The sequence below is a fragment of the Pseudomonas sp. NFACC08-1 genome (genome assembly GCF_900106735.1).
Taxonomy (GTDB): domain Bacteria; phylum Pseudomonadota; class Gammaproteobacteria; order Pseudomonadales; family Pseudomonadaceae; genus Aquipseudomonas; species Aquipseudomonas fluorescens_Q.
The window spans coordinates 1-55,944 of record NZ_FNNL01000013.1; the positions used below are offsets into that span (position 1 = coordinate 1).

Below are 55,944 nucleotides of genomic sequence, written 5' to 3' on the forward strand. Positions count from 1 at the left end.
GTTGGGGTTGGCGTGCAAGTGCCCGGGTGATATCGAGGCTGATGGGCCGTTCAGCGAGATTGTGCCGGGGGGAGGGTTGGCTGCGCATGAGGCTCAAGGAGGACATTTGATTGAAAAACATATTGGTAGAACAGATGCACAGCTAGCCCAAAGGCTAGAGGCGGAGCCACATATCCCAGCGGCCTCCACGTTCCCTGACCGGCCTACTGCTGAGTTGACGGCAGCAAGGGCATTGGCGGCGAATGAAAAGAAAATTGAAAAATTCTTAGCTAGTAAGAAAGATAAGACGACTATTAATCATACTTTTACCCATCCCGTGGGGATCAGCTTGCTAAATGGCCGTACCGACTATCTGCCGGCATCAAAAATTTTATTGGTCTTGAAAAAAGACGAACGAAGACCCTTGGGGTACTTTGTGCTAACAGGATTCCCGGAAGTATGAGTACAGAATTTCCTGAATTACATGATTTTTTTGGGGCTTATTTTCACCAGGATTGGCCTGATGAGCATGGAACGGCTGAGGAAGTCCTCGACGCCTTCCTGGCAGAGTCTGATGTTGATGATTTGAGGGCTATTCAACAAGAACTCAACGACCTAATTGAACGGAGGAAAGATGAGTCGGAATTGAGGGCTTATTTATTGAGGGAGCTGAGTTGTTATTACAGCTACTGGATAGCATGGGACACGGGCGAGGAATGGTTAAGTCATATTGCCCGTAGGCTGAGTTCTAGAGTTGATCGCTGAAACTGAGGCCTTCGTTCTCTTGTTCATGAACATTGAAGCCCCAATGTGGGAGATTCTATGTTGCAGGGCAACCCTGCAACATAGGCGTTGGTTGGTATTAGCTCTGATTTTTCGAACCGCTTTTGTGGCGAGGGAGCTTGCTCCCGCTGGGCTGCGAAGCGGCCCTAAAAACAACTAACTCGGTCAGCCAGATACACCGTGGCGTTGGTCAGAAGAGGGGGGCTGCTACGCAGCCCAGCGGGAGCAAGCTCCCTCGCCACAGGGTTAGCGCCAGGCGTTTGGGCTGTGGTGAATAGAGAATCCGCCTAAAGCGGCGAACTCAATCTTCCTGACACTTGATCGTCCCCACGCTCCGCGTGGGAATGCATCCCGTGACGCTCTGCGTCACCTTCAGAAGCGGAACGCAGAGCGGCCCCCTGCTGCACCACCAAACCGCTTTTCGTGGCGAGGGAGCTTGCTCCCGCTGGGTTGCGCAGCAGCCCTAAAAACAACTAACTCGGTCAGCCAGATACACCGTGGCGTTGGTCAGAAGAGGGGGGCTGCTACGCAGCCCAGCGGGAGCAAGCTCCCTCGCCACAGGCGTTCGGGCTGTGGTGAGTGGGGAATCCGCTTACACCGACAAACCCAACGTTACCCCAGACTCCCGCTCCGCCAAACCCTCCACCAAATACACACTCCCTCCCAAAATCTCCTTGGCATGATGCTTGGCCTGGGAAGCCAGTTCCGCCAACTGGCTGGCGTCCAATTCCTCACAGGCCTCGGCGCGCAGGTGCACCACGCCAATCGACAGCGACAACAACGCGAACTCCTGTCGAACGCCCTGTCGGTTCAACGCTGTAAAGCATCCAACCTCCAGGTGTTCGGGGCGGTAGAAGCGACGGCAGTGGGTCTGGAAGTCGCTGAGTAGCTGGTCCAGGCGTCTGCGCCAGTCTTCCGGGCCGAGGACCAGCAGGAAGTCGTCGCCGCCGATATGACCGACGAAGTCGCGGCTGGGGTCGATACGTTCGTTCAGGCATTGGGCCAGGCACAGCAGGACTTCGTCGCCGCGACCGTAGCCGTAGATGTCGTTGAAGGGTTTGAAACTGTCGATGTCCACGTAGCAGATCACCGACTCCTGCCGCTGCTGCAGCAGGCGCGTGAGGCATTGCTGGATCGGTACGTTGCCCGGTAGCAGCGTCAGTGGGTTAGCGTAGCGGGCCTGTTGGATTTTCAGTTCAGTGATGAGCTTGAGCACATCGATCACCCGGCCCAGGCCCATGTAGCTGCCGTTGAGGGTGATGATGAAGTCCTCTTCGATGCGTTGTCGGGCGCGGCTGGTGATCAGGCGGCTGACTTGTTGCAACGACTGGTTCAACTCCACTGCGAGAAAGTCGTCGCTCATCAAGCGGCTGATGGGTTTGCGGGCGAACAGGTCGGTGGCGAAGGGTTTGAGCAAGGCATCCGAGAGCGAATGGCGATGAACGATGCCGCAGGGCTGCCCTTGATCATCCAGCACCGCCAGGGAGTTGAGGTTGGCCTGGCGACGAAAGGCTTCCAGCACGGTGGCTGTCGGCGTGTTGTGGGCCACTGCCGGTTGTTCGTTGAGTAGCGCACCGAGGTCGTTGACCTCATCGCTCAACGCCGCCACGCCGCTGTCCTGCTTGGGCATCAGCGCCCTGGCATCGCGTGACGGTTGTTCCTGAGGCCGGGCCAGCAGATAGCCCTGGACCAGGTCGACGCCCATTTCGATCAGCACCGCCAATTCTTCCGGCAGTTCGATTCCCTCGGCAATCACCTGGGCGCGGGAGGCCCGGGCGATTTTCAGGATCGAGCCCACGAACTCGCGCTTGAGGGCGTCCTGGTGGATGCCGTCGATGAAATGCCGGTCGATCTTCACATAATCGGGTCGCAATTCAGACCACAGCCGCAGGCTCGAATAGCCGGCGCCCAGGTCGTCCAGGGCAATCGAGAAACCCATCGCACGATAATGATGCAGCGCGGTTTGCAGGAGCTGGAAGTCATCGATAGGGGTTTGTTCAGTCAGTTCGATCACGACTTGGCTGGGGGCAATGCCGAGGTCCTGCAGCAGTTGCAGGGTGCGCCCGGTCTGGTGCGCGGACTCCAGCAGCGACTCGGGCGAGACGTTGAGAAACAGCTTGCCCGGGAGCTTTTGCTCATTGAAGCGCTGGCAGGCGCTGCGGCGGCAGGCCAACTCTAGTTCGCTGAGGCGGCCGGCCTGGCGCGCCACGGAGAGTAGCGCGATGGGGGAGTGCAACGGGCTGTTGGAGGGGCCGCGGGTCAAGGCTTCATAACCCACGATGCGCCGTTCGGAAAGGCAGATGATCGGTTGGAACAGGCTGTGCAAACCGCTTTGAGCCAGGATCGAACTCAAGGCACTCAGCTGTTCTGTCGTGGTCATGGCAATCTCTGGCGATAAAAAAAGGACCGGGTGCGTGGCACCCAGTCCTGTATTTCACGACAGACTGATGTCAGTTTGATGACACTCAGACGAGCATCACCATTAAATGGCCATCATCCTAGTGCTTGGCGATCGCTGTGTTGAGTTTCAGGTAATCCAGCAGGATCCGCCCGGTCTCGCTCAGGTAGGCATCGTCTTCCGGCTTGGTTTTCTCCGGCTCGGTGATCAGGTCTTCGTCCTCTTTCTTCAGTTCTTTGAGCGGTTCTTCGCCCTTGGCCTTGCGACGCAGGTTTTCCATGGTCAGTTGCTTGGCCTCGATGTCGGCATGCTGCGCGCGACGGTCGGCTTCGTTGAGGGTGACGGTTTTCTCCATCATCAACTTCTGCGCCAGGGCCAGCTTGTCGCGGATGAAGACAAACTCTGCATCCTGGGCCGTGCGGGTGTCATGCTCGGACTTGAGCTGGGCCAGGAACGGCTTGAACGGATCCACCGCCGGCTTGATCGCCGGGCGGATGGTGTCCCACGGCATCGCTTCGGGCAGGGCGCTTTCGCCGATTTCCTTGGTGTCGATGATCGACGGGTAGTCGATGTCAGGCAGTACGCCCTGATGCTGGGTGCTCTGGCCGGAAACCCGGTAGAACTTCGCCAGGGTCAGCTTCAGTTCGCCATGGTTGAGGGGCTGGATGGTCTGCACGGTGCCTTTGCCGAAGGTCTGGCCGCCGATGATCAGCGCACGGTGATAGTCCTGCATGGCGCCGGCGAAAATCTCCGAGGCGGAAGCGGACAGGCGATTGACCAGCAAGGCCATTGGCCCCTTGTAGAACGCACCGGGGTTTTCGTCTTCCAGCACATCCACTCGACCATCGGCGTTACGCACGAGCACGGTCGGGCCCTTGTCGATGAACAGGCTGGTCAGCTCGGTGGCTTCCTGCAGGGAGCCGCCGCCGTTGTTGCGCAAGTCGATGACCACGCCGTCGACTTTTTCCTTCTGCAGCTCGGTCAGCAGCTTCTTGACGTCGCGCGTGGTGCTCTTGTAGTCCGGATCCCCGGCGCGGAAGGCCTTGAAGTCCAGATAGAAGGCCGGGATCTCGATGATGCCGAGCTTGTAGTCCTTGCCGTCCTGCTTGAGGTTGAGGACCGATTTCTTCGCTGCCTGTTCTTCCAGCTTCACCGCTTCACGGGTGATGGACACGATCTTGCTGGTCTGGTCGTTCGGCGCATTGCTGGCCGGGATGACTTCCAGGCGCACCACCGAGCCTTTCGGACCACGGATCAGCTTGACCACTTCGTCCAGGCGCCAGCCGACCACGTCGACCATTTCCTTGTTGCCTTGGGCGACGCCGATGATCTTGTCCGCCGGGCTGACCTGTTTGGTCTTGTCCGCCGGGCCCGCCGGGACCAGGCGCACGATTTTCACCTGGTCGTTGTCGCTCTGCAGCACCGCACCGATGCCTTCCAGGGACAGGCTCATGTTGATGTCGAAGTTTTCCGCGTTATCCGGCGACAGATAATTGGTGTGCGGGTCGTAGGACATGGCGAAGGTGTTGATGTACGCCTGGAAAACGTCTTCGGCGCGAGTCTGGTCCAGGCGAGCCAATTGGTTCTTGTAGCGCTTGGCCAGGGTTTCCTGGATCTGCTTGGAATCCTTGCCGGCGATCTTCATGCGCAGCACTTCGTCCTTGACGCGCTTGCGCCACAGGTCATCGAGTTCGGCTGTGCTTTTGAGCCAGGGGGCGTCCTTGCGGTCGACCAGCAAGGTTTCCTTGGTATTGAAATCGATTTTGTCGACGCCTTTGTTCAGCTCGGCCAGGGCGTAGTCCAGACGCGCCTTCACGCGGTCCAGGTAGCGCTTGTAGATGGTGAACCCGGCGTTCAGGTCGCCGCTCTTGAGGAAGTCGTCGAACTGGGTCTTCCATTTGTCGAATTCAGCGATGTCGCTGGCCAGGAAGTAACTGCGCGACGGATCGAGCAGCTTCAGGTAGCTGTCGTAGATGATGATCGAGCGCGCATCATCGAGTGGCGGCTTGCTGTAGTGATGGCGCTTGAGCAACTCGACCACGTTAAGGCTGGCAATCACCTCGTCACGATCGGGCTGAAGCTTGTCCCAGCTGTTGGCTGCGAACGTATCGTTCGACAGCGGTAACAGGCCGAGGCCAATGACTAGCGCGAGGGCGGTACTGGGGAACAGATGCTTCATGCTGATTCGACGCAGGGACAATTGATAACGCATATTAGGCCGTCTTTGAAGTCGCCGGTTCCATGTGGCCCGGGCGCATAATGCAAGAAAGCCCGGCGTTGAAGCAGCGGGCCCAGTCGAGACTCACTATGGAGGCACCGTGAAAGCATTGCAAGGCGTTGAAGGCCAAGTGGTATGGGCAGATGAGCCGAGCCCGGCGTGTGATGTCGGGCAAGTTCGTATTCGTGTGGCAGCCGCCGGCCTGAATCGGGCCGATTTGCTGCAAAAAGCCGGACTTTACCCGCCGCCGCCCGGCGCCAGCCAGGTGTTGGGGCTGGAGTGCGCCGGGGTGATCAGCGAGGTCGGGCCGGGCTCGTCCTGGCAGGTGGGCGACCGCGTTTGCGCGTTGCTGGCCGGCGGTGGGATGGCCGAGGAGGTGGTGGTCGATGGCCGGCATGTATTGCCGGTGCCGGAGGGCCTGTCATTGACTGAGGCGGCCGCGCTGCCGGAGGTCTACGGCACTGCGTGGCTGAACCTGTTCCAGCTGGCGGCGCTCAAGCCGGGTGAAAAAGTACTGTTGCACGCTGGGGCCAGCGGCGTCGGCTCGGCCGCGATCCAGCTGTGCAAGGCGTTCGGCAACCCATGCTGGGTCAGTGTCGGTTCGACCGAGCGGCTGGCCTATTGCGAGGCCCTGGGCGCCCAGGGTGGCGTGGTACGCACCGATGGCCTGGAGAGTTTGAACGATCTCGGTCCGTTCGACGTGATTCTCGATCCGGTGGGCGGCAGCTACGCCAAACTCAACGTGAAACTTTTGTCAGTTGACGGCCGCTGGGTGTTGATCGGCCTGATGGGGGGGCGCTCGACCGAACTCGATCTGGCACAGGTGCTGGGCAAGCGTATCCAATTGCTCGGTTCGACCTTGCGCAGCCGTGACGAGCAGTTCAAGGCCGACCTGATCAGCGAGCTGGGCCAACAGGTGTGGCCGCTGTTTGCCGACAAGCGCCTGAGCCCGCAACTGGCCAAGACCTTCGCGATCAAGGATGCCGAAGCGGCGTTTGCGGAGTTGGCGACCAACCAGGTGTCAGGGAAGTTGGTGTTGGTGATCGACGAGAGTCTGAGCTAGTCGCGCAAGCAGTACAGCTGCGGTTCCTCTGTCGAGCAAGCTTGCTCGACAGAGGAATTTGAGTGTCCTGTAGTAAGTGCTCGCTCCCGCGCTCGCTGGAATTTGCAAAGGGCTAGATAGGGATACACCCTGTCAAGTCTGACAGTAGACACCACGAAGAAAGTCACTCTAGAGTGGGTTTGAGAGTAATAGATGTCTCTCTGTTTAGTGTCCACTGACAGAAGAGGTGCTGTGATGGCTACGAAAGAGCTCCGCATGACCCAGGAATATGTTGACGACAACAGATCGCCCGACGTTGTCCTGGAGATCTATAAGGGCAAGAAGTTGCTGTTCGCGACTTTTGTCTCTGCGTCGAAAAAGAACGGCCCCTACGATACCGTCAATGTCAAAACCGACGCTGATGGCGACGGCGACATGGACAGGCAAGACGAAAAAGCAATTCTGGATCTGGCAAAAGCCTTTTCCAAGTTCAAGTAGGGCACTGGCATGTCTGATCATGTCGTTCTACACGCGCTGGTTTGTGCACTTTCATGGGTACTCGTTGAAGCTGCCCAAGCACAAGTGCCTTCAGACACGTCAGAACAAGGGCCATGGGGAGATTGGGGCGCGGCTGCATACTGCCCTCAGGGACAATATGTCTGGGGATTCCGACTCAAAAGTGAACCCGATCAGGGCAGTGGCGACGATAGTGCATTAAATGCGGTCCAGCTTATATGCAAGAGCGGAGTCAACGGAACGGCAACTTACATCCGAAGCCTTGAAGGAAAGTGGGGTAATTGGGGCAAGGACTACGTTTGTCGTGAGCATCCCGTCATAGCGTTTGCCATTCAGGTGGAGCGGTTTCAGGGGCGGAACAAGGAAAAGGGCTCGAAGGACGATACTGCCGCCGGCAATATCAAGATGAATTGTGGGTCGGAAACCCTGATAGGTGACCCGCCAGCCGCATGGGGAGAATGGACCGGATTCTATAGCTGCCTCGATGGCCTCGGTGCAAAGAAAGTGAGGGGGTTTCGGACCAAGGTGGAACCCGATCAGGGCAATGGGGATGATACGGCCCTGAATGCGATGCAGGTGTATTGCGGGCTCTAGCTCTAGTGCCTGTTGCCGTTTCGCAGACTCACCAGCACAGTGCAGGTGCGGCCAGTGGCAGCGACAAGGTGATATCGACGGTGGCTTTCACCTTTGACCGGCGACCACGGGCAAGCTGACCTTCGGTCGGCAGCCCGTATCCGATGCGCGGGCCCTGCTAGCGTTAACTAATGGGGGATGGGGTAACCGCAGCTTTCATTTCACCCGCCAGGTGAAGAGGTTGATCATGGCCATCGCCGAATGGCGCATGCAGGGCGTCGAATTCATTGCCTGCAACTGCAATTGGGGCTGCCCCTGTCAATTCAATGCACCACCGACCCATGGTCACTGCCAGGCGGTGGCGTCGATGCGAGTGGAACACGGATATTTCAATCAGGTCACGCTGGACGGTTTGTGCTGGGCCGCCACCTTCGCTTGGCCGGGTGCCATCCATGAGGGCAACGGCAGTTGCCAGGTGTTCATCGATGAACGCGCCGATGAGGCGCAACGCCAGGCCCTGTTGACCATTCTTTCTGGCTTGGAGAGCGACCCTGGGGCCAACGTGTTTCAGGTGTTCAGCAGCACCATGAGTGAAGCGTTCGAACCGCTGTTCGTGCCCATCACTCTTTCCATCGATGTCGATCAGCGCTTGGCGCACCTGGACATTCCAGGCGTGCTGCAGGCCAGCGGCGAGCCGATCCGCAGCCCGATCGACGGTTCACCTCATCGAGCCCGCCTGTCCCTGCCCAACGGCTTCGAGTTCCGTGAGGCCGAAGTGGCCAGCGGCAGCTACCAGACGCATTCAGCCCTCAAACTACAATCCCAGGGCAGTCATAGCCACCTCGCCCACGTGCACTTCACCGGCCATGGCATAGAGCCGTAATGGCAGAACCTCAGGCGGCGACGCCGAGCAAGCGACTGACAGGCGAGCAGTTACTGCTCCTGCTCTGCCTGCTCGCGCTGACTGCCCTGGCCTGGCTGATGTTGCTGGAGGTGGCTCGCGACATGAGTGCGCCGGGCGGCATGGCTGATGCGGCAATGGGCGGCATGCTCATGCCTTGGGGCGTGGCCGATGCGCTGCTGATGTTCGCCATGTGGGTGGTGATGATGGTCGGCATGATGCTGCCCAGCACCTTGCCCATGCTGTTGATCTACCAGCAGATGCTGCGCAAGCGCATGCCGGCACCGCGGCGACACCTGGCCCTGCTGCTGTTCGGCAGCGCCTATGTTTTGGTCTGGGCCGGTTTCGCCCTGGGCGCCACGGCGCTGCAATGGGCGCTCGAGCAGCTCGCCCTGCTCAGTCCGGGGATGCGTAGCACCAGTACCGCGCTGGGCGCCGGCCTGCTGTTGGTCGCAGGCGTCTATCAGTGGCTGCCAGGCAAGGCGGCCTGCCTTGAGCATTGTCGCGGGCCGCTGCATTTTCTGCTCAGCTACTGGCGCCCCGACGTGCTCGGGGGCTGGCGCATGGGGCTGGCCCATGGCGCTTACTGCCTGGGCTGCTGCTGGGCCCTGATGGGCCTGCTGTTCGTGGTCGGCGTGATGAACCTGCTCTGGGTGGCAGTGATCGGTGCCTTTATTTTGCTGGAGAAAAACCTGCCGCAGGGACTCTGGTTCAGCCGTGTCTGCGGTGTGTTGTTGCTCGGCTGGAGCCTGTGGTTGCTGCTGGGCTGAACCTGTGGGAGCGAGTGTGCCTTATTGCCAGGAACTTACCGACGCACTCGTGCCCCGTGGCGAGGGAGCTTGCTCCCGCTGGGTGGCGTAGCCGCCCCAATCGAGACGACGCAATTGCCCAGGCAGATCGCGTCAACCGTTTTTATGACTGCTTCGCAGCCGAGCGGGAGCAAGCTCCCTCGCCACACAAGCCTGGGTATTCTTCCTGGGGCTGTTCAGTGTTCATTTCCAGGTATGGATTGGCCACCCGGCCGATTCGGCATGGGCCTTCAGCACGGGATCCGGGTTGACCACGTGGGGGAAATCCACCCGCAGCAACAACGGCAGGTCATTGCGCGAGTCGGAATAGAAACTGGCGCCCTCCAGGTTTTCTTCCTCGGCATCCAGCCAGTCCAGCAACCGCGCGATCTTGCCTTCGCGGTAGGTCAGGGTGCCTACGGTCTTGCCGCTGTAGACGCCATGGGCCACTTCAAGGTTGATCGCCAGGATCTCGTCGATGCCCAGGCGTTCGGCAATCGGCTTGACCAGGTGCGTGCCCGAAGCCGAGATCACCAGGATCCGGTCGCCGGCCTTGCGGTGTTCGGCGATGGTCTTGGTGGCGTCGCTGAAGATGATCGGTTCGATGAAGTCTTCCACCCAAGGCCCTACCAAGTGTTCGATTTCTTCCGGTGTGCGGCCGATCATCGGTTCCAGGCTGAAGTCCATGTACTCTTCCATGCTCAGTTTGCCGTGGCTGTAGGCGTCCATCAGCGCGTTGTTGCGTTGCATGAACGACTCGGGATCGACCCAGCCCAGGCGTCCCATCTGTTCGCTCCAGAGGGTGGCGCAGTCGCCGTGGATCAGGGTTTCGTCCAGATCAAAAATTGCCAGGGCCATCAGCGCGTTTTCCTCTTCAAGATCAACTTCAAAATCGATAAAGCCATCAGGCTACCTCACACAGCGCCGACGGATCGATGGAAAGTGACAACCGTGCGCCATCGGGGTGCAGGTCGGCGGCCGAGCGATTGAGTACATCCACCACCAGTTCCACGCCACGGGCCTCGACCCGGTAGCGAATCACGTTGCCCAACAGGCTGTGGCTGCGGATCAGCGCATCGGCTTCGCCACCGCGACTCAGCTCGATGGCTTCCGGGCGAATGGCGATGCGGCCGTTCACCGGGCGTTGCAGCAGCCGGCTGGCACTGTCGGCGTCCAGCAGGTTGTAGTTGCCGATGAACCCGGCGGCAAAGACGTCGACCGGCGCAGTGTAAAGGGTTTCGGCATCGCCGCTTTGTACGATCTTTCCCTGGTTCATCAGGAAAATCCGATCAGACATCGTCAGGGCTTCTTCCTGGTCGTGTGTGACGAAGATCGTGGTCAGGCCCAGTTCGCGCTGGATCTGACGGATCTGTTCGCGCAGGTGTTTGCGAATCCGCGCATCCAGGGCCGACAGCGGCTCGTCCAGCAGCAACAGGCGCGGCCGGGTCACCAGGGAGCGGGCGAGGGCGACGCGCTGGCATTGGCCGCCGGAGAGTTGATGGGGATAGCGGCCGGCAAAATCATGCAGCTCCACCAGGCGCAGGATCTCCAGCACACGCTTGTGGCTGTCCGAGGCGTCGACTTTTTGCATGCGCAGGCCGAAGGCGACGTTCTGTTCCACGGTCATGTTGGGGAACAAGGCGTAGCTCTGGAAGACCATGCCGATGCCGCGTTTCTGCGGGCTCAACGGGACGATGTCTTGCCCGTCCAGGATGATCTGGCCAGCATCCACTGCGGTCAGGCCGGCAATGCAGCGCAGCAGTGTGGACTTGCCGCAACCGGAAGGGCCGAGGAGGGTGACGAACTCGCCTTTGCTGATCTCGCAATTGATGTCGCTGAACACCGGCGTGCCGGCGTAGCTTTTTTGCAGGTGTTGGACGCTGACGTAGCTCATTGGCTTTTGTCCTTGTTCAAGATGTTGGCCGCCCAGGTCAGGACCAGTACGAAGAAGAAGTAGGAAATCACCAGGGCACTGGTGAAGTGGCCGCTGCTGTTGCGCATGTTGTTCAGGTAGACCTGCAGGGTTTCATAGCGCGTGCCGACGAGGATGTTGGCAAACACGAATTCGCCGAACAGGAACGAGAAGGACAGCAGCAACGCCACCATCAAGCCCTTGCGCAGGTTCGGCAGTACGACCAGGAACGCGGCCTGAAAGGTGCTGGCGCCGAGCAGTTGGGCGGCGTCCATCAGGTCGCGCAGGTTGATGGCTTGCAGGTTGTTGGTGATCGCCCGGTACATGAACGGCAGGGCGACGGTGAAGTAGCAGCCGATCAGGATCCACGGCGTGCCGACCATCGCCAGCGGTCCGGAGCCATAGAGTTGCAACAGCCCCACCGACGACACCACCGGCGGCACCGCGAAGGGCAGCAGGATGAGGATGTTCATCAGCGCGTCGAGCCTGGGGAAGTGGTAATGCACTACGAACAGCAACGGCAGGATCAACACCACCGAGAGCACCAGCGCACCGACGCAGACCAACAGCGATTGGCCGAAGGCGTGGAGAAAGCGCGGATCGCTCCACAACTGCACATACCATTTTAACGTGAAGCCGCTGGGCAGCACGGTGGCCGACCAACTGCTGGCGATGGAGTAGACGAGCGTGCCCGCCAGGGGCAGCAGCAGGATGGCGAACAGCAGGTACACCACCGCCCGATGATAGAGCCCGGCGGAGCCCGGTTCAGCGCGAGACATGGTAGCTCCTCTTGAGCAGCAACTGGTGGACGATGGTCACGACGGTCATCAACGCCACCAACACCACGGCCAGGGCGCTGGCCAGGTTCGGGTCGAGGGAAATGTCGCCGGAAACCATGGCGGCGATGCGAATTGGCAGCACGTTGAAGTTGCCGGTGGTCAGCGCATAGACCGTGGCATAGGCGCCGAGGGCGTTGGCCAGCAGGATCACGAAGGTGCCCAGCAGCGCCGGGGTCAGCACCGGCAAGCCGATGTGCCGCCAGAACTGCCAACCGCTGGCCCCCAGCAGTTCGGCGGATTCGCGCCAGTCTTCGCGCAGGGCGTCGAAGGCCGGATAGAGCAGCAGCACACCCAGGGGAATCTGGAAGTAGGTGTAGAGAATGATCAGCCCGGTTTTCGAATACAGGTTGAAATCCTCGATGATCCCCGCCTGTTTGAGCATGATCGTGATGCTGCCGTTGAACCCGAGCAAAATGATGAAGGCGAAGGCCAGGGGCACGCCAGCGAAGTTGCTGGTCATGTTGGCGAACGCGTTGACGAAGTTGCGCAACCGCGAATCCACCCGGCGCAGGGAGTAGCTGCCGAGTACGGCGATGACGATGCCGAACACACTGGACCAGAAGCTGATCTCCAGGCTGTGCTGGATCGCTTGCAGGTAGAACTTGGAACTGAAGATCTTGCTGAAGTTGGCCAGGCCCCAGCCGAACTCTTCCGATTCCAGGCTGTTGACCAGCACCCACAGCAGCGGGGCGATCTGGAACACGATGAAGAAAATCGCGAAGGGCACCAGGCACAACGCTGCCAGCCATTTGCCGCGCGTCATGGCGTTCACTTGAGTAACTCCTGGCAATAGGGTTTGTCGTGGTCGACGCCGAGCAATTGGCAAATGGTGCCGCACAGTTCGGTCTGCCGGGGCGCGGCCGCGGGATCGAGACTGAAGCCGTCACCCAGGACAAACAGCGGCACTTCCCGTTCTTCGGCCAACAGACCGTTATGGGAGCGATCGTTGTTCATGCCGTGGTCGGACGTCACCAGCACCTGGTAACCGGCGTCGAGCCAGCCTTGCAGGTAGACCGCCAGGTTGATGTCGGCCGAGCGGGCGCTGTTGCGGTATTGCGGGGTGTCGAGGCCGTGCTTGTGGCCGGCGTCGTCGATGTTCATCGGGTGCACCAGCAGGAAGTTCGGCAAGTAGCGCTGGCGCAGGTGTTCGGCGTCGGCGAACAGATGGGAATCGGGGTAGTGGTCATTCCAATAGAAATGCCCGTACTGGATCGGCAAATCGGGGTTGTCGGTATGACGATCTCGACCGGCCACGAAGGGTGAGACGTTGTAGAGCTCGCTGACCCAGTGATACGCCGCGGCCGCCGTACTCAAGCCGGCCTGGGTGGCGTAGTGGAAAATGCTGCGCTGATTCGACAGGCGCGAGACGTTGTTGTGCACGATCCCGCTGTCGATGGGCACGACGCCAGTGAGGATGCATTCATAGAGCGGGCGGGACAGGGCGGGCAACTCACATTCCAGTTTGTAGAGGGCCGCGCGTCCTGCGCCGACGTAAGCCTGCAAATGCCCCATGGCATGCCGGGCGACCTCATGGTTGAGGCCGTCGAGCACCACCAGGATGACGTTGTGCTTCATGGATACCAAGACTCCGGATGGGAACCAGAAAACTCGGATTCACCGCAGGTCCAATGTGGGAGCGAGATTGCTCACTCCCACAATTGGATTTCCATTGGATATCCGAGCGAGAGCTAGCGCCTCACTGCATATTGATGATCACTTCTTCCTGCCATTTCTGCGGCAGAGCCTTGGAGGTTTTTTCCCACGCATCGGCATCCTTGATCGGCGTCACGCCTTTGTACTGCTCATTCGGCAGCAGCTTGGCCTTGACCTCTTCCGGCAGTGTCAGGTGCTCGGCGCGGATGGGCCGGGCGTTGCCCTTGGCCAGGTTGATCTGGCCGGCGTCGCTGAAGATGTACTCGCGAGCCAGCTTGGCGGCGTTCGGGTGCTTGGCGTATTTGTTGATGATGGTGGTGTAGCCGGAGATGACCGAGCCGTCGGACGGAATCAGCACGACGTAGTCATCCGGGTTGGCCATCTTGGCCTTGTAGCTCAGGCCGTTGAAGTCCCAGACCACACCGACTTCGACTTCACCTTTCTCCATCGTGGCGATGGTCGGGTTGGCCATGGACAGGCGCCCTTGCTTGGCGATCTCGGCGAACATCAACAGCGCCGGTTGCAGGTTTTTCTCGTCGCCGCCGTTGGCCAGGGCGGCAGCCAGCACGCCGTTGGCCGCCTGGGCCGCGGTGCTCACGTCACCAATGGAGACTTTGTACTTACCGGTTTTCAGGTCAGCCCATTTGGTCGGCACTTCGGAACCGTGCAGCAGCTTCTTGTTGACGATGAACGCGATGGTACCGGTGTAGGCCAATGCCCAGTTGCCGTCCTTGTCCTTGGCCCAGGCAGGTACTTGTTCCCAGGTGCTTGGCTTGTAGGGTTGCACTACGCCCTGCTTGACCGCGATCGGGCCGAACGCTGCACCGACGTCGCCGATGTCGGCGCTGGCGTTGTCTTTCTCGGCGGCGAACTTGGCGATTTCCTGGGCCGAACTCATGTCGGTGTCGATGTGTTTCAGGCCGTAGACCTTGGCCAGGTCGTCCCAGGTGCCTTTCCAGTTTGCCCAGTCATCGGGCATGCCGACGCTGTTCACGGCGCCTTCCGCTTTCGCAGCGGCTTCCAATGTTTTCAGATCGGTGTCAGCGGCCATGGCGGCGGTGCACATGGCAATGGTCGAGCCTAACAGTGATGCCAGGAAAAGCTGTTTCATCCGAAGCTCCTATGGGCGTTTTCAACGCTGCGATTGCGGTTGTGTTGGTCTAGGTCAGCAATACCTGAGCCAATGTAGGCGAGCCCTGTGACATTTTGATGTCGGTGGTGGAGGCTTCAGGAAATGCCCGGCTCGTGGAGGTTGGCTGCGAATTAAGCGTAGACCATGGTTAAACAGCTGATCTGAAAGGACTTGGCCGTTAATTTGCACGCTTGCAAAACGACCGTTCGGCGGCTCTGTCATCTGCCAGTCATGTGCAGTGCCTAGGCTTGCTGGACCAAGAAGCGGATCGATGGACAGTCGATCTTGCCCCGAAACAGTGCTGGTCTAGTCCAGATAGGTAACGTTGATGCGCATCGATGCAACCAAAGCGGTGACAGCCATCGGACAGGTCCTGCAAGAGCAGCTCGACCACGGGTTGCTGGCGCCCGGCAGCAAATTGCCGGCCGAGCGCAAGCTCAGTGAGTTGTTCGGGACCACGCGGATTACCGTGCGTGAGGCGTTGTTGCAGCTCGAAGCCCAGGGGCAGATTTATCGGGAGGAGCGCCGGGGCTGGTTCGTTTCGCCGCCGCGCCTGGCCTACAACCTGATGCAACGCAGCCATTTCCACGCCATGGTCGCAGCCCAAGGGCGTGTGCCTTCTACCCAAGTGATCTCGGCGCGCCTGCAACCGGCCTCGGCGGCGGTATGTGCCTGGTTGCAACTGCCGGCGTTGTCCAGCGTGATCCAGATCTGCCGCGTGCGGCGTATCGACGAGCGGCTGGTGCTGTACGTCGAGCACTACCTGAACCCGCAGTATTTTCCGGACATCCTGGGGTTCGACCTCAACCAATCCATCACCGAACTGTACGCCCGCCATTACGACCTGCACTACGGCCGGGTGAAGTTTGAAATCGTGCCCACCTCGTTACAGCCGGAAGCGGCAGCGGCGTTGAAGGTTTCGGTGGGCAGCCCCGGGCTTCGCATCGCACGGGTCAACTATGACCAGCACCAGCGGCTGATCGATTGCGACCTGGAATTCTGGCGACACGATGCTATCCATGTCGGCGTGGATGTGCCGGAGCAACCGGTACCGGAACAATCGCCCGCAGCCTGAGGCAGGCTCAGAGCGACTCGTTGAGCTTGCTCAGGATCTTGATCACCACCGTGGCGAGGATCAGCAACATGCCGATCCACATGGCAAAGACCCCGACGCTCTTGTCACGGAAGTTGAAGCCGATGGCCAGCAGGATCATGCCGGCAATGATGGGCACCAGCATGGCGTTGAACGAAGATATGGAAACCATGGAGACAGCCTTGTCGGGGGGGATAAGGTCAGTCTAGTTGGGGTTTTCCCAGGATGTGATGATGTGGGTCACATCCCCCGCGATCCCGAGGTGAACACTCTTGTGGCGAGGGGATTTATCCCCGCTGGGTTGCGCAGCAACCCCCTACGCCTACCGGATAATCGCGGTGGTTGGTGAATTCTGGGACTGCTTCGCAGTCCAGCGGGGATAAATCCCCTCGCCACAAGAGCCTGCATGTCTCCGGTCCAAATAGGTTTAGCGGTTATGGCAACTCACGACAGGCATAAAACGCGCTCAGTACCTTCACCAGATGCGCCAGGTCATGGCTGCCGCACAGTTCGCGGATCGAATGCATGGCGAAGGTCGGTAGACCGATGTCCACGGTGCGCACGCCCAGTTGGCTGGCGGTGATCGGGCCGATGGTCGAACCGCAGCCCATGTCGCTGCGCACTACGAAGCTCTGCACCGGCACTTCTTCAGCCATGCACAGGTGGCGGAAGAACCCGGCGGTTTCGCTGTTGGTGGCGTAGCGCTGGTTGCTGTTGACCTTGATCACCGGGCCGGCGTTGAGCTTGGGACCGTGGTTGGCGTCGTGCTTGTCGGCATAGTTGGGATGCACGCCGTGGGCGTTGTCCGCCGACACCAGCAAGGATTTCTGAATGGTGCGGACGAACTCTTCACCTTCAGGCAGCAGGCGACGCAGGGTTTGCTCCAGCATCGGGCCGTCGGCACCACAGGCCGAGCACGAACCGACCTCCTCGTGATCGTTGCATACCAGCACGCAGGTTTCTTCGGTATCGGCGTTCAGCAACGCTTGCAGGCCGGCGTAGCACGACAGCAGGTTGTCCAGGCGCGCACCGGCGATGAAATCGCCGTGCAGGCCAATGACCGCAGCGCTTTGTGTGTCGTAGAAACTCAACTCGTAATCGAGTACCACGTCGGCGTTCAGGCCGTGTTCGCGGGCCAGTTGATCGGTGAGCACGGCACGGAAATCGACGCGCTCGTCCCCGGCGAACTGGGCAAGGATCGGCGGCAGTTCATTCTGCGGGTTGATGGCCCAACCCTGGTTGGCTTCGCGATTGAGGTGGATGGCCAGGTTCGGAATCGTAGCGATCGGCGCCTTGAAGTCGATCAACTGGCTTTCAACCTTGCCATCACGGCGGAAAGTCACGCGCCCGGCCAGTGACAGGTCGCGGTCGAACCACGGCGCCAGCAACGCGCCGCCGTAGACTTCCACGCCCAGTTGCCAGAACCCGTGGCGTTGCAGTTCCGGCTGCGGTTTGACCCGCAGGCAGGGGCTGTCGGTGTGGGCACCGACCAGGCGGATGCCATCGTGCAACGGTGAGTTGCGGCCGAGCTTGAAGGCGATGATCGAGGAGTCGTTGCGCGTGACGTAATAGCGACCGTTGGCCTCGGTGGCCCAGGTCTCGCGTTCGTCAAGACGCTGATAGCCAGCCGCTTCCAGGCGCTTGGCAAGGCTGGCGGTGGCATGGAACGGGGTAGGGGAGGCCTTGAGAAAGTCGATCAGGCCCTGGTTCAACTCTGCGCGCATAAGAAACTCCAGACAGCAATGGGCGGCAGTTTACCGTATTGGTGGTCGCTGGGGAGGGTGCGGCGTGGATATGTGAGTGACTCGGAGTGGGCCTGTGGCGAGGGAGCTTGCTCCCGCTGGGCTGCGCAGCAGCCCCAACAGCAGCAACCCAAGCAGACTTTCCGAGGTGTCAGTCTTTAGGGCCGCTTCGCGGCCCAGCGGGGATAAATCCCCTCACCACAGGGATCGGTGGTGTCTCTTAGAACGGTGCCGGGCACTCGAAGCGCAGGCGCTCGCCGCTTTGCGGATGAGTGAAGCTCAGCATGCTGGCGTGCAGGCACAGGCGTGGCCAGGCAGCGAGGGCCTGCGGGTGGGCGTAGAGTCCGTCGCCCAGCAGCGGATGACCGATGGACAGCATGTGCACGCGCAACTGGTGCGAGCGCCCGGTAATCGGCGTGAGTTCGACCCGGCACCAATCGCCGCAACGTTCCAGTACGCGCCAGAAGGTCAGGGCGTGTTTGCCGTGCTCATGGTCCACCACATGCCGGGGTTTGGTCGGCGGGTCGTAGCGCAAGGGCAGGTCGATGCTGCCGCTCTCCAGTTCCGGTTGGCCCCAGCACAACGCCGTGTAGGCTTTTTCGGTTTCGCGATCATGAAATTGCCGGGACAGTTCGCGATGAGTGTCCGGGTCGCGGGCCAACAGGATGATGCCGGAGGTTTCCCAGTCCAGTCGGTGCACGATTCGGGCTTCCGGATAGCCGTTTTCCTGCAGGCGGGTGATCAGGCAGTCCTTGTTGTCGTCGGCCCGGCCGGGCACGGAGAGCAACAGGGTCGGCTTGTCGACCACCAGGACAGCGGCGTCCTGATGAATGATGCGGATGTTGGACAGGGGCATTGAAAACAGTCTCGTTACAAACGCCAACGGCGGCGCGGGCCCTTCTCAAGCCCACGAATGGGAGGAGAAGGACCCGAGCCGCCGTGGCTCCCGCCGGCGCGATCAGCGATCCGGCAGGGTGATGTTGAGTTCCAGGATCGAGCAACTGCCCTGGCTTTCCAGTGCCACGTGCACGTCATCGCTACCGATGTTGACGTATTTGCGGATCACTTCCACCAGTTCCTTCTGCAAGGCCGGCAGGTAGTCAGGGGTGCTGCGTTGGCCGCGTTCGTGCGCCACGATGATCTGTAGACGCTCTTTCGCGACCGAGGCGGTACTGGGCTTTTTGTTGGCACGAAAGAAGTCAAAAAGGTTCATTACCTACCTCCAAACAGGCGCTCGAAGAAACCCTTCTTCGTTACATCGAGGAATCGATGCGCTACGGTTTTGCCCAGCAGGCGATCGACGGCATCGCTATATGCCTGGCCGGCGTCGCTCTGGTCGTCGAGAATCACCGGCACGCCGGAGTTGGAGGCCTTGAGTACCGCTTGGGATTCGGGAATGACGCCCAGCAGGGTGACCGCGAGGATTTCCTTGACGTCTTCGACGCCGAGCATTTCGCCGTCGCTGACCCGTTGTGGGTTATAGCGAGTCAGCAGCAGGTGTTCCTTGATCGGCTCTTCGCCCTTTTCGGCGCGGCGGGATTTGCTTGCCAGCAGGCCCAGCATGCGGTCGGAGTCGCGGACCGACGACACTTCCGGGTTGGTCACGACAATCGCCTCATCGGCGAAGTACATGGCCAGGTGGGCACCTTTCTCGATACCGGCCGGGGAGTCGCAGACCACGAACTCGAAGTCTTCCTTGAGTTGCATCAGGACTTTTTCCACGCCTTCCTGGGTCAGCGCGTCTTTGTCGCGGGTCTGGCTGGCGGCCAGCACGTAGAGGTTCTCAAGGCGCTTGTCCTTGATCAGGGCTTGTTGCAGGTTCGCTTCACCGTTGACGACGTTGACGAAGTCATAGACCACGCGACGCTCGCAACCCATGATCAGGTCCAGGTTACGCAGGCCGACGTCGAAGTCGACGATGACTGTCTTGTGGCCGCGCAGAGCGAGACCGGTACCGATAGCGGCGCTGGTGGTGGTCTTACCCACACCACCCTTGCCGGATGTAACCACGAGAATCTTGGCCAAGGTGTTTCACCCCTAAGGAAAAAGGACTTTTTCAGCCCCTGAAAAACATCTCTGGAAAACGGCTGCAATTGGACAGGCTTGGCTGGAATCGGATGTCGGACGGGGTCTACCTCCGGTAAACACTGCCTGATCCTTTTTCCTACGTCGTTTAAGCCGTTTTCGCTCGTTTTAGAGATGCTTGGAAAATGCGGCAGTATCCGTTAAAGCCGAATGATGTTCAACACGTCGCCCGACAGGCTGATCTGAACGCCCGCCCCCCACAACGGATCGCGGCGCAAATCCTCGGAGACCTTGTACTGCCCGGCGATGGAGACCAGTTCAGCGCTCAATTGCTGACAGAAGATCCTGGCTTTCGTATCCCCCTTGACGCCGGCCAGCGCGCGGCCGCGCATCGGGCCGTATACATGGATGTTGCCATCGGCCAGAAGTTCCGCGCCCGGGCTGACCGAGGACACCACGACCAGATCGCCACCCTGGGCATAGATCTGCTGCCCGCCGCGTACTGGCGAGGTGATCACGCGCGTCGGCTTGATGGTGGGCTCTGGTGGTTTTTCCGGGACTTTCCTGGCTTCGACCGGGCTCAGTTCCAGCACGCGCTCCCGGGCGCCGGACGGCGGCAGCACCGGAATGTCCACGGCGATGGCCGCGGCGATGTCTTCGATGCGGCTGGCGCGGATCGCCAGGGTGCGCAGGCCGTGCTGGCGGCAAACGCGCATCAGGCCTGGCAGGTCCACCGCGCCTTCGCCGGCCGGCAGCTTGTCCAGGGCCAGCACCAGCGGTGCATTGCTGAAGAAGTTCGGCGCCTGGGCGACTTTGGCCGCCAACTGCCGGTCAAGGCCTTCCAGGTCGTTGCGGGCCAGCTCCAGCACCGTAATGGCGAGCATGCTGCCCTTCAACTGGAACACGGGATCTTGGTCTAGCGGTTCGGTTTGGCTCATGGTCGGCGTACAACGGCTTGTCACTAAAAGTGCCGAGACTTATAACGAGATCGTCCGCCAGCCGCAACCCGGGTCGAACAATGTAGAATGCGCGGCCCATGTCTTAATGGAAGCTGTAATGGATCGCCCGCGTTTTCGAGCTGCATTTTTTCATCCGCGTTTCTGGCTGCTGTGGTGCGGCCTGGGCCTGCTGTGGCTGATCGTTCAATTGCCTTATCCGTTGTTGCTGCGGGTCGGTCGCGCACTGGGCGCGCTGATGTATCGAGTAGCCGGCGACCGACGGCGCATCGCCCGGCGCAATCTGGAACTGTGTTTCCCGCAAAAGTCCGCCGTCGAGCGCAAGCGTCTGCTCAAGGAAAACTTTGCCTCCACCGGCATCGCTTTTTTCGAAATGGCCATGAGCTGGTGGTGGTCGCGTTCGCGTTTGGCGAAACTGGCCCATGTCGAAGGGCTGGAGCATCTCAAGCAGGCCCAGCGCGAGGGCAAGGGCGTGATCCTGATGGCGCTGCATTTCACCACCCTGGAAATCGGCGCGGCGTTGCTCGGCCAGCAGCACACCATCGATGGCATGTACCGCGAGCACAAGAACCCGCTGTTCGACTACATCCAGCGCCGCGGCCGCGAGCGGCACAACCTCGACTCCCTGGCCGTGGAGCGTGACGACGTGCGCGGCATGCTCAAGCTGCTGCGCGCCGGGCGGGCGATCTGGTATGCGCCGGACCAGGATTACGGCCCCAAGCAGAGCGTGTTCGTGCCGCTGTTCGGCATCCAGGCCGCGACGGTCACCGCCACCAGCAAGTTCGCCCGCTTGGGCAAGGCGCTGGTGGTGCCCTTCATCCAGGAACGCCTGGCCGACGGCAGCGGTTATCGCCTGGTGATCCAGGCCCCGCTGACGGATTTTCCGGGCGAGACCGAGGAAGCCGATTGCATCCGAATCAACCAGTGGGTCGAGCAGTCGGTGAGTGATTGTCCTGAGCAATACCTCTGGGCCCACCGGCGCTTCAAGAGCCGTCCACCGGGCGAGCCGAAGCTGTACGACAAACGCGGTTGAGCCAATATCCGCCATTTTCAGCACCTTGAGCACGGAGCATTGCGATGACCCCAGCTGAACCGGTTACAGGTTTGATTCTTTCCGGCGGTGGGGCTCGAGCGGCGTATCAAGTAGGCGTGCTGGCGGCCATCGCCGAATTGTTGCCAGACGGTGCGGACAACCCGTTCCCGGTGATCGTCGGTACGTCGGCCGGGGCAATCAACGCCGTCAGCCTGGCGAGCGGGGCGATGGACTTCAAGACCGCCATCGAGCGGCTGACGGCGTTCTGGCAAGCGGTGCGCAGCCATCAGGTCATGCGCAGCGACTGGCGAGGCGTGATCGCCCAGGCGACGCGTTTCATTACCCACAGCCTGTTGGGCCTGGGGGCCAAGTTGCCCGTGGCGCTGATCGACAGTTCGCCGTTGCGCGAACTGCTCCAGGCCCAATTCCACGCCTCGGGTATCGAGCAGGCCATCGTCGAGCAGCAACTGCGCGCCGTGGCAGTGACGGCGTTCGGTTATGAATCCGGCCAGGCCGTCACCTTCTACCAAGGGCGCGGGACCATCGATGCCTGGCTGCGACATCGACGTATTGGGGTGCCGACGCAGTTATCGGTGGAGCACCTGCTGGCCAGCTCGGCGATTCCCTTGTTGTTCGCGCCGGTCAGGATCGGCCCGCAATACTTCGGTGACGGCGCGGTACGGCAATCGGCGCCCATCAGCCCGGCCTTGCACCTGGGGGCCAATCGGGTGCTGGTGATCGGCGTCAGCGGCAATCCCCGTGGCGCGGGTGGTCAGGATCCCGCCGAGCGCAGCTACACCGGCCTGCAACCGACCCTGGCGCAGATCGGCGGCCATATGCTCAACAGCACGTTCATTGACAGCCTGGAAAGCGACATCGAGTTGCTTGAGCGCCTGAACGGGTTCAGTCACCTGCTGCCCGCCGACGTGCCGGCCCACGCCCTCGGCGCGGCTCCGGTGGACGTGCTGGTAATTTCGCCCAGCCAGCCCATTGATGAAATCGCCGCCCGCCATCGGCAGGAACTGCCCCGTGCGCTGCGGTTATTCTTGCGCGGGCCGGGCGCGACCAAGACCAGCGGCGCGGGGGTGCTGAGTTATCTGTTGTTCGAGTCGGGCTATTGCAGCGAACTGATCGAGCTGGGACGCCAGGATGCACTGGCGCAGCGTGAGGCGTTGAGTCGGTTTTTGGGGTTGGCTCAGGGATGAGTCCATCTCGAGCCCCTGTGGGAACGGGCTTGCTCGCGAAAGCGGTGGATCAGCTTGCACTGATATTGAATGTTCAGTCGTCTTCGCGAGCAAGCCCGCTCCCACAAGGATCTGTGGCGGGCCTGAGACTGGGTCGGATCAGAAATGGTACTTGAGCAAGAAGCTGGTATTGCTCTGGTTGGTCTTGAACCCGTCGCTGTCTTCGATCCCGTACTTGTTCTTCCAGTAGTCGTACTCCACGCCCACATACAACTGCTTGGCACCGAGCTTCAACGCCTTGCCCAGGTCATATTTGATCTGCGGGTTGATGTGCAGGTTGGCGTGGTAGGTGCCCTTGGAGTTGGTGTCATTGTCCACCACCCAGTCGATGAAACCGTCGATCAGGAGGTCGGATGAGCCCATGGGGATGGTGTAGGCCCAGGTCGGGGTGATCTGCCAGACGTTGTCGCCGGCGCGTGGACCTTCGGTCTGGCGGTTGTAGAAGTTCAGCTGGAAGTAGTCGAAGCCGGGAATCGCCAGGTCGAAACCCGGGCCGATCAGGTAGGACTCGTTGTCGCCTTCGCCGAATTCATACGTCATGGCCAGCAGCACATCCTTGATCGGACCCAGTTCCAGCTTCTGGTCGAAGATCTTGCCGAACGACAGGCGTGGGCTGAACTCACCGTAGTAGGTGTTCGGGCCGGATTGGCTGTCATCCTGGCCGTTGTAGAAGATCCGGTCGAGGAAGAAGAAGTTGTCGCCGTATTTCCAGGCATCGGCGTGTTCGAAGGTCACGGTCTGCTGGATGCGCGGGTTGACCTGGAAATCCTTGCCGTACAGGTAGGTCAGACTATTGTTCTGCCATTGGAACAGGTCATCGGCCATCGCTTGGCCTGCGACCAACAAGGCGCCTGCGAGTATCAGGCTGGTGCATGTACGTTTCATTCGGTTTGCTCCCAAAGGTAAGTGGTACCGCCATTTTTTTTGATCAGCGCTCTTGATTTGGCGCTTTTTTCTACGGATAAAAACATCCGTTCGGTCAGCTTTTTGCTCGTGGCAGATGCTGATAGCAAGAGCTGAGCCAAACCCGAAAAAAGCTCGTCCAGCTATTTGGAACAGTCGAAAAAGATGTTTTCCGGGGACGTCCGATATCCCCCGTGATGCCGGGATAAGCTGGCGTTTCGGTCAGGATTCGATGATTTTTTTACGCTGCCCGGGTGTGAACGGCCGCGCAGGGTACGGGCTTGTCCTGGTGGGATCAAGTGCCCTGCAACGGCGCATTCGCGGCGAATTTGGGGCGCGGCTCAGTTGGTCCGCGCGCCCTGGTTGATCCACGCGCCGATCAGGTCGCGTTCCTGCTGGGTCATCTGGGTGATGTTGCCCAAGGGCATGATCTGGGTGGCCACGGCCTGGGCCTGGATGCGCGCAGCCTGTTGCTGGATCTGCTCTGGTGTATCGAACATCACCCCACCTGGCGCGGCGCTGAACAACGGGCTGGTGGGCTTGGCCGAATGGCAGACCGAACAGCGCTCCTGGATCACGCTGTGGACCTTCTCGAACGATGGGCCCTGAGCGTTGGCGGCCTGAGTGGGTGCCGATGCCGGTGCGGCCGGGGCGGTTGCCGGTTTCGCGCCGCCACCCACTGCCGTTTCCGGCAACGGTTGGTACTCGATCACGCCAGGTACCTTGGCTACTTCCGGCGTGGTGGGCATGGGCTTGGGCCCCGTGACATAAGCCAGGCAGATCATCGCCAAAGCACCGACTGGCAGCGTCCAGGCAAACCGGTTGCTGTCATGGCGCGTGTTGAAGTAATGCCGCACCAACACCGCCGCCACGGCGATCCCGGCCAGGATCAGCCAGTTGTACTGGCTGCCGTAGGTGCTCGGGAAATGGTTGCTGATCATGATGAACAGCACCGGCAGGGTGAAGTAGTTGTTGTGGCGCGAACGCAGCAAACCCTTGGCCGGCAACGCCGGATCGGGCGTGCGGTTCTCGGCGATGGCCGCCACCAGCGCACGTTGGGCTGGCATGATGATGCGGAACACGTTGCCGACCATGATCGTGCCGATGACCGCCCCGACGTGCAGGTAGGCACCGCGACCGCTGAACACCTTGCTGAACCCATAGGCGGCGGCGATCAACAGCACAAACAGGATCAAACCGAGCAGGGCGGGGCGCTTGCCCAGGGCCGAGTCGCAGAGAAAGGAATAGACGAACCAGCCGACGAACAACGAGCCGATACCCAGCGCCACGCCTTCGGGGCCGCTGAGGCTGCTGCCGGGGGCCAGCAGGTATAGGGTCGGGTTCCAATAGAACACCACGCACAGCAGCGCGACACCCGACATCCAGGTGAAATACGCTTCCCACTTGAACCAGTGCAGGTTGTCCGGCATGGACGGTGGCGCGAGTTTGTATTTTTCCAGGTGGTAGATGCCGCCACCGTGGATGGCCCACAAGTCACCAGCCAGACCACTTTTTGGATTGACGCGATTGAGGTTGTTTTCCAGCCAGACGAAGTAGAACGACGCGCCGATCCAGGCCACGCCAGTGATCATATGAACCCAGCGCACGCTCAGGTTCAGCCATTCCAGCATATGTGCTTCCACAGTCTTTACCTCTCGCCCGTCACGCTTGTCTGCGCGTGATCGGACCTTCTCTTATTGGTGGGGGGCGAGGATTAGAAATTCATCCTCTTGGAAAAAATGCTCATCGCAGTTATTGCCTGTGCCACTGCGATCAACCACCAGGAAGTCATCCCGCTTTTCGATCGTCAGCACCGGGTGGTGCCAGACGCCGCGATGGTAATTAATGCCCTGCCTGCCGTTGGTGACGAAGGCGCGGACCAAGCCTGATACAGGTGCATCGCCAAGTGGCGCGACCACGATCAGAAAGGGGTTGCCGAGCAGCGGAATGAACGCCTGGCTGCCCAGCGGATGGCGCTCCAGCATGCGCACGGTCAACGGCATCTCCAACGCGTCGGCGCGGAAGATGCTGATGATCGCCTGATCGTCCGGCGTGGCGGTTTGCACCGTTGCCAGGCGATGGAAGCGCATGGTCGAGCCGTTGTTGATCATGAAGTGATCGCTGCCATCGGTTTCGATCACGTCACCGAACGGGGCGAAGGCTTCTTTGGTCAACGGTTCGATCTTGAGTGTGCGCATGCTGGTCTTCTTATCCAAAAAATTCTGTGTCGTTTGTTCAGCTTTTGTGGCGAGGGAGCTTGCTCCCGCTGGGTCGCGAAGCGGCCCTCGAAATGGGACTGCTGCGCAGTCCAGCGGGAGCAAGCTCCCTCGCCACAGGTGCGGTGTCTACTTCGCTATCTTGCCCAGCACCCGCAGACGACTCACGCCACCATCCGGGAACACGTTCAGGCGAATGTGGGTGATCGGTCCCAGGACCTTGATCTGCTCGGCGAAGGTGTGTTCGGCGTGCATTTCCAGTTTCTGGCTCGGCAGCAGCTCGCGCCAGAACAGCGATTGGGTTTCGATCTGGCTGTCGGTGCCGCCCTTGACGAACGCGCCCTGGATCGAGCAACTGTCGGGGTAGTTGCCCTTGAAGTGCAGGGTGTCGACGATGACTTGCTCAACGATGCCGGCGTGGCCCAGGGCGACGATGACCCAGTCATTGCCCGGGGTGCGACGACGGGCGGTTTCCCAGCCATCACCCATGTTGACGCCACGACCCGGGTTGAGGATGTTGCTCATGCGGCCGAAGTGTTCATCGGAGCAGGCCAGGGCACGGCCTCCGTTGAGGGCTGCGGCCAGGTCGATCTGTTCGTTGTCGCCCACGGCCGACCAGTCGCGGTACGGAATGCCGTAGACCCGCAACCGAGCCACGCCGCCATCGGGGTAAATATTGAAACGCAGATGGCTGAAGGCCTGGTCGTTGTTGATTTCGTGATAGTGGTGGCTGTTGCCTTGCAACTCGACGGCCGACAGCACTTCAGTCCATTGGGTGTTTTCGTCTGGCTCGCCTTCAGTCAGGAAGCAGGCTTCGAGGGAGGCCGACGGGGGATAGTTACCGGTGAAGAATGAGGTGTCGATGTCCACGCCTTTGATCGAACCCGCCACGCCCAGGCGGATCACTGCGCTGTCGTAGCCTTCGAAGCGCTTGCGCCGCGATTCCCAGCCGTCCATCCACTTGCCGTTGTCGTCGAACACGCCCTCCTTCCACACGGCCGGGGTCGGCTGGAACAGACGGTTGGCGTCGGCGAACCAGTCATCGGTGACCGAGATGATCTTGGTGCCGAGGCGGGCGTCGGCCAGGTTGACGAACTTCTCGAAAGGTACGGCGTAAGCTTTCATTCTTCTTGTCTGCCTTTAATAAGTTGGCTGGGGATGCTTGCAGGAGGCTGCTCGCTAAAGGGTCAGTAGTCGGAACAACGCGATCTTGTTGATCTCTGCCAGCGCGCATTTGAATTCGGTGTCTACCGAGTGATGGATGCGCGTTTCGAACGCCGCGAGGATCTGATGCCGGTTGCTGCCTTTTACCGCCATGATGAAGGGAAACTTGAACTTGGCCTTGTAGGCGTCGTTCAGCTCGGTGAAGCGTTGGAACTCTTCGGCCGTGCATTGGTGAATACCGGCGCCAGCTTGTTCATTCGTGCTGGCTTCGGTCAGTTGGCCCTGGACGGCGGCTTTGCCGGCCAAGTCCGGGTGAGCGTTGATCAGGGCCAACTGGCTGGCGTGATCGGCGCTCAACAGGATATCGCTCATGCGCAGGTGCAGGGTTTCGATCTGGTCGATCGACGGGTCCTGGCCCAGGTCGAAAGCCTTTTCGGCGACCCATGGCGAATGTTCGTAGATGTCGGCAAAAGCCCGGATGAAGGCTTCACGGCTCAAGGTCGAGGGCTTGAGGGTCTGGAAGGCGCTCATTTCGACGCTCCTGGTTTCGAAGCCCCTTGATACGGATGGGTCTGCTGCCAGTGACGCGCAATGTCGACACGACGACTGAACCAGACGTGTTCATGGCCTTTGACGTATTCGAGGAAACGCTTGAGGGACGCCAGGCGGGCAGGGCGGCCGATCAGGCGGCAATGCAAGCCTATGGAGAGCATCTTGGGGGCTTCGGCGCCTTCGGCATACAGCACGTCGAAGGCGTCCTTGAGGTATTGGAAGAAATCATCGCCCTTGTTGAAACCCTGCACCTGGGTGAAGCGCATGTCGTTGGTGTCGAGGGTGTAGGGGATCACCAGATGCGGTTTGCCATTGGGCGTGTTCGGTTCCCAGTAGGGCAGGTCGTCGTCGTAGGTGTCGCTGTCATAGAGAAAACCGCCTTCCTCCATGACCAGCCGGCGGGTATTGGGGCCGGTGCGACCGGTGTACCAACCCAGCGGGCGCTCGCCAGTGATTTCGGTGAGGATGCGGATCGCTTCGAGCATGTGCTCGCGCTCCTGGGCCTCATCCATGTATTGGTAGTCGATCCAGCGATAGCCGTGGCTGCAGATTTCGTGACCGGCGGCGACCATGGCACGGATCACCTCCGGATGGCGCTGGGCGGCCATGGCCACGGCGAAAATGGTCAGCGGGATATCGAATGCCTTGAACAGCTTGAGGACCCGCCAGACCCCGGCACGGCTGCCATACTCGTACAGCGATTCCATGCTCATGTTGCGTTCGCCCTGCAGCGGTTGTGCCGCGACCATCTCCGAGAGGAACGCCTCGGATTCCTTGTCGCCATGCAGGATGTTGCGCTCGCCGCCTTCTTCGTAATTGAGCACGAAGGACAGGGCGATACGGGCATTGCCCGGCCACTGCGGATGGGGAGGGTTATTGCCGTAACCGATCAGGTCGCGTGGGTAGTCAGCGCTCACTGCAGTTTTCCTTCTTGTTCGAACCATGTGGGTGGCGCCCTGGCGATGGATCATAGGCTGGCGTCACGACGATGGAGTGATTGTATACAACTTTATATGCGATTTGTAAGCCTGGTTTTTTGCATTTTTCACCGCTGTCCCGGGTTTGTCTACACTGCAAGAAACCTGCCCATATGGTCAATTAATGGTTGGAAGAATGGCGTATCCGTTGGTTTGGCTTAAGATTGGGCGGGAACCTTTGTCGGGACGAGTGCCGACTGAATATCTGTTTTTTATTGTGTACAATTTTCTTTTAAAGTGTCTTAATTCGCTCATCGCCGTAGTGTTTCGTGCTCCGAAACGGTGCGGCCTGTCTTTCAACTGATTCAGGAGGCGTCGCGCCGGACTGCCCAGCAGCGAGGCACGCACAATCAATGGGATGTTTGACTACTCACGTTTTGGATGCTGCACACGGCTGCCCGGGCAGCTCGATCAAGGTCGAGTTGTACCGGGTGGAAGGTTCGCAACTGCAGCTGGTCGCCAGCGCGCTGACTAACAGCGACGGTCGCTGCGACGCGCCGCTGCTGCAAGGGGATAACTACCGTTCGGGCGTCTATCAGATTCAATTCCATGCCGGCGATTACTACCGCGCCCGTGGTGTCCAGTTGTCCGAGCCGGCGTTCCTGGATGTGGTGGTGCTGCGCTTCGGCATTTCGGCCGAGCAGGAGCATTACCACGTGCCCCTGCTGATTTCGCCTTACGCCTATTCAACCTATCGAGGCAGTTGAGCCCCCAAGCAACTGCCTGGTCCTGGAAGCCACTGCGCATAAAGCTTCTTTGGTTTTTCGCCCGCTCACACTGCGGGCTTTTTTTGCGCGGCGTATTTACAGCCTGGAATTGTCATCCCGGATGATGAAGACCGTGTCGGCAATGCCTGGACGGATTTCAGTACCGCCTTTGAGCCAGATGATTTTGTTGGCAGCGTGGGCGTCCCTGACGACTTTCGCCGCGGCTTCGCCGAGCTGGTTTTCCAGGAGGACGCCGGCTGTATTGGGGTCCAGGTACGTTGGCAGGGAAATCTTTGGGATCCTGGTGCGATGCAGGCTCATGAAAAATACATGGTCATGCTCGGCGCGTTGGAATACCAATGCCGGGAAACTATTGTAGGAGCTTGGCTCCATGACCGTGTAGCCGTTGCGGGTCAGAAGGGCGGCCATAAAGCGTTTGAACTCCACGGGTGTGTACGTCGACTGGAAAGAAAGCCACTGTCGCTGGAACCGCATGGGATCAAAATCCAGCCGCTCCAGCGTCCCCGTCGAAAATGGGGCGGGCAGGGTTATCGAGCGGGCAGCCCCTCTGGAGGAGGCCGTGGTCGCAAGCGTTGGCAGCATCAAGAGCGGATCGGACCATTGCGGATGCGGCGCGAGGTTGGCGTTTTTCCAGCCGTTGAAAATCTGGCGCAGGGCGGTCAAGCCCGCGGCATCGGCGAACGGTCCGTTATTGGCGAGTTCGAATTGCTTTCTTGCGATGTTTTCCAAGGTGACTGTCGTGACTTCTGGAAAACAATCCCTGACGTAAGCCGTCAGTGGTTTTTCAAAGGGAAGCCGGGCGTCAATTTCCCACTGGTTATCCGGTGGGATTTGCATTGCGCCTCGGGGCTGCTCGTCAGGCGTATGCCGGAGGGTAGCTTCCAACAGGTCAAAATCATAGGTGGGATGAGTGGGCGGCTGAACGTAGGCGATCGGATGTTCTCGCGCGTCGCTGCGTGTCACCACCTTGTAGTGGACGTTGTCCAGGGTGATGAACTCGGACACCATGAATCTTGGGTCGATCCCCCAATTCTTACTGAATACCGGGGCGCTTTGCCCAGGTGCTTCGCTTTGTGAGGTCGTCGCGCGCTGACGCTTAGGCGCGGTCACTGGCGACGCCTCATCATCCGATAGCCTATGGGGCGTGGAAGCAAGATCGGAATCATCGTCGTGCATCGCCTCTCGGTGCGGAATCTGACGCCATAGGTGGCTGCCTTCCACTTGCTCCAGGCGTGGTCCGGAAGCGACGAGTTCGATGCCTGATCGGGCCCTGTAGTTCTGTTCGGAATCGCGTCCAAGCAGCACCGTCCCACCCTCTGAAAGCTCGACGTAAGTGCGTGTCCTGAACGTCCGGATCCCAGACGTTGCGTCCGGCTCCGATAACATGGGCACCAGCTCGGGTGAAAGGTAGTAGTCGTCCAGCGATACCGAGGCAGGGGCTTCACGGATGGTGGCCGGTGATGCCATTTCGGATATCTGAATGGTCGAGAGCAAAGATTCAGGCGTTTCGATCGCGTGCTCGGTTGGCGAGACGGATGGTGGATCGATTCCCTCTCCCCTCACTGGGTTTGCGAGCGTTGTTTCCGCTGTCGTATCGCGGCTGGAGTGAGGTGTATCGGGGGGCGACTTTGGCGGCTTGGGCCGGGTGTTTTGTCTTGGACTCATTGAAAATGCCTGTTCTTGAGTTTGAAAAATAGTGTTGATTCATGCGGCCATGAAGCGAGCGGCCTGTCGCATAGCGGGCAGGCCCAGGGCTTGAGAATGTTCGTGGAAAACCAACAGGCAGATGCGGTACATATGTATGGCGTCTGGAAAAAACTTCGAAAAGATGCCTGAAGCCTATATCTGTTCGGGAGAGGGCTCAGCCAATGAGAGGAGCCAGCCCATTTGCGAAAGCCTGATGCCGAAGACCGCGCTCAGGGCTAGCGCCCGGGCAAACATCACCGAGTGTGCCAATGTGACGCTCTCCATCAATTCCACGCACTTGCCACGCAACGAACGCAGGGCTTCATCCCCCATGGGTGGGGTCTGGCTGAGGCCATCGCGGGCCAGGTCCTGATAGATCTGGAGGGCGTGTTCACACAGGTCTGTTTTTTTCAGGTCCGCCGTCTCAATGACTCGGGACTTATCGGTGTCGAGGATCCATTGGCGGGTTTTGAGGTTATAGCTCAAGTTGCCGGGAGACCCATCCTTGACAGCAATGTGAAGGACCTTCAGTTCTTCGGATGCCAGGCTGGACAGTTCGCTGGGCAACACTGCGCTGGGATCGGCGAGTGGGACAAAGTACCGGCCATCGAGCGCTTCTACATAAACTCGCTCGAACAGACTGTCGACAGCATGGACAACGCCTCGTGCGGTGATGACGCGTATCTGGTCGACAAGGTCTCCAGCTTCATGGACTGGAAGATGAATGATTGCTGTGCCGATCCGCAGCAGGTTGGAAGAAAACGTGATCTCAACTGGCCCGAGGTGCCGGGCGTCGAGTTCCCATAGCGAGGCCCGGGGGAGTCGAGGATTGGCGCCGGCCAGCGCGCCCGGCGTGGACAGGCGTAGCGTCATGTCCGGGCTCAAGTGAACAAGGTAGGTGGCGCCTTCGCCAATCAGGACTTCGATGCCTGTCTGTTCGGTAGGGGATGTGAGCAGGGCGCAGGCTGCCCAACTGCGCATGTAGTGGGGATGCTTGTCCAAGGGCTGTAGGTAGGCGTAGTGCTTTCTCGTCGGTGTGAGTGCCCGTGGCGCTTCTGTTTTCCACTCGACCGGCTCTTTACCGATGAATGTTTTGTCCAGCAACAGATCATAGTCAGGCGAGGGTTGGACCAGACGGTAGGATGAGCCGTCGTTCATGACCAGAATGAACGTGTGATGCGAACCCAAGGCGGAAAATGCACGCCGCCCTGTCTGCGGGTTTTGCGCGCTATAACGTTCATCGGAACTTGCCAGGTTCTTCAAGACGACTCGGCGAACGCCAAAGTGTAATGTCAGGCCACATTCGCCGTATTTCACGGTATCCCCTTCGGCTTCCTGAGTGGCGTGGGCGCTGTAATGGGCTTCGATACGGGTCAGTTCAGCGTCGCTATAGTCCAAATGGAGGGTGGTGGAGAATTTGCTTTTTTGCTTGACCTTGAGCCGGGTGAGTTCATTGATGCGCGAAACATAAAAACTCGTGTCTTTGTCATGGGCGATCTGCTGCTCGCTTCGTCCATTGAGAATGGCCGGGTTTCGTGGTGTTCCTGCCTGCACCACGATGGCTTCAATGTCCAGCGGACCGCGGTGCTCGATCGTGTCAGGCAGGTCGGGTACCAAATGGTAGCCATCCTGGGTGATGAACGTCAGCCTATTGTTTTGTAGGGGGCTTGGATAATCGGTGTCTTCATAGACGTTCCTGATGATGACTTTTCGAAGCGCCCAGTCGTTGGCATCGAAGCAGGACGTCAGAACCAAATGACCTTCTTCTATCCGCCAGCTTTCAATCAGGTCCGCTCTCCAGTCCAGAGCGATGACGCTGTTGCCTACGCCATCTTCGCTGATGGAGACACAACCGGGTTTATGCGCGATGGCATAGACGTCATCGCCAGGTCCACCGTCTGCGTTACGGTTGTTTCCATTCAGGAGAAAAATCCGGTCATTTCCCGCGCCGGCCTCGATTGAGTCATTGCCGCGGGATTTAATAATGTTCGGGCCGGCGCTACCCTTGATGACGTTGGCACCGCCCTCGGGGACTTCGACATTTTCAATGCCTTCAAGGCGCGCATGGGGAGTGTGTTCGCTCTCTGTTTGATGACTGGCTTGAGTGATGACGGATACGTGCCCGGCCTCCAGGTCGACCTGATAGCCCAGGCGCGGCTCCTGACTATTGCGGGTGCGACCTGATAAGATGAGCGTATCGTTGCCTAGGCCTCCCACCAGGGTATTCGTTGTTTGTCCTCCACTGAGAGACTCTGCCGAGCCCTCGAAGATGAAAACGTCATCTTTCACGCCGCCGGTCAGTTTTTTAACGCCCGCCCCGTAATGGAAGACATTTGGCTGGTTTTCAACGCCTAGAACCGTGTCGTCGCCACCGCCGATATACCAATGGATGCCTTTATCTTCCGCCGACGTTTCAATGACTGCGCCGGGCGTCTGAGCAGTAACGCCACTTCGCGCGTCGATCCAGTCGTCGCTGTCCTTGATCCTGGGACGTACTGTGGTCGCCTGGTATTGTTCTCCCGTCCACCAATTCCAAGTGGTGTAGGTCACCGGTTCGAGTTCTACGGTGAATGCTCCGTTTACGATCGCCTCAGTGCTGTCTTTCAATGGGCCCTTGAGCAAGTACAAGGCATTGGCCCGCAGCCGCTTGGTATGTTCGGCGGTCGCCTTGGCGAGGGTGTAGCGATCCTGGATGTCTTTATCAGGGCTGATTGCCCAGAAAGCGAGCCAACCGGTGCGCAGGCGCTCGTGCGCGGTGAGTTCGATATAGTCGTCGATTTCATCGACTTGACGAATCGCGCCCCAGATTTGTGATCCCACCACCAGGATAAGCCCTGCGGCAAGGCCCACGGGTCCGGCTGAACTGAAGCCTGCCAGTGCGGCGATGCCGAGGGTCAAGCTCATGGCCGCACTGGTGACGCTCAAGGCGGCGCTGACGTAGTGGTCGGTGGCTTCCTTGCCGGTGGCGCGGGCGGCGGCCTTGAAAGAGTCGACAGCGGCGATGATATCGAAAGGCAGTGTCAGTACGCTGGCGATCAGGCTGCTTCCACGGGCGAGCCTTATGGCGAAGCCTGTTTTGGCGAAATCCCTGAGGGCGCTCTGGCCGGCCTTGATCATCTGAGTGGCTTGTCGGGTCACCGCTGCCTCGACACCGATCGAGGCCATCTCGGCCGCCACGCCGGCCCCGTTGAAGACCGTCTGGTAAGCGTCCTTGTTCTGGATGGCGTCCTGCAGGCCTCGCAGACCGCTGTAGATGCCGAAGGCCTGGAGGCCAAGGCCCGTTGGGATGAGGAGGTTGCTCTTCGCTTGGCTCACCCAACTCATGGTTTGCGAGAGCGCATGGAGGTTGAGTCTCTGGGCGGCGTTCAAAAGCTTTTCAAGCGTGCTTCGATACCCGGTTGGTTCAGCCTGTGTATCAGGACTTTCTTTCAACAAGGGGCGCGCCGTGGGCGAACGTTGACTCGCCATTTCGAAAAGCAAAGTGGGTAACCGATAGTCGTCCACATCGCTGGTGATCGTCATACGCGTTTCGATGTCAACGGCGCTGAACTGCAGCGAGTTCAAGAAAAAGCGATTGGGGGTGCGGAAAAAAGTATTGTCCCCTGTCAGCGGTTGTCCATCGGTCGTGGCGCCCAACGCATCCAGGGCTGAACGGGTCACCTTCACGGTGCCGATAGAGAGTGGGCCATAAAGTTTATCCACGACATCGAGTTGGGCCTGCCGATGCTTGTGTTCGGCGCTGAGCGGCGTCTCATCGGCCACCCTGAAATCGAGTGTTTCGACGGTGTGCTCATTGGCATGAAAGCCCAGGTCCGTAATGACTACGGCGTGCTCGTCAGAAACAGGGGAGGGATAGAAAACCTTGGTCATTGTGAACGTCCTTGTTCAACGATGATGTGAATGGCCCTCTATCTAAGGTGTTTTCCTGAAGGGTGTACATCGATTGGTTGTTGCGGTGTTTTGCGAAAGCCCGACATGAAAAACGACGGGTTCAGTGACTGGACAGTAAAGAGGCTGCGCCCGCGCCGCTAAATAATCCTGCGCTGATGCGGTTGAACCAGTTCTGGCCTTTCCCCGTACGCAAATACCGCGCCGCGCCGTGGGCGCCGAGACCGTAGGCCAGCTTGCACAGCAGGTCGAGTACGGTCCAGGTGGCGATCATGATCAACAGTTGCGGCAGGAACGCTTGCTCGGCGCTCAAGAATTGCGGCAGGAACGCGGCGAAGAACAGGATGTCCTTCGGGTTGCTGGCGCCCAGCACGAACGCCCGGCCGAAGAGGGCGCCAAAGCGTGGGACGGCTGCGGCCTGGGGCACTTCGGCGCCTTGGGCGGGTTGGCGCGACTGCTGCCAGCTCTGCCAGGCTAGATAAAAAAGGTACAGCGCACCAACGATCTTCAGGGCGCTGAACAGTTGCTCCGAGGCCATCAACAACGCACCGAGCCCCAGCGCCGATGCGCTCAACAGGCAGATCGAGGCGATTACGCCGCCGAGGAACGCCGGGTACGAGCGGCGCAGGCCGTAGTTCAGGCTATTGCCGATCATCAACAGCGACAGAGGGCCGGGGATGAGGATCACCACCAAGGCGGCGCCGCTGAACAACAGCCAGGTTTCCAGATTCATTGCGTGGGTCCTCAGGTGCAAAAGCCTCATCCAAGGGATGAGGCGGGTGGCTAGGTGTATCGCTTACAAGAAGATGAACTTGGCGATGAAGATCGCGCAGAGCACCCACAGGCTGACGGAGATTTCCTTGTGTTTACCGGTGCCGGCCTTGAGCACCACATAGGTGATGAAACCCAGGGCGATACCGTCGGCGACCGAAAACGTCAGGGGCATCATGATGGCCGTGACGATGGCCGGGATACTGTCGGTCGCCTCGTCCCATTCGATATGGGCCATGCCGCCCATCATCAGCATGGCGACGTAGATCAACGCGCCGGCCGTGGCGTAGGCCGGGATCATCCCGGCCAGCGGTGCGAAGAACATGGCGGCAATAAATAGCACACCGACGGTCACGGCGGTAAGCCCCGTCCGGCCACCCGCCGCTACACCGGCGGCGCTTTCCACGTAGCTGGTCACCGGCGGCACGCCAACCATGGCGCCGAATACACTGGAGGCGCTGTCGGCTTTCAAGGCGCGGGACAGGTTCTCGATCTTGCCGTCGGCTTTCACCAGGCCGGCGCGCTGGGCAACGCCCATCAGGGTGCCGGCGGTGTCGAACATGTGCACGAACAGGAAGGCCAGCACCACGCTGATCATGCTGACGTTGAACACACCGGCTACGTCCATCGCCATCCAGGTGGGAGCCAGGCTCGGTGGTGTCGACATGACGCCGTTGTACTGCACCAATCCCAGGCCCCAACCGGCCAGGGTCACCGCGATGATGCTGATCAGGATCGCGCCGAACACGCGGTGATAACTGAGCACGGCGATCATCAGGAAGCACACCGCGGCCAACAATGGACCGGGCTCACGCAACGAGCCGAGCTTGATCAGGGTCGCGGGGCTGTCGACGATGATCCCGGCGGTTTTCAGGCCGATCAGTCCGAGGAACAAGCCGACCCCCGCGCCCATGGCGAACCGCAGGCTCACTGGAATGCTGTTGAGCAGCCACTCGCGCACCCGTGACAGGGTCAGGATCATGAACAGCACACCGGAAATGAACACCGCGCCCAACGCGGTTTCCCAGTTGTAGCCCATGGTCCCGACCACGGTGTAGGTGAAGAACGCGTTCAAACCCATGCCTGGCGCCAGGCCCACCGGCCAGTTGGCGTACAGTCCCATCAGCAGGCAACCCAGGGCCGCGGCGATGCAGGTGGCGACGAAGGCGGCGCCGTGATCGATGCCGGCGTCGGCCATGATGTTGGGGTTGACGAAGATGATGTAGGCCATGGTGATGAAGGTCGTCAGGCCGGCAATCAGCTCGGTCTTCACCGTGGTGCCATGCAAGCTGAGTTTGAAGATGCGCTCCAGCCAGCCACTGCGTAGCGGCGGCGAGAGGTCCAGCGTCCGGGCTTCGGGTTTGCGGCTTTCCACAGCGAGTACTCCTCAAGAGTCTTATTGTTATTTCCAGCACCGCATACGCCCTGGGGGTGGTTGCGATGCGCTGAGGCAGGTAAGGCTGGCGAAGTATGTTGACCTATTGGTCAGGAACTCGCACGAAGCGAATTATGCTTTTGTATACAAATAATGCAAATAATGTTTTCTGTGTTGTCGACGAAATGTCGGGCGATAGGGATATATCGCCGTTGCGGGCGCTATCGCGAGCACGCTTTGCTCCCACAGCGAGCGTCCGCTGAGACCCTCCGTGGGAGCAAGGCTTGCCCGCGATGGCGATAGACCGGGCAATACACAGCTTGCGGAGGAAACTCAGTCGACAGCCACCTGTCCCTTCCCCAGTGCCAGGTTTACCGCTAACCAGCCATTCACCGCCGCCTCCCCAGCCTCGGTAAACACCCGCTCCAGCAATTTCACCTGCTCACGCCGCAACGCCTGTTCGAACCGCTCGCCCTCGGCCGTCAGTTCCAGCAGCCGTTTACGCTTGTCGGTCTCGGACGCGACGCTGTTCACCAGGTGCATTTCCATCAGCTGCCGCAACGGCATGTTCAGCGCTTGCTTGCTCACGCCAAGAACCGCCAGCAACTCCTTCACGCTCAGGGACGGGTAGCGGGCGATGAAAAAAACGATTCGCTGGTGCACCCGGCTCAACCCGCGGCGCTCGAGCATTTCATCGGCCTTGGCGGTGAACGCCTGGTAACCGAAGAAGAACGCTTCCATGGCCATTTGTTGGGAAGTTGGGTTTTTAAGGTCAAGCATATTGACGTATCCACACGGGTCGGCGTAATTTCGGTCAACCAGTTTGACTCATTCCTCCCGTGCCCCGCTACAGGTGACCCCATGGCTTTTTCCGAACGTGTCTCGCGCCTCAAAAGTTCTTTGATTCGAGAAATCCTCGCGGCGGCGCAGCGCCCTGAAGTGATGTCGTTCGCCGGCGGCCTGCCGGCCGAAGCCATGCTGCCGAAAGTGGAATGGGCGGCCATGCCCTTGTCCATGGGCCAGTACGGCATGAGCGAAGGCGAACCCGCCCTGCGCGAAGCCCTGGCGGCCCAGGCGCGGGCGCTGGGTGTGGCCTGTGAGGCGAGTCAGGTGCTGGTGGTCAGCGGCTCCCAGCAAACCCTTGACCTGGCGGCCAAGCTGCACATCGACGTTGGGACTGAAGTGATGTTGGAAGCGCCCACTTACCTGGCGGCGTTGCAGATTTTCCAGCTGTTTGGCGCCGATTGCATCACGGTGCCCCTGGAAGCCGACGGTCCGGACCTGAAAGCGTTACGGGCTCGGCTGGAGCGGCATCGGCCGGCGTTCATCTACCTGATTCCGACCTTCCAGAACCCCTCGGCGGTGCGCTACAGCGAGACCAAGCGCGATGCCGTGGCGGCGCTGCTGGATGAGTTTGGCGTGACCCTGATCGAGGACGAACCCTACCGCGAGCTGACGTTCGATGGCGGCAGCGCCACGCCGATCGTCAGTCGCTTGAAGAAGGCCAGTTGGATCTACACCGGCACCGTGTCGAAAACCCTGTTGCCGGGGCTACGGGTAGGCTATTTGATTGCCAGTCCGGATCTGTTCCCGCATCTGCTGCGACTCAAGCAGTCAGCGGACCTGCACACCAATCGCATCGGCCAATGGCAGGCGTTGCAATGGATCGGCACCGAGCGGTACCGTCGCCATTTGAGTGAGCTGAGGGATTTTTACCGGGACCGCCGCGATCGGTTCCAGGCCGCGCTGGAGAAGCATTTCACCGACCTCGCGGACTGGAACGTGCCCGAGGGCGGGCTGTTCTTCTGGCTGACCCTCAAGCAACCGCTGGACACCCGCACCTTGCTCGCCGCCGCACTGGCTGCCGACGTGGCGTTCATGCCGGGGGAGCCCTTTTTCCCCGAGCCGGACCAGCACCCGGGGCACTTGCGTTTGAATTTCAGCCACATCGACCCGGCGCGGCTGGATGAAGGGCTCAAGCGCTTGGCGGGGGTGGTGCGGGAGGCGTTGGCGGCAAAAGCGGCTTGATATCAGGATTCTGCGGTGGCTGTCCGGGCCCCATCGCGAGCAAGCTCACGATGGGGCCAGTCGTCACGGTGGAAAATGGTCAGGCTGCCGAGAACCGCTTGTCCAGATACTCAATGATCACCTTGGACTCATACATCCAGGTGGTCTCGCCATTTTCTTCAATCCGCAGGCACGGCACCTTGATCCGGCCGCCTTGTTCCAGCAGTGTCTGGCGATCCTGCGCGTTGTTTTTCGCATCGCGCAGGGCCACCGGTACGTTGAGGCGGCGCAGGGTGCGGCGGGTTTTCACGCAGAACGGGCAGGCGTGGAACTGATACAGCGTCAGGCTGCGAGCGGCCTGCTCGACCTGCGCCTGGGCCTCGGCTGGGCGCTTTTTCTTGCCCGGGCGGGTGATGAAGTCGATGAAGATGATGAGCTGGCCCAAGCCAACCCGAAGCGCTTTGACGATCACGGTATTAAGCCTCGCGGCAGGGAAGAAGAGGGCGCGCAGCTTACCTGATTTTTCACAGGCGAAAAAAAACCGGCGATCAATGCCGGTTTTCTTCATGCGGCGGATTACTTGATGAGGCTGAGGAATTCGCTGCGAGTGGCGGCGTTTTCCCGGAACTCGCCGAGCATCACCGAGGTGATCATCGAGGAATTCTGCTTTTCCACACCGCGCATCATCATGCACATGTGCTTGGCCTCGATCACCACCGCCACGCCCAAGGCACCGGTCACTTGCTGGACCGCGTCGGCGATCTGGCGGCTGAGGTTCTCCTGGATCTGCAGGCGACGGGCATACATGTCGACGATGCGCGCGACTTTCGACAGACCCAGCACCTTGCCGCTCGGGATGTAGGCCACGTGAGCCTTGCCGATGAAAGGCAGCAGGTGGTGCTCGCACAACGAGTACAACTCGATGTCCTTGACCAGCACCATCTCGCTGTTGTCGGAGCTGAACAAGGCACCGTTGGTGACTTCTTCAAGGGTCTGTTCATAACCGCGGCAGAGGTACTGCATGGCCTTGGCAGCACGCTTGGGCGTGTCGAGCAGGCCCTCGCGGGAAACGTCCTCGCCCAATTGGCCGAGGATCGCGGAATAATTCTGTTCCAGAGACATGAAACTACCTGTGGGATTTTACGCAAAGGGCAAGGGTACGGTGGCGGACACGGCGCTGCAAGCTCGGCAATCGAGGGCTATTCGTCGCGACCTTCCATCATGGTGCGCTTGAGCATCACGTACACCGCTCCGGCGCCGCCGTGTTTTGCCTGGCAGGAGGTGAAGCCCAGCACTTGCGGGTGCTGGCGCAGCCAGGTGTTGACGTGGCTCTTGATCATCGGCCGCTTACCGTCCAGGCGCACGGCTTTGCCATGGGTGACGCGCACGCAGCGGATTTCGAATTTCGTGGCTTCGGCCAGGAACGCCCAAAGAGTTTCCCGGGCCTTTTCCACGGTCATGCCGTGCAGGTCGAGGCTGCCTTCGAAGGGGATCTGGCCGACCTTCAGCTTGCGCATCTGGCTTTCCTGGACACCGTCGCGTGCCCACATCAACTCGTCTTCCGGCCCGACGTCGATCACGAACTGATCGGACAAGCCATCCACGGTCGTGGCGTCGGTGCGCACGGTAGCGGCCTGGCGCAGCTTGGCGATTTGTGCGCGATCAGCCTTGGGCTTGCCGGTCTCGGCGCGGTCGTGCTTGATCGGTTTTACGCCCTGGATCGCACTTTTGAACAGGGAAAAGTCGTCGTCTTGCATGTCAGCCTCCGCGAAGCCGACCAGTTTACCCAACTCTGGCGGGATCAGGCGCGACAAAACGTCGGATGGCGGGTCAGTCGTGCTTTTTCATCAGGTGCGGAGCCATGGCCAGCTCCAGGGATTGGCGGGCGCGACGGCGGCAGCGGCGCCAGAGCCAGACGCCCAGCAACAACACGAAAAGACCGATCGCCAGGATGATCGCCGAACCCAGTGGGGTGGCATTCAATTCGCCCAGAGCGGGCGGGCGGCCCAGCAGGCTGGCCGCACCGGCCATGGCCAGCAACACACCGAGTGTTGCCAGTAGCGCGGCGATTGCCGCGCCAAAACGAAACCGCCAGTTACTCGGGCCCTTGGGCCGCAAGCGACGTGCGTCAAAACCATCGGATAACTTCATTCCGACCTTCCTCAATGGGTATCGGCCCTTCGACCGGAAGATGTTCGGGTTGTTCCTGAAGGTAGGGCAATTGCGGCAAATGCGAGGCTTTTGCGGATGAGCGGCGAAAGTGGCCGCTCATCAAGGCGAATCAGATGAAGTCACGGGTCAACGCCAGGGTGGCGAAGTTGTCCGCCATGATCGCCATTTCGGTCTGCTGAACGTGTTCGGCGCTGAGGACGCCGCCCTTGTACGGCAGGTCGCGAGTGGCGCAGGCGTCTTCCACCAGGGTACAGCGAAAGCCCAGGTTCTTGGCGGCGCGCACGGTGGTGCTGACGCTGGAGTGGCTCATGAACCCGCACACGATCAGGTCCAGGGGGCCGAAGTCTTCCAGGCGCTTTTTCAACTCGGTGCCGTGGAAGGCGCTGGGCAGTAGCTTTTCGATCACGGTTTCGTCGGCCTGGGGTTCGAGGCCGGGAATGAACTCCCCGCGCTCGCCTTGTGGATCGAACAGCCCGCCATGGGTGCCCAGGTGGCGCACATGCACGATTGGCCGACCGGCTGCACGGGCCGCGCCGAGCAATTGCTTGATGTTCGCGACGGCTGCATCCATGCCGCTCAGGGCCAGGGGGCCGGCGAGGTATTCTTTCTGGGCATCGATGATGATCAGGGTCGCTTGACTCAGATTGGCCGCTGCATAACCACGGCCGCTGAGTTGAAACATCGTTTTTGGAACGGACATTCTGGGGCTCCTTCGAGTGGGGCTTTTGCGACATTGTCCTCTGGCTGAGCGGTTCTGTGAATCGCTTCCATCGCAAGGGCCGCCGTTGCTGGCCTACAGCCTTGTCAAGATGCTCATCTTGTTCAATAGGCTGATCAAAAAACGGATAATTCCTACGATTGGTCCGGGGTTTTTCGTTCGTTATCGGGGCGTGTTTGGGTGGGGTCGCGTTTGACTGGTAGACTCGCCCGTCGATTTTTCTGGAGTTTGCCGCCGTGATCACTTCTCGTCTCCGTACCCTGCGCGACCATATCCGTTGGGCCGTCAGCCGTTTCCATGGGGAGGATCTGTTTTTCGGCCATGGCACCGACAATGCGTGGGATGAAGCCCGGCAACTGGTGTTGGGCGCATTGCACCTGCCATGGGAAATTGCCGACAGCTACCTGGACTGCCGTCTTGAAGACGAAGAATTGGTTCATGTGCAGCGCCTGCTGCGCCGGCGTATCACAGAGCGTGTGCCAACCGCCTATTTGTTGGGTGAGGCCTGGTTCTGCGGGATGTCGTTCATCGTCGACGAGCGCGTGCTCATTCCGCGCTCGCCCATCGGCGAACTGATCGAAAAGCATTTCGAGCCGTGGCTGGGCCAGGAACCGGCACGAATTCTTGATCTGTGCACCGGTTCCGGCTGCATCGGCATTGCCTGTGCCTATGAGTTCCCGGAGGCCGAGGTGGTGCTGGCCGACCTGTCGTTCGAAGCGCTGGAAGTGGCCAACCAGAACATCGAGCGCCATGGCGTCGACGAGCGCGTGTTCACGGTCCAGGGCGATGGCTTCGACGGTCTGCCGGGGCAACGTTTCGACTTGATCGTGTCGAACCCGCCTTACGTCGATGCGGAAGATTTCGCCGACATGCCGCAGGAGTACCAGCACGAACCGGAGCTGGGCCTGGCCTGTGGCGATGATGGCTTGAACCTGGTTCGCCGGATGCTGGCCGAGGCGGCCGATCATCTGACCGAGAAGGGATTATTGATTGTCGAGGTGGGCAACAGCCAGGTGCACGTCGAGGCGTTGTACCCGGAAGTCGATTTCGCCTGGCTCGACTTCGAACGCGGTGGTCATGGCGTGTTCATGCTCAGCGCCGAGCAGTGCCGCCAGCACCAGGGGTTGTTTGCTTCGCGGGTTTGATCAGATCGATGGTGAGCGGCTTTTGTGGCGAGGGAGCTTGCTCCCGCTGGGCTGCGCAGCAGCCCCGAAACCCGTGCATCGTGATTTTTCAGGCCAGTCGCATCCGGCGGATTTACGGCTGCTGCGCAGCCGAGCGGGAGCAAGCTCCCTCGCCACAGGGGTGTGTGGGCAAGCCGCTGGCAATCAGTGCCGCGTCGCAATCCAGATCAGCAACCCCGCCTGGAACATGGCAAAGGCCACCAGGCAGGTGATGGTGAAGCGCAGGCCGGCGTCTTCGCGCTTGAACTTGGTGACCTTTTCTTCCTGCTGCTTGAGTTTGACTTCCTGTTCCGCCAGGTTCTGCTCGGCCTGTTGCAGCATCTGCGCCGCTTCAAGGATTTCCACGAACTGCAGCTTCTCGGTGTTCCAGTCCCCGAGCAGATCACCAACGTGGGTTGGCTTGACGCTGCCCTTGAGGTGCTGGGCGTCGGCGTAGACCACCTCGAAACCCTGGGCTTTGAGAAAGCGGTCGCGGCGCAGGCGAGTGTCTTCGTTCAGGGCGTCTTTGTTATCCAGGTCGGTGCCGTGCACCTGGTAGGCCGACCAGCGTTTCTTGGCCCAGGTAATGCCCTGGGCCGCCAGGAAACGGCCGATGCCACGGTTGGACGGCTCGACTTGCAGGTTGTCCGGGGAAAAAAACAGGCGTTTCTCGACGTGGTCCGCCCAGACGTCCAAGTGATTCTGTTCCTTGCGCACACGCTGGTTCGGCAACTGGATGCTCATGCGCAGCAGGCTGCGTTCCTTGCTGTGGCGCTCGGCATAGCTGAACTCGACAAACCGCAATGGCCGCGCACCGGTGGCGCGGTCGGTCTTGAGCGGCGCCAGGCGGAGCATCTTGTGATGCTCGGTATGCACGTCGGCCCACGGCAGTTCCACCGCAGACGAGGCGGGGGCTTCGGCAGCGGTGTCGGGGGAAGCTTGAGTTTCAGTCATAACGGCAAAAATCCTGTCCAGGCCGGCGGGTCGGTAGCCATTGCGCTATCCGACACCGGGTTATCGGCTGTTTTTGCCAGTACTGAAGCTAAATCGACTAAAACCGCCTAACGGGCGGCTAACGAGTCAATAAAACGCAAAATCCGCGTACCCAGCTCGGCCGCCAGGGGTAGGTTGGGATCCTTGTAGGAGGCCAGTTGCCGTTTCACGTCGTTGGGCACGATGCGCATCACGTGGTTCATGCCCTCGATCAGCGCCAATTCAGCGTCGGGCTTGGCGGCTTTCAACTGCCTGGCGTCATCGACGCTGACCTGGATATCGTTGCTGCCCTGGATGATCAAGGCTGGCATCTTCAATGCCGCAAAGGCCCGGGCCGGGTCCTGGCGGAACAACGAGATCAGGTAGGGCTGTACGCTGGGGCGGAAAATGACCAGCAGTTGTGCCGGCACGTTATCGTCGGGCCGACCGGCCTTGAGGCTGTCGAGCAGCTCGTTGCTGCGCAACATCAGCGGCGGTGGCAAGCGGTTGCTCAATTGTTGACGCAGCACCTGGTCGATCGGCCTGGCGCTGCCAGACAGTGAAATCACCGCCGCCGCGTTGGCCTGGGGCGCGGCGAGGCTGGCGATCAACGCGCCTTCGCTGTGGCCCAGCAGGATCAATGGGCCCAGGCGCGGATCGGCGGCGAGCTTGTGGCTCCAGGCCACGGCATCGGCCACATAGGCCTCGACGCTCAGGTTGCGCTCGTCCGGGGTCGCCGCGAGGCTGGCCGCTACCCCACGCTTGTCATAGCGCACGCTGGCGATATTGTGCCTGGCCAGCACCCAGGCCAGGCGCTTGAGGCTGTCGTTGCGTCCGCCGTCGGGGTTGTTTCCGTCGCGATCCGTAGGACCTGACCCGGAGATGATCAGGACAACCGGCACCGGCGTGTCGGACTTGGGCAGCAACAAGGTACCGAAAAGCTCACCGTTGCCTGTATCGAGGCTGATGGGGCGTTGCAGCACCGTGGCCTGGGCCACGCCGGAAAGCAGGCCGGTGAACAAGGTAAGGCTTAAGACAAGCAGTTTTAACATCATCACGCCATTAGTTGCGAAGGTGCCGGTTGGACTGGTGGCCGTCGATAAGGTTCGAGGATGAACTACGCGGGGAGCCTGCGTATACTGGCGCGCATTACGAATCCAAGGTTGAGTCTCTCAGCGATTTCACGGAGCACCCTGCATGTCCGGCAATACCTACGGCAAGCTGTTCACTGTCACCACCGCGGGCGAAAGCCATGGCCCGGCGTTGGTCGCCATTGTCGACGGCTGCCCGCCGGGCCTGGAGATTTCCCTGGACGACCTGCAGCGTGACCTGGACCGCCGCAAGCCCGGCACCAGCCGCCACACCACCCAGCGCCAGGAAGCCGATGAAGTCGAAATCCTTTCCGGCGTGTTCGAAGGGCGCACCACTGGCTGCGCCATCGGCCTGTTGATCCGCAACACCGACCAGAAGTCCAAGGACTACTCGGCGATCAAGGATCTGTTCCGCCCGGCCCACGCCGACTACACCTACCATCACAAATACGGCGAGCGCGACTACCGTGGCGGCGGTCGCAGCTCGGCGCGGGAAACCGCCATGCGCGTGGCGGCCGGGGCGATTGCCAAGAAGTACCTGGCCAGCCAGGGCATCGTGATTCGTGGCTACATGAGCCAGTTGGGCCCCATCGAAATCCCGTTCAAGACCTGGGACTCGGTGGAACAGAACGCCTTCTTCTGCCCCGACCCGGACAAGGTGCCGGAACTCGAGGCCTACATGGACCAACTACGCCGGGACCAGGATTCGGTCGGCGCGAAGATCACCGTGGTCGCCGAAGGGGTGATGCCGGGCCTTGGCGAGCCGATCTTCGACCGCCTCGACGCCGAGCTGGCCCACGCGCTGATGAGCATCAACGCGGTGAAGGGCGTGGAGATCGGCGCCGGTTTCGCCTGTGTCGCCCAGCGCGGCACCGAGCACCGTGACGAACTGACTCCGCAAGGTTTCCTCAGCAACAATGCCGGCGGTATCCTCGGCGGCATTTCCTCGGGCCAGCCAATCGTGGCGCACCTGGCCTTGAAACCGACGTCCAGCATCACCACGCCGGGCCGCTCCATCGACATCCATGGCAACCCGGTGGACGTCATCACCAAGGGCCGTCATGACCCGTGCGTCGGCATCCGTGCCACGCCCATCGCCGAGGCGATGATGGCGATCGTGTTGATGGATCACCTGCTGCGTCATCGCGGCCAGAACGCCGACGTCCGCGTCAGCACCCCGGTGCTGGGGCAGCTTTGATGGTTGGCCTGCCGACCGCCGTGGCCTGACGACCATGGCGGCACTGCCGTACTGGCGGCTCTCCAGTTTCTATCTGTTCTATTTCGCGCTGCTCGGTTCGACGGCGCCGTTCCTGGCGCTGTATTTCGATCACCTGGGGTTCAATGCGGCGCGCATCGGCGAGCTGGTGGCGATTCCCATGCTGATGCGCTGTGTGGCGCCGAACATCTGGGGCTGGCTGGGGGATTACACCGGCCGGCGCCTGGCGATCGTGCGTTTTGGCGCGATCTGCACGCTGCTGGCCTTCTCGCTGATCTTCATCGATAAAAGCTACGCCTGGCTGGCGATGGTCATGGCGCTGCATGCGTTCTTCTGGCACGCGGTGTTGCCGCAGTTCGAAGTCATTACCCTGGCCCATCTGGGCGGGCAGGCCTCGCGCTACAGCCAGATCCGCCTGTGGGGTTCCATCGGTTTTATCATCACCGTGGTCGTGCTCGGCCGCTTGTTCGAATGGCTGAGCCTGGACATCTATCCGGTGGCGCTGGTGCTGATCATGGCCGGCATCGTGCTCGCCAGCTTCTGGGTGCCCAATGCCCAGCCATTGCAGGGGCCGCGCATCGCGGGGGAGGGGTTCCTACGGCAACTGCGCAACCCTGGCGTGTTGGCGTTCTATACCTGTGTGGGCCTGATGCAGGTGAGTCACGGGCCGTATTACACCTTCCTGACCTTGCACCTCGAACACCTGGGCTACAGTCGCGGGTTGATCGGCCTGCTCTGGGCCCTCGGCGTGGTGGCGGAAGTTCTGGTCTTCCTGCTGATGAGCCGGATCCTGACGCGGTTTTCCGTGCGCCGGGTGCTGCTTGCGAGCTTCCTGCTGGCGGCGTTGCGCTGGCTGTTGCTGGGCTCGCTGGCCGAGTTTCTCTGGGTATTGTTGTTCGCCCAGGTGCTGCACGCGGCGACCTTCGGCAGCTTTCACGCCGCTGCCATCCATTTCGTGCAACGCAGTTTCGGGCCTCGCCAGCAAGGCCAGGGGCAGGCGCTGTATGCGGCGTTGGCCGGTACGGGCGGGGCCCTGGGCGCATTGTATTCCGGCTATAGCTGGAACGCCTTGGGTGCCAGTTGGACGTTCAGTCTCGCCAGCCTCGCGGCTTTCGCGGCAGCCGTTATCATTGCCACACGTATGCAAGAGGACCGGCCATGAGCCTTCGAACCGTTAATTTGCTGGAGCCTTTGTCATGAGCAGCCTGTCCGTCTATCACGTTTCGAGCCCTGACATCCCGAACAAAGTGTTGACCCACGTCGAGGACATTGCCGCGACCCTGGCTGAACAAGGTATTCACTTTGCCCATTGGGAAGCGGCGGTGAAAATTCAGCCGGGTGCCAGTGAGGAGGACATCATTGCGGCTTACCAGGCTCAGATCGATGGGTTGATGACTGAGCGGGGTTATGTTGAGGTCGATGTTGTCAGTGTCAGCAGTGATCAGCCGGAACAGGCTGGGGAGCTCGATGAGTATCGCCATAGCCAGGATGAAGTGCGATTTTTCGTTGCTGGTCGTGGCTTGTTTAACCTGCACGTTGGGGATTATGTCTATGCGGTGCTGTGTGAAAGGAGCGACTTGATAACGGTGCCGGCTGGTATGCCGCATTGGTTTGACATGGGGGAGCGGCCGCATTTCGTTACGATTCGCTTGTCTGGTGATTTGCAGGGGTTGGTTGCTGAGGTTACAGGGGATGATATTGCTCGCCGGTTTCCTCGCCTGGAAGACTGACCTGCGCGGGTGGTGCCGTGAGGTTTTTTGGGTGTGTATATCCGTTGCTGCGCAACCGTCAGCAGCCATTACCGAAGAAACGGATATACAGACCAGAACCAAAAGCGGACTCGCCCAAAAGAAGCCCCAAAAAAAACGGCGCTTCCCATTTCTGAAAGAAGCGCCGTTTTTTCAAGCAAGCAGCATCGCGTTTTGCCAGCAGGCTCAAGCGCTATGGTAAGTCGGCAAAGCAAACCGATGCTGGCTCTGCAACAAGGTGATCTGTGGCAACTCGCTAGCCTGTTCAGCCAGGTCACGACGAATCGCGCTGATCGCCCAGGACAACTGATCCCCAGCGTGCAGTTGAGCATAGGAAATCGTGCGTTTGAACAGCTTGCCGTCGCTATTACGCAAGGTCAGCAGAATGCCGCCATCGGGGCGGGGCTGGGTGGTCACTTCGTAGTTGGAAAACAGGGACGCAAACTTTTCTTGAATCATGTTCATAGTTGACTGCTCCATGGTATGGCAAACCGTGGAGGGGAAGTTGCACTGTCTGTGCCAGCATTTGGCTTTATATAAAGTCCTTTAAAAACAGGTAGTTATGTTTTTACTGTATTTTTGATTTCGTGCATCTTGCATGAATAGCCATCGTGCATCCTGCATTTTGCGTGGTCGGGCAATGATTTTTGGAACCAAATCGTTTTGCGGCGCTCACGCTTCGCCTGTCTCGGGCAGCGGATACAAAACATTGCAAAAACCGCATGTACAGCGCCGCAATCGCCGGCGTACTTTCGAGCCAAATCATCTGCTGCCCGATAACAAGAACCGAGACCACGAGGTCGAACGGGGAAGATCACCATGAGTCGTACACCCAGCGACGCGATTACCTGGGGCATGATGCTGCGCAAGCTGCCTGCCATTGCCAAAGCCGTCCCCCGGATCGTCAAAGGCATGAAGCAGGCCAACGTCCAGGACCCGACCCAGCCTTGCGGCCTGGGCTGGTGCTTCGAACAGGCCACGCAACGCAATCCCCAGGGCCCGGCACTGCTGTATGGCGAGACGGTGTTGAGTTATGCACAGGTCAACGCGCAGGCCAATCGCATCGCCCATTACCTGCTGGCCCAAGGCATCGGCAAGGGCGATTGCGTGGCGATATTCATCGAGAACCGGCCGCAGCTGCTGATCAGCGTGCTGGCGATGGCCAAGGTTGGCGCGGTCAGTGCCATGCTCAACACCTCGCAAACCGGCGATGCGCTGGTGCATAGCCTGGCCTTGGTCAACCCGGTCGCGGTGGTGGTCGGGGATGAACGGGGCGCGGCCTTCAACGACATACGAGCGCGAACCACTCTGTCGAGCAGCAGGACCTGGTGGCTGGCGGATCAGGACTGCGCCGATACCCCGTCCCATGCACCGTCCGGTTTCATCGACCTGATGGCGGGCAGCGAGGATTACCCAAGCGATAACCCGGCATGCAGCCAACAGGTTTTCTGCAACGACCCGTGTTTTTATCTCTACACCTCGGGTACCACCGGCCTGCCCAAGGCTGGGGTGTTTCGCCATGGTCGCTGGATGCGCACGTCCACCAGCTTCGGCCTGATCGCCTTGGACATGCAGCCCGACGACGTCGTGTATTGCACATTGCCGCTGTACCACGCCACCGGCCTGTGCGTGTGCTGGGGCGCGGCGATCTGTGGGGCATCGGGGTTCGCGATTCGGCGCAAGTTCAGCGCCAGTCAGTTCTGGAGCGACGTGCGCCGCTACCGGGCGACCACGCTGGGGTATGTCGGTGAGTTGTGCCGCTACCTGATCGACCAGCCTGCCGCTGCCGATGACCGTCACCACGGTGTGAAGAAAATGATCGGCAACGGTCTGCGGCCCGGGGCCTGGTCGACCTTCAAGACCCGGTTTGGCATCGACCATATCTGTGAGCTGTATGCCGCCAGCGACGGCAATATCGGTTTCACCAACATCCTGAATTTCGACAACACCATCGGGTTTTCCCTGATGGGCTGGGAGCTGGTGCAGTACGACCATGCCAGCGGCCTGCCGTTGCGCAACCTGCAAGGTCGCATGCAAAAAGTGCCCAAGGGCCAACCGGGCCTGTTGCTGGCGCGCATCGACGAGAAGGCGCCACTGGATGGCTACACCGAGCAAGCCTTGACCGAAAAAACCATCTGCCGGGATGTCTTCGTGCCGGGGGACCGTTACTTCAACACCGGAGACCTGCTGCGCAACATTGGTTTCGGGCATGGGCAGTTCGTTGATCGCCTCGGCGACACCTATCGCTGGAAAGGCGAAAACGTCTCCACCACAGAAGTCGAAAATGTGCTGCTGCAACATCCGCAGGTGGCCGAGGCGGTGGCTTATGGCGTGGAGATCAATGGCACCAATGGTCGTGCCGGCATGGCGGCAATCACCCCGTCCGAATCCCTGGCGACCCTGGACTTCAGCGAGTTGTTGCAGTTTTTGCAAGGCAAGCTACCTGCCTATGCCGTGCCGCTGTTCCTGCGTATCAAGGTGAAAATGGACACCACCGGCACCTTCAAGTACCAGAAGACTCGACTCAAGGCCGAAGCATTCGACCCATGCGTTACCGGGGATGAGCCGGTCTACGCCTGGCTGCCGGGCACCGATACTTACGTGCGGGTGGATCGGCAGCTGGCAGTTCGGATTCAGGGCGGACAATTGCGTTATTGATTCTGGCTATGACAGGCACAGTGAAAAAAGGGATGACAGCGCCCGGGTCCCTCGGGAAACTAGCCGCTTTGCGAAGAGCCGAGTGGAGTTTCCCATGTCCGATACAAGCCGCCAGATGACCCCGGAAGAGGCTGCGGAGTTTGCCGAGCAAGTGTTCAACGTCGCACGCCAGGGCGATGCGGCCATGATGGCTGCGTTGCTGAGCAAGGGCCTGCCGCCCAATCTGCGTAACCACAAGGGCGACACCTTGTTGATGCTGGCCGCTTACCACGGGCATGTGGAAACGGTGAAAGTGTTGCTGGAGCACAAGGCCGATCCGGAAATCCGCAACGACAACGGCCAGAGCCCGATTGCCGGTGCGGCGTTCAAGGGCGACCTGGCAGTGGTTTCGGCGTTGGTGGATGGCGGCGCGCAAGTGGAAGGTGCCTCCTTCGATGGTCGTACTGCGCTGATGATGGCGGCGATGTTCAACCGCGTGGAAATCGTCGACTACCTGATCGGCAAAGGCGCCGACCCGAAAGCCAAGGATGCCAACGGTGTCTCGGCTCTGGATGCCGCCAGGACCATGGGCGCGGTGGACACCACGGCGCAGTTGGAAAAGATGTTGGGCTGATCTTCCTCCGGGGCCGTGATCCTGGAGTGACATTGCTCTTGTGGCGAGGGGATTTATCCCCGCTGGGGCGCGAAGCGGCCCTAAAACCTGACAACTCGGTGTGGCAAGCTGTCTTTAGGGCTGCTTCGCAGCCCAGCGGGGATAAATCCCCTCGCCACAAAAGCTCCGGGGCCACAGGTTCCTGACTCGACCGATGTGATGCGCTATCCTGCCCGCCCTCAAGACACCCTTCGCCACAGGATCCACCCCATGAAAGCCGCACTCGTCGAACTCATCAGCAAAATCAGCTCCGGCTGCCTCGGCGAGGCGGACATTGCGAAAATCGCTGACGAAGCGGCCCAGGCCTACGCCGATCCGACGGCTTTCCTGGGGGCCAATCCCGATATCAACTACGACGACACGTTCCCGATCCCGTTGGGTGAGTGGGTAGTGGTGGGCAGCCTGCCGGACACCGTGCTGTTCCAGGCCGACACCTACGTGGACCTGTTCGAACAGATCGTCGCCTCGTTCGGCCCCGGCGTGGCGTTCAACCTCAAGCCCAAGCAATTGGCGAAAACCGAAGCCCTGACCGCGCTCAACCGCATCCAGATCCAGATGAGCAGCCTGAACAAGGAAAACGGCGGCTACGTGCTGATGAACTTCAGCCAATTGCTCGACGATGAATTGCAAATGGTGTTGGTGTACGGCAACGATGTACCGCGTGTGCTGGAACTGTGTGCTGAAGTCGGCATCGCCGCCGCGCCCTCCCTGGAAGCCCTCAAGGTCGCGGTCCACGTCTGAAGCAATAAAACGGAACCCTTGCCAGGGGCCCGCTATCCTAAGTGTGCACATCACCATTTGGGAGCGACACCATGGGTTCCACTTTCAACGGCCTGGTCGGCCTGATCATCCTGGCGCTCGATATCTGGGCGATTATCAACGTACTCAAGAGTGGCGCGGAAACCGGGATGAAAATCCTCTGGGTGTTGCTGATCCTGCTGTTGCCGGTACTGGGCCTGATCATCTGGGCGATTGCCGGGCCGCGTGGCAACGTGCGGATTTGACACGCTCCACCAAAAAGCCCGGGCGCTGACGGCGACCGGGCTTTTTTATGCGTGGGGTATTCAGGCCGTAGCCAGGGACCGCTTGCGCGAGGTGCTCAAGAAGCGCAGCAAGGCCAACAGGGGGAAGGCACTGCCGACGATCACCACCCACAACCAGCCGCCGTGTTCGTACACCGCACTGGCAATCGATGAGCCGAAGGCGCCACCGACGAAGATGCTGGTCATGTACAGCGCATTCAGCCGGCTGCGACTCTTGGCATCGAGGGCATAGATGGTGCGCTGGCCCAGGACCAGGTTCATCTGCACACAGAAATCCAGGACCACGCCGGTCACCGCCAGGCCGATCACGCTGTAGAACGGATGGATGAATGTCGGCAGGAAACTCAGGCTGGCGAACAGCATCGCCAGCAGCGAGGCGATGCGGGTATGGCCGGCATCCGCCAGGCGACCGGCGATGGGCGCGGCAATGGCGCCAATGGCACCGACCAGGGCGAACAAGGCGATTTCAGTCTGGGACAGGCCATGGTTGCGTGACAGTTCCAGCGGCACGGCGGTCCAGAACAGACTGAACGTGGCAAACATGCAGGCCTGGTAGAACGCCCGTTGCCGCAACAGCGGTTGTTGGCGCAGCAGGGTGCCGAGCGAACCCAGCAGTTGGCCATAAGAGGCGCTGTGGTCGGGCTGGCGCTTGGGCACGGTCAGTGCCAGGACGATGCTGATGGCGGCCATCAACGCGGCGGCGATGATGAACATGGCCCGCCAGCCGAAGTGATCGGCCACGATGCTGGAGACCGGCCGCGCCAGCAGGATTCCCAGCAGCAGGCCACCCATGATCCCACCCACGACCCGACCCCGGGTCTGCTCCGGCGCCAGGTGTGCGGCCAGCGGAATCAGGACTTGCACCGACACCGAGCTGAACCCCACCAACAGCGAAACCAGCAGGAATACGTTCGGTTGATCGGTGAACGCTGCCCCTAACAAACTGGCGATCGCCACCACGGTAGTGATGATCATCAGCCGACGGTTTTCCAGCAAGTCCCCCAGTGGCACCAGGAAAAACAGGCCCAAGGCATAACCGATCTGGGTCAGCGAGACGATCAGGCTGGCCATGGTGCTGCTCAAGCCGACGTCGGGTGCGATCAGTTCGATGATGGGTTGGGCGTAGTAGATGTTGGCGACGATGGCGCCGCAGCAGAAGGCGAAGAGCAGGACCATGCCGCGGGTCAGGGGGCTGCCGGGCGAGGTAGGTGAATGAGCACTCATGGCAATCTCGTCGATCAATTGAAAGGATGGCGTGAGGCTAAAGTGTTCCCGGATGTTGCGACAGGCTTTGTGGTTGATAGCGGTCATGCTTGCCGTTAATGGTTGCAGCGAGCGCCTTGTTTGGAGCGGAGGCAGGGTGGCCTTTGTGGCGAGGGAGCTTGCTCCCGCTGGGCTGCGTAGCAGCCCCTTGGGTCGGCCATCGAGGTGTTTCAGGCCGACCGCATTCTGCTTTATTGGGGCGGCTGCGCTGCCCAGCGGGAGCAAGCTCCCTCGCCACAGGGGATCGGCAGCGATTTATTGCCCGCTGTAGACCTGGTCGAAAATCCCACCGTCATTGAAGTGAGTCTTCTGCACCGTGCGCCAGTCGCCGAAGGTTTTTTCCACCGACAGGAAGTCCACTTTCGGGAAGCGGTCGGTGTATTTGGCCAGTACCGCCGGGTCCCGTGGGCGCAGATAGTTGGCGGCGGCGATTTCCTGGCCTTCGGGCGACCACAGGTACTTGAGGTAGGCCTCGGCGGCTTCGCGGGAGCCTTTTTTCTCGACAACCTTGTCGACCACGCTGACCGGTGGCTCGGCCTCGGCGGAAACGCTCGGGTAGATCACTTCGAACTGGTCGCGGCCGAATTCGCGGGCAATCATTTCCGCTTCGTTTTCAAAGGTCACCAGCACGTCGCCGATCTGGTTGGTCATGAAAGTGGTCGTCGCGGCGCGGCCGCCGGTGTCCAGTACCGGCGCCTGCTTGAACAGTTTGCCGACGAAGGCCTTGGCCTTGTTCTCGTCACCGCCATTTTTCAGCACGTAACCCCAGGCCGACAGGTAGGTGTAGCGACCGTTGCCGGAGGTTTTCGGGTTGGGCACGATCACCTGCACACCGTCCTTGAGCAGGTCGGGCCAGTCTTTCAAGGCTTTCGGGTTGCCTTTGCGCACGATGAACACCGTGGCCGAGGTGAATGGCGCGCTGTTGTTCGGCAGGCGGGTGGCCCAGTTCTCGGGCACCAGTTTGCCGTTGTCCGCCAGGGCATTGATGTCGGTGGCCATGTTCATGGTGATGACATCCGCTGGCAGCCCGTCGATCACCGAGCGCGCCTGCTTGCTGGAGCCGCCGAACGACATCTGCACGGTGATGTTTTCGTTGTGCTCGGCCTGCCAGTGCTTCTGGAAAGCGGTGTTGTAGTCCTTGTAGAAATCGCGCATCACGTCGTAGGAAACGTTGAGCAGGGTCGGGGCGGCATGGGCCAGGCTGCCAAAAGTCAGGCCGGCGGCGAGAAGGGAGGCGCCAAAGAAGTTCTTCACTGCGAATTCCTTTTTATCAACGGGGGTTCCGGGCAATTAGCCAGCACACTAGCTGCAAGCCTATAGACCTTCAAGCATCAAAAAGTGCTTTGCTTATTCCAATTTCTTAAACAGCGCATTGCCACAACGGGAGCAGAAAGCGGCACCGTGTTCGTGGTTGTTTTTGCTGCACACCGGGCAATCGTGCTTGAGCTGGTCCCCGCGCATGGCGGTGGCCAGTTCAGCCGTGAAAATACCCGTCGGCACAGCGATGATCGAATAGCCGGTAATCATTACCAGGGATGACACCACCTGGCCCAGCGGCGTCTTGGGCACGATGTCGCCGAAGCCCACGGTGGTGAGTGTCACGATCGCCCAATAGATGCCCTTGGGAATGCTGGTAAAGCCATGCTCGGGGCCTTCGATGACGTACATCAGCGTGCCGAAGACGGTCACCAGGGTCGAGACGCTGACCAGGAACACGATGATTTTCTGTTTGCTCCCGCGCAGCGCCGCCATCAGGTAGTTGGCTTGCTTGAGGTAAGGACTGAGCTTGAGCACGCGGAAAATCCGCAGCATGCGGATGATCCGAATGATCAACAGGTATTGGGCATCGCTGTAGTACAGCGCCAGGATCCCCGGCACGATCGCCAGCAGGTCCACCAGCCCGTAGAAACTGAAGGCATAGCGTAGCGGCTTGGGAGAGCAGTACAGGCGCAGGCCGTACTCGACGATGAAGACGAAGGTGAAGCCCCACTCGATACCGGCCAGCAGGGCCGCGTAGTTTTTATGCACGCTGTCGATGCTGTCGAGCATCACGATCACCAGGCTGGCCAGGATGATCAACAGCAGGGTGCTATCGAAGCGCCGACCGGCGACGGTGTCGGACTGGAAAATGATCACGTAGAGGCGTTCGCGCCA

Annotated in this window: 56 protein-coding genes (1 of these 56 only partly in view); 20 read left to right on the forward strand and 36 right to left on the reverse strand. The window is 60.3% G+C overall.

What is annotated here, in order from left to right:
• Window positions 1–442: RNase A-like domain-containing protein (locus BLU76_RS23080; RefSeq protein WP_305882127.1), on the forward strand; the 442-nt coding region annotated here is incomplete at its 5' end.
• Window positions 439–744: a contact-dependent growth inhibition system immunity protein gene (locus tag BLU76_RS23085; RefSeq protein ID WP_092224635.1), complete on the forward strand. Its 306-nt coding sequence runs from the start codon at window positions 439–441 to the stop codon at window positions 742–744. The genes BLU76_RS23080 and BLU76_RS23085, both read left to right, overlap by 4 nt.
• 610 nt (window positions 745–1,354) lie before the next feature.
• On the opposite strand, the gene BLU76_RS23090 is transcribed toward BLU76_RS23085, so the two are convergent.
• Both BLU76_RS23090 and BLU76_RS23095 read right to left on the reverse strand, forming a co-directional pair.
• Window positions 1,355–3,142, reverse strand: coding sequence for a bifunctional diguanylate cyclase/phosphodiesterase (locus tag BLU76_RS23090; protein ID WP_092147712.1), 1,788 nt, complete (start codon window positions 3,140–3,142; stop codon window positions 1,355–1,357).
• Between the two features lie 118 nt (window positions 3,143–3,260).
• Window positions 3,261–5,339: a carboxy terminal-processing peptidase gene (locus BLU76_RS23095; RefSeq protein WP_170867320.1), complete on the reverse strand. Its 2,079-nt coding sequence runs from the start codon at window positions 5,337–5,339 to the stop codon at window positions 3,261–3,263.
• A 139-nt stretch (window positions 5,340–5,478) separates the two neighbouring features.
• Here BLU76_RS23095 and BLU76_RS23100 point away from each other — a divergent pair, with 139 nt between their 5' ends.
• The 5 genes from BLU76_RS23100 (at window position 5,479) to BLU76_RS23120 (ending at window position 9,180) form a co-directional block, all read left to right on the forward strand.
• Window positions 5,479–6,441: a zinc-binding dehydrogenase gene (locus BLU76_RS23100; protein ID WP_063324792.1), complete on the forward strand. Its 963-nt coding sequence runs from the start codon at window positions 5,479–5,481 to the stop codon at window positions 6,439–6,441.
• Window positions 6,442–6,696: 255 nt separating this feature from the next.
• Window positions 6,697–6,918 (forward strand): hypothetical protein, encoded by a 222-nt coding sequence (locus BLU76_RS23105; protein ID WP_092224639.1) that lies wholly within the window; start codon window positions 6,697–6,699, stop codon window positions 6,916–6,918.
• Between the two features lie 9 nt (window positions 6,919–6,927).
• Window positions 6,928–7,530: a hypothetical protein gene (locus BLU76_RS23110; RefSeq protein WP_092224642.1), complete on the forward strand. Its 603-nt coding sequence runs from the start codon at window positions 6,928–6,930 to the stop codon at window positions 7,528–7,530.
• Between the two features lie 226 nt (window positions 7,531–7,756).
• A complete protein-coding gene (locus BLU76_RS23115) occupies window positions 7,757–8,392 on the forward strand; it encodes a DUF1326 domain-containing protein (protein ID WP_092224644.1) in 636 nt (211 codons plus the stop codon).
• Window positions 8,392–9,180, forward strand: coding sequence for a DUF2182 domain-containing protein (locus BLU76_RS23120; protein WP_092224646.1), 789 nt, complete (start codon window positions 8,392–8,394; stop codon window positions 9,178–9,180). Before BLU76_RS23115 ends, BLU76_RS23120 begins: the two co-directional genes overlap by 1 nt.
• Before the next feature lie 222 nt (window positions 9,181–9,402).
• Here the strand turns inward: BLU76_RS23120 and BLU76_RS23125 are convergent, their stop codons facing one another.
• The 6 genes from BLU76_RS23125 to BLU76_RS23150 all read right to left on the reverse strand — a co-directional run bounded on the left by BLU76_RS23125 (window position 9,403) and on the right by BLU76_RS23150 (window position 14,713).
• Window positions 9,403–10,056 (reverse strand): HAD family hydrolase, encoded by a 654-nt coding sequence (locus BLU76_RS23125; protein WP_063324797.1) that lies wholly within the window; start codon window positions 10,054–10,056, stop codon window positions 9,403–9,405.
• A gap of 46 nt (window positions 10,057–10,102) precedes the next feature.
• On the reverse strand, window positions 10,103–11,092 hold the full coding sequence (locus BLU76_RS23130; protein WP_092224648.1) for an ABC transporter ATP-binding protein: 990 nt from the start codon (window positions 11,090–11,092) through the stop codon (window positions 10,103–10,105).
• The gene (locus BLU76_RS23135) at window positions 11,089–11,889 is read right to left on the reverse strand and encodes an ABC transporter permease (protein ID WP_092147730.1); all 801 of its coding nucleotides are present in this window, start codon (window positions 11,887–11,889) and stop codon (window positions 11,089–11,091) included. Before BLU76_RS23135 ends, BLU76_RS23130 begins: the two co-directional genes overlap by 4 nt.
• A complete protein-coding gene (locus BLU76_RS23140) occupies window positions 11,876–12,712 on the reverse strand; it encodes an ABC transporter permease (protein WP_161951765.1) in 837 nt (278 codons plus the stop codon). Before BLU76_RS23140 ends, BLU76_RS23135 begins: the two co-directional genes overlap by 14 nt.
• A 5-nt stretch (window positions 12,713–12,717) precedes the next feature.
• Window positions 12,718–13,524, reverse strand: coding sequence for an alkaline phosphatase family protein (locus tag BLU76_RS23145; protein ID WP_063324801.1), 807 nt, complete (start codon window positions 13,522–13,524; stop codon window positions 12,718–12,720).
• 121 nt (window positions 13,525–13,645) lie between these two features.
• Window positions 13,646–14,713, reverse strand: coding sequence for an ABC transporter substrate-binding protein (locus BLU76_RS23150; RefSeq protein ID WP_063324802.1), 1,068 nt, complete (start codon window positions 14,711–14,713; stop codon window positions 13,646–13,648).
• A gap of 349 nt (window positions 14,714–15,062) precedes the next feature.
• Between BLU76_RS23150 and BLU76_RS23155 the strand changes: the two genes are divergently transcribed.
• Complete coding sequence (locus BLU76_RS23155; RefSeq protein ID WP_063324803.1) at window positions 15,063–15,809, forward strand: UTRA domain-containing protein; 747 nt, start codon at window positions 15,063–15,065, stop codon at window positions 15,807–15,809.
• Between the two features lie 7 nt (window positions 15,810–15,816).
• Here BLU76_RS23155 and BLU76_RS23160 read toward each other — a convergent pair whose 3' ends face one another.
• From BLU76_RS23160 to minC, 6 genes are all read right to left on the reverse strand, one after another.
• A complete protein-coding gene (locus tag BLU76_RS23160) occupies window positions 15,817–15,999 on the reverse strand; it encodes a hypothetical protein (RefSeq protein WP_063324804.1) in 183 nt (60 codons plus the stop codon).
• A 262-nt stretch (window positions 16,000–16,261) separates the two neighbouring features.
• Window positions 16,262–17,551 (reverse strand): M18 family aminopeptidase, encoded by a 1,290-nt coding sequence (locus tag BLU76_RS23165; protein WP_092224650.1) that lies wholly within the window; start codon window positions 17,549–17,551, stop codon window positions 16,262–16,264.
• A gap of 238 nt (window positions 17,552–17,789) precedes the next feature.
• The gene (locus BLU76_RS23170; RefSeq protein WP_092224652.1) at window positions 17,790–18,425 is read right to left on the reverse strand and encodes an RluA family pseudouridine synthase; all 636 of its coding nucleotides are present in this window, start codon (window positions 18,423–18,425) and stop codon (window positions 17,790–17,792) included.
• A 102-nt stretch (window positions 18,426–18,527) separates the two neighbouring features.
• Window positions 18,528–18,782: a cell division topological specificity factor MinE gene (gene minE / locus BLU76_RS23175; RefSeq protein WP_003179111.1), complete on the reverse strand. Its 255-nt coding sequence runs from the start codon at window positions 18,780–18,782 to the stop codon at window positions 18,528–18,530.
• Window positions 18,782–19,594, reverse strand: coding sequence for a septum site-determining protein MinD (gene minD, locus BLU76_RS23180; protein WP_058542331.1), 813 nt, complete (start codon window positions 19,592–19,594; stop codon window positions 18,782–18,784). Before minD ends, minE begins: the two co-directional genes overlap by 1 nt.
• A 200-nt stretch (window positions 19,595–19,794) precedes the next feature.
• Window positions 19,795–20,532 carry a septum site-determining protein MinC gene (gene minC, locus BLU76_RS23185; RefSeq protein ID WP_063324805.1) on the reverse strand — a complete coding sequence of 246 codons (738 nt, stop codon included), beginning with the start codon at window positions 20,530–20,532 and terminating at the stop codon, window positions 19,795–19,797.
• Between the two features lie 118 nt (window positions 20,533–20,650).
• On the opposite strand from minC, the gene BLU76_RS23190 reads away from it, so the two are divergent.
• Window positions 20,651–21,583 (forward strand): lipid A biosynthesis lauroyl acyltransferase, encoded by a 933-nt coding sequence (locus BLU76_RS23190; RefSeq protein WP_092147733.1) that lies wholly within the window; start codon window positions 20,651–20,653, stop codon window positions 21,581–21,583.
• A 44-nt stretch (window positions 21,584–21,627) separates the two neighbouring features.
• On the forward strand, window positions 21,628–22,788 hold the full coding sequence (locus tag BLU76_RS23195) for a patatin-like phospholipase family protein (protein ID WP_092147736.1): 1,161 nt from the start codon (window positions 21,628–21,630) through the stop codon (window positions 22,786–22,788).
• A 138-nt stretch (window positions 22,789–22,926) separates the two neighbouring features.
• On the opposite strand, the gene BLU76_RS23205 is transcribed toward BLU76_RS23195, so the two are convergent.
• From BLU76_RS23205 to puuE, 6 genes are all read right to left on the reverse strand, one after another.
• Window positions 22,927–23,712, reverse strand: a complete 786-nt coding sequence (locus tag BLU76_RS23205; protein ID WP_063324808.1) for an outer membrane protein OmpK — start codon at window positions 23,710–23,712, stop codon at window positions 22,927–22,929.
• A 359-nt stretch (window positions 23,713–24,071) separates the two neighbouring features.
• Complete coding sequence (locus BLU76_RS23210) at window positions 24,072–25,373, reverse strand: urate hydroxylase PuuD (protein WP_092147745.1); 1,302 nt, start codon at window positions 25,371–25,373, stop codon at window positions 24,072–24,074.
• A gap of 51 nt (window positions 25,374–25,424) precedes the next feature.
• Entirely contained in the window at window positions 25,425–25,928 is a 504-nt protein-coding gene (locus BLU76_RS23215; protein ID WP_092147750.1) for an ureidoglycolate lyase, read from the reverse strand.
• A 147-nt stretch (window positions 25,929–26,075) separates the two neighbouring features.
• Window positions 26,076–27,071 (reverse strand): allantoicase, encoded by a 996-nt coding sequence (alc, locus tag BLU76_RS23220; RefSeq protein WP_092147753.1) that lies wholly within the window; start codon window positions 27,069–27,071, stop codon window positions 26,076–26,078.
• Between the two features lie 54 nt (window positions 27,072–27,125).
• Window positions 27,126–27,641 carry a 2-oxo-4-hydroxy-4-carboxy-5-ureidoimidazoline decarboxylase gene (gene uraD, locus BLU76_RS23225; protein ID WP_092224656.1) on the reverse strand — a complete coding sequence of 172 codons (516 nt, stop codon included), beginning with the start codon at window positions 27,639–27,641 and terminating at the stop codon, window positions 27,126–27,128.
• A complete protein-coding gene (gene puuE, locus BLU76_RS23230) occupies window positions 27,638–28,579 on the reverse strand; it encodes an allantoinase PuuE (RefSeq protein WP_063324813.1) in 942 nt (313 codons plus the stop codon). Before puuE ends, uraD begins: the two co-directional genes overlap by 4 nt.
• Window positions 28,580–28,992: 413 nt before the next feature.
• On the opposite strand from puuE, the gene uraH reads away from it, so the two are divergent.
• Entirely contained in the window at window positions 28,993–29,346 is a 354-nt protein-coding gene (gene uraH, locus BLU76_RS23235) for a hydroxyisourate hydrolase (protein WP_092224658.1), read from the forward strand.
• Between the two features lie 96 nt (window positions 29,347–29,442).
• On the opposite strand, the gene BLU76_RS23240 is transcribed toward uraH, so the two are convergent.
• The 5 genes from BLU76_RS23240 to BLU76_RS23260 all read right to left on the reverse strand — a co-directional run bounded on the left by BLU76_RS23240 (window position 29,443) and on the right by BLU76_RS23260 (window position 37,867).
• Entirely contained in the window at window positions 29,443–31,032 is a 1,590-nt protein-coding gene (locus BLU76_RS23240; RefSeq protein WP_139199629.1) for a hypothetical protein, read from the reverse strand.
• A 174-nt stretch (window positions 31,033–31,206) separates the two neighbouring features.
• Entirely contained in the window at window positions 31,207–34,923 is a 3,717-nt protein-coding gene (locus tag BLU76_RS23245) for a calcium-binding protein (RefSeq protein ID WP_177344751.1), read from the reverse strand.
• A 121-nt stretch (window positions 34,924–35,044) separates the two neighbouring features.
• Window positions 35,045–35,674 (reverse strand): LysE family translocator, encoded by a 630-nt coding sequence (locus BLU76_RS23250; RefSeq protein WP_092224662.1) that lies wholly within the window; start codon window positions 35,672–35,674, stop codon window positions 35,045–35,047.
• Window positions 35,675–35,737: 63 nt separating this feature from the next.
• Window positions 35,738–37,087, reverse strand: coding sequence for an NCS2 family permease (locus tag BLU76_RS23255; RefSeq protein WP_063324817.1), 1,350 nt, complete (start codon window positions 37,085–37,087; stop codon window positions 35,738–35,740).
• Window positions 37,088–37,420: 333 nt separating this feature from the next.
• Window positions 37,421–37,867 (reverse strand): MarR family winged helix-turn-helix transcriptional regulator, encoded by a 447-nt coding sequence (locus tag BLU76_RS23260; RefSeq protein WP_092147764.1) that lies wholly within the window; start codon window positions 37,865–37,867, stop codon window positions 37,421–37,423.
• An 81-nt stretch (window positions 37,868–37,948) separates the two neighbouring features.
• Here BLU76_RS23260 and BLU76_RS23265 point away from each other — a divergent pair, with 81 nt between their 5' ends.
• Window positions 37,949–39,115 (forward strand): aminotransferase-like domain-containing protein, encoded by a 1,167-nt coding sequence (locus tag BLU76_RS23265; RefSeq protein WP_092224664.1) that lies wholly within the window; start codon window positions 37,949–37,951, stop codon window positions 39,113–39,115.
• 79 nt (window positions 39,116–39,194) lie between these two features.
• On the opposite strand, the gene BLU76_RS23270 is transcribed toward BLU76_RS23265, so the two are convergent.
• The 5 genes from BLU76_RS23270 to BLU76_RS23290 all read right to left on the reverse strand — a co-directional run bounded on the left by BLU76_RS23270 (window position 39,195) and on the right by BLU76_RS23290 (window position 41,966).
• Window positions 39,195–39,566, reverse strand: coding sequence for a glutathione S-transferase N-terminal domain-containing protein (locus tag BLU76_RS23270; RefSeq protein WP_092147896.1), 372 nt, complete (start codon window positions 39,564–39,566; stop codon window positions 39,195–39,197).
• A gap of 104 nt (window positions 39,567–39,670) precedes the next feature.
• Entirely contained in the window at window positions 39,671–40,216 is a 546-nt protein-coding gene (folE, locus tag BLU76_RS23275; protein WP_072348971.1) for a GTP cyclohydrolase I FolE, read from the reverse strand.
• A 77-nt stretch (window positions 40,217–40,293) separates the two neighbouring features.
• On the reverse strand, window positions 40,294–40,851 hold the full coding sequence (locus BLU76_RS23280; protein WP_025214971.1) for a Smr/MutS family protein: 558 nt from the start codon (window positions 40,849–40,851) through the stop codon (window positions 40,294–40,296).
• Between the two features lie 73 nt (window positions 40,852–40,924).
• Entirely contained in the window at window positions 40,925–41,245 is a 321-nt protein-coding gene (locus BLU76_RS23285) for a hypothetical protein (protein ID WP_063324821.1), read from the reverse strand.
• 130 nt (window positions 41,246–41,375) lie between these two features.
• Window positions 41,376–41,966 (reverse strand): cysteine hydrolase family protein, encoded by a 591-nt coding sequence (locus BLU76_RS23290; protein WP_003204493.1) that lies wholly within the window; start codon window positions 41,964–41,966, stop codon window positions 41,376–41,378.
• A 254-nt stretch (window positions 41,967–42,220) separates the two neighbouring features.
• Here BLU76_RS23290 and prmB point away from each other — a divergent pair, with 254 nt between their 5' ends.
• Entirely contained in the window at window positions 42,221–43,129 is a 909-nt protein-coding gene (prmB, locus tag BLU76_RS23295; protein ID WP_003204491.1) for a 50S ribosomal protein L3 N(5)-glutamine methyltransferase, read from the forward strand.
• A gap of 183 nt (window positions 43,130–43,312) precedes the next feature.
• Here prmB and BLU76_RS23300 read toward each other — a convergent pair whose 3' ends face one another.
• Entirely contained in the window at window positions 43,313–44,101 is a 789-nt protein-coding gene (locus tag BLU76_RS23300) for a hypothetical protein (RefSeq protein WP_063324822.1), read from the reverse strand.
• 107 nt (window positions 44,102–44,208) lie between these two features.
• A complete protein-coding gene (locus tag BLU76_RS23305; RefSeq protein WP_092224666.1) occupies window positions 44,209–45,174 on the reverse strand; it encodes an alpha/beta hydrolase in 966 nt (321 codons plus the stop codon).
• A gap of 142 nt (window positions 45,175–45,316) precedes the next feature.
• Between BLU76_RS23305 and aroC the strand changes: the two genes are divergently transcribed.
• The 3 genes from aroC to BLU76_RS23320 are packed head-to-tail and all read left to right on the forward strand — an operon-like array spanning window position 45,317 to window position 48,156.
• Window positions 45,317–46,408, forward strand: coding sequence for a chorismate synthase (gene aroC / locus BLU76_RS23310; protein WP_003204486.1), 1,092 nt, complete (start codon window positions 45,317–45,319; stop codon window positions 46,406–46,408).
• A 34-nt stretch (window positions 46,409–46,442) separates the two neighbouring features.
• Window positions 46,443–47,588 (forward strand): MFS transporter, encoded by a 1,146-nt coding sequence (locus BLU76_RS23315; protein WP_063324824.1) that lies wholly within the window; start codon window positions 46,443–46,445, stop codon window positions 47,586–47,588.
• Window positions 47,589–47,622: 34 nt separating this feature from the next.
• On the forward strand, window positions 47,623–48,156 hold the full coding sequence (locus BLU76_RS23320) for an acireductone dioxygenase (protein WP_092224668.1): 534 nt from the start codon (window positions 47,623–47,625) through the stop codon (window positions 48,154–48,156).
• 204 nt (window positions 48,157–48,360) lie between these two features.
• Here BLU76_RS23320 and BLU76_RS23325 read toward each other — a convergent pair whose 3' ends face one another.
• Window positions 48,361–48,639, reverse strand: a complete 279-nt coding sequence (locus BLU76_RS23325; RefSeq protein WP_003204481.1) for a DUF3509 domain-containing protein — start codon at window positions 48,637–48,639, stop codon at window positions 48,361–48,363.
• 354 nt (window positions 48,640–48,993) lie between these two features.
• Between BLU76_RS23325 and BLU76_RS23330 the strand changes: the two genes are divergently transcribed.
• From BLU76_RS23330 to BLU76_RS23345, 4 genes are all read left to right on the forward strand, one after another.
• Entirely contained in the window at window positions 48,994–50,832 is a 1,839-nt protein-coding gene (locus tag BLU76_RS23330) for a long-chain-acyl-CoA synthetase (RefSeq protein ID WP_092224670.1), read from the forward strand.
• Between the two features lie 94 nt (window positions 50,833–50,926).
• Window positions 50,927–51,445 carry an ankyrin repeat domain-containing protein gene (locus BLU76_RS23335; RefSeq protein ID WP_060741139.1) on the forward strand — a complete coding sequence of 173 codons (519 nt, stop codon included), beginning with the start codon at window positions 50,927–50,929 and terminating at the stop codon, window positions 51,443–51,445.
• A gap of 249 nt (window positions 51,446–51,694) precedes the next feature.
• Window positions 51,695–52,225: a hypothetical protein gene (locus BLU76_RS23340; RefSeq protein ID WP_063324827.1), complete on the forward strand. Its 531-nt coding sequence runs from the start codon at window positions 51,695–51,697 to the stop codon at window positions 52,223–52,225.
• Between the two features lie 71 nt (window positions 52,226–52,296).
• Complete coding sequence (locus BLU76_RS23345) at window positions 52,297–52,488, forward strand: PLDc N-terminal domain-containing protein (protein WP_003204476.1); 192 nt, start codon at window positions 52,297–52,299, stop codon at window positions 52,486–52,488.
• 60 nt (window positions 52,489–52,548) lie between these two features.
• On the opposite strand, the gene BLU76_RS23350 is transcribed toward BLU76_RS23345, so the two are convergent.
• The 3 genes from BLU76_RS23350 to BLU76_RS23360 form a co-directional block, all read right to left on the reverse strand.
• Window positions 52,549–53,751 (reverse strand): MFS transporter, encoded by a 1,203-nt coding sequence (locus tag BLU76_RS23350; RefSeq protein WP_063325244.1) that lies wholly within the window; start codon window positions 53,749–53,751, stop codon window positions 52,549–52,551.
• A gap of 294 nt (window positions 53,752–54,045) precedes the next feature.
• Window positions 54,046–55,044, reverse strand: coding sequence for a sulfate ABC transporter substrate-binding protein (locus BLU76_RS23355; RefSeq protein ID WP_092224672.1), 999 nt, complete (start codon window positions 55,042–55,044; stop codon window positions 54,046–54,048).
• 93 nt (window positions 55,045–55,137) lie between these two features.
• On the reverse strand, window positions 55,138–55,944 hold the 3' portion of the coding sequence (locus BLU76_RS23360; protein WP_063324829.1) for an ion transporter. Its footprint extends 18 nt past the window's final position; the window shows 807 of its 825 coding nt (coding positions 19–825); its start codon lies off the right edge, out of view; its stop codon occupies window positions 55,138–55,140.

What these genes read in the sequence shown, in the direction of transcription:
- BLU76_RS23085 (WP_092224635.1), top strand. Translation starts at nt 439, where the DNA reads ATGAGTACAGAATTTCCTGAATTACATGATTTTTTTGGGGCTTATTTT.
- BLU76_RS23090 (WP_092147712.1), bottom strand. Translation starts at nt 3,142, where the DNA reads ATGACCACGACAGAACAGCTGAGTGCCTTGAGTTCGATCCTGGCTCAA.
- BLU76_RS23095 (WP_170867320.1), bottom strand. Translation starts at nt 5,339, where the DNA reads ATGAAGCATCTGTTCCCCAGTACCGCCCTCGCGCTAGTCATTGGCCTC.
- BLU76_RS23105 (WP_092224639.1), top strand. Translation starts at nt 6,697, where the DNA reads ATGACCCAGGAATATGTTGACGACAACAGATCGCCCGACGTTGTCCTG.
- BLU76_RS23110 (WP_092224642.1), top strand. Translation starts at nt 6,928, where the DNA reads ATGTCTGATCATGTCGTTCTACACGCGCTGGTTTGTGCACTTTCATGG.
- BLU76_RS23115 (WP_092224644.1), top strand. Translation starts at nt 7,757, where the DNA reads ATGGCCATCGCCGAATGGCGCATGCAGGGCGTCGAATTCATTGCCTGC.
- BLU76_RS23120 (WP_092224646.1), top strand. Translation starts at nt 8,392, where the DNA reads ATGGCAGAACCTCAGGCGGCGACGCCGAGCAAGCGACTGACAGGCGAG.
- BLU76_RS23125 (WP_063324797.1), bottom strand. Translation starts at nt 10,056, where the DNA reads ATGGCCCTGGCAATTTTTGATCTGGACGAAACCCTGATCCACGGCGAC.
- BLU76_RS23130 (WP_092224648.1), bottom strand. Translation starts at nt 11,092, where the DNA reads ATGAGCTACGTCAGCGTCCAACACCTGCAAAAAAGCTACGCCGGCACG.
- BLU76_RS23135 (WP_092147730.1), bottom strand. Translation starts at nt 11,889, where the DNA reads ATGTCTCGCGCTGAACCGGGCTCCGCCGGGCTCTATCATCGGGCGGTG.
- BLU76_RS23140 (WP_161951765.1), bottom strand. Translation starts at nt 12,712, where the DNA reads ATGACGCGCGGCAAATGGCTGGCAGCGTTGTGCCTGGTGCCCTTCGCG.
- BLU76_RS23145 (WP_063324801.1), bottom strand. Translation starts at nt 13,524, where the DNA reads ATGAAGCACAACGTCATCCTGGTGGTGCTCGACGGCCTCAACCATGAG.
- BLU76_RS23150 (WP_063324802.1), bottom strand. Translation starts at nt 14,713, where the DNA reads ATGAAACAGCTTTTCCTGGCATCACTGTTAGGCTCGACCATTGCCATG.
- BLU76_RS23155 (WP_063324803.1), top strand. Translation starts at nt 15,063, where the DNA reads ATGCGCATCGATGCAACCAAAGCGGTGACAGCCATCGGACAGGTCCTG.
- BLU76_RS23160 (WP_063324804.1), bottom strand. Translation starts at nt 15,999, where the DNA reads ATGGTTTCCATATCTTCGTTCAACGCCATGCTGGTGCCCATCATTGCC.
- BLU76_RS23165 (WP_092224650.1), bottom strand. Translation starts at nt 17,551, where the DNA reads ATGCGCGCAGAGTTGAACCAGGGCCTGATCGACTTTCTCAAGGCCTCC.
- BLU76_RS23170 (WP_092224652.1), bottom strand. Translation starts at nt 18,425, where the DNA reads ATGCCCCTGTCCAACATCCGCATCATTCATCAGGACGCCGCTGTCCTG.
- minE (WP_003179111.1), bottom strand. Translation starts at nt 18,782, where the DNA reads ATGAACCTTTTTGACTTCTTTCGTGCCAACAAAAAGCCCAGTACCGCC.
- minC (WP_063324805.1), bottom strand. Translation starts at nt 20,532, where the DNA reads ATGAGCCAAACCGAACCGCTAGACCAAGATCCCGTGTTCCAGTTGAAG.
- BLU76_RS23190 (WP_092147733.1), top strand. Translation starts at nt 20,651, where the DNA reads ATGGATCGCCCGCGTTTTCGAGCTGCATTTTTTCATCCGCGTTTCTGG.
- BLU76_RS23195 (WP_092147736.1), top strand. Translation starts at nt 21,628, where the DNA reads ATGACCCCAGCTGAACCGGTTACAGGTTTGATTCTTTCCGGCGGTGGG.
- BLU76_RS23205 (WP_063324808.1), bottom strand. Translation starts at nt 23,712, where the DNA reads ATGAAACGTACATGCACCAGCCTGATACTCGCAGGCGCCTTGTTGGTC.
- BLU76_RS23215 (WP_092147750.1), bottom strand. Translation starts at nt 25,928, where the DNA reads ATGCGCACACTCAAGATCGAACCGTTGACCAAAGAAGCCTTCGCCCCG.
- alc (WP_092147753.1), bottom strand. Translation starts at nt 27,071, where the DNA reads ATGAAAGCTTACGCCGTACCTTTCGAGAAGTTCGTCAACCTGGCCGAC.
- uraD (WP_092224656.1), bottom strand. Translation starts at nt 27,641, where the DNA reads ATGAGCGCCTTCCAGACCCTCAAGCCCTCGACCTTGAGCCGTGAAGCC.
- uraH (WP_092224658.1), top strand. Translation starts at nt 28,993, where the DNA reads ATGGGATGTTTGACTACTCACGTTTTGGATGCTGCACACGGCTGCCCG.
- BLU76_RS23240 (WP_139199629.1), bottom strand. Translation starts at nt 31,032, where the DNA reads ATGAGTCCAAGACAAAACACCCGGCCCAAGCCGCCAAAGTCGCCCCCC.
- BLU76_RS23245 (WP_177344751.1), bottom strand. Translation starts at nt 34,923, where the DNA reads ATGACCAAGGTTTTCTATCCCTCCCCTGTTTCTGACGAGCACGCCGTA.
- BLU76_RS23250 (WP_092224662.1), bottom strand. Translation starts at nt 35,674, where the DNA reads ATGAATCTGGAAACCTGGCTGTTGTTCAGCGGCGCCGCCTTGGTGGTG.
- BLU76_RS23260 (WP_092147764.1), bottom strand. Translation starts at nt 37,867, where the DNA reads ATGCTTGACCTTAAAAACCCAACTTCCCAACAAATGGCCATGGAAGCG.
- BLU76_RS23265 (WP_092224664.1), top strand. Translation starts at nt 37,949, where the DNA reads ATGGCTTTTTCCGAACGTGTCTCGCGCCTCAAAAGTTCTTTGATTCGA.
- folE (WP_072348971.1), bottom strand. Translation starts at nt 40,216, where the DNA reads ATGTCTCTGGAACAGAATTATTCCGCGATCCTCGGCCAATTGGGCGAG.
- BLU76_RS23280 (WP_025214971.1), bottom strand. Translation starts at nt 40,851, where the DNA reads ATGCAAGACGACGACTTTTCCCTGTTCAAAAGTGCGATCCAGGGCGTA.
- BLU76_RS23285 (WP_063324821.1), bottom strand. Translation starts at nt 41,245, where the DNA reads ATGAAGTTATCCGATGGTTTTGACGCACGTCGCTTGCGGCCCAAGGGC.
- BLU76_RS23290 (WP_003204493.1), bottom strand. Translation starts at nt 41,966, where the DNA reads ATGTCCGTTCCAAAAACGATGTTTCAACTCAGCGGCCGTGGTTATGCA.
- BLU76_RS23300 (WP_063324822.1), bottom strand. Translation starts at nt 44,101, where the DNA reads ATGACTGAAACTCAAGCTTCCCCCGACACCGCTGCCGAAGCCCCCGCC.
- BLU76_RS23305 (WP_092224666.1), bottom strand. Translation starts at nt 45,174, where the DNA reads ATGATGTTAAAACTGCTTGTCTTAAGCCTTACCTTGTTCACCGGCCTG.
- aroC (WP_003204486.1), top strand. Translation starts at nt 45,317, where the DNA reads ATGTCCGGCAATACCTACGGCAAGCTGTTCACTGTCACCACCGCGGGC.
- BLU76_RS23315 (WP_063324824.1), top strand. Translation starts at nt 46,443, where the DNA reads ATGGCGGCACTGCCGTACTGGCGGCTCTCCAGTTTCTATCTGTTCTAT.
- BLU76_RS23320 (WP_092224668.1), top strand. Translation starts at nt 47,623, where the DNA reads ATGAGCAGCCTGTCCGTCTATCACGTTTCGAGCCCTGACATCCCGAAC.
- BLU76_RS23325 (WP_003204481.1), bottom strand. Translation starts at nt 48,639, where the DNA reads ATGAACATGATTCAAGAAAAGTTTGCGTCCCTGTTTTCCAACTACGAA.
- BLU76_RS23330 (WP_092224670.1), top strand. Translation starts at nt 48,994, where the DNA reads ATGAGTCGTACACCCAGCGACGCGATTACCTGGGGCATGATGCTGCGC.
- BLU76_RS23335 (WP_060741139.1), top strand. Translation starts at nt 50,927, where the DNA reads ATGTCCGATACAAGCCGCCAGATGACCCCGGAAGAGGCTGCGGAGTTT.
- BLU76_RS23340 (WP_063324827.1), top strand. Translation starts at nt 51,695, where the DNA reads ATGAAAGCCGCACTCGTCGAACTCATCAGCAAAATCAGCTCCGGCTGC.
- BLU76_RS23345 (WP_003204476.1), top strand. Translation starts at nt 52,297, where the DNA reads ATGGGTTCCACTTTCAACGGCCTGGTCGGCCTGATCATCCTGGCGCTC.
- BLU76_RS23350 (WP_063325244.1), bottom strand. Translation starts at nt 53,751, where the DNA reads ATGAGTGCTCATTCACCTACCTCGCCCGGCAGCCCCCTGACCCGCGGC.